Origin of the sequence: Belliella pelovolcani (assembly GCF_900156785.1) — a bacterium.
Classification (GTDB): domain Bacteria; phylum Bacteroidota; class Bacteroidia; order Cytophagales; family Cyclobacteriaceae; genus Belliella; species Belliella pelovolcani.
In genome coordinates, this window is record NZ_FTOP01000006.1 from 173,015 (window position 1) to 230,685 (window position 57,671).

Consider the following 57,671-nt stretch of genomic DNA (forward strand, 5'->3'; position numbering starts at 1 on the left):
TGCTCTTGCAAAAAGCACCCTCCCGTTTGAAGGCTTTCCAGTCAGAACACAGGCTCCATTTTCTACTTTTTGATCTAAAGGAATACATCTTATTGTAGCCTTAGTAAGCTCTTTGATCTTTTCCTCAGTCTCAGAGGTTCCATCCCAATGAGCTGATACAAAACCCGTTTTATTTTCTAAAACATCTACAAACTCATCCCAAGAATTTACTTCTGTTGTCATATGTGCTCTAAAATCAAACGCTTTTTGATAGATCGTTGTCTGAATGGTATCCAGCATCCCTTCCACATAGGCGTCTATTTCTATTTCGCTGAGATTGACGGTTTCTTTGGTCAATGTATCTCTTCTAGCGACTTCTATGGTGTTATTTTCTAAATCCCTTGGCCCCATCGCAATTCTCAATGGCACACCTTTGAGTTCATATTCAGCAAATTTCCATCCTGGCTTATGAGTATCCCTATGATCAAAATGCACAGAAATGCCTTTGACTTTTAATTTAGCCATGATTTCTTTCGCCTTTGCTTCAATCTTATCTAATTCTTCATCTGACTTATAGATCGGTACAATCACTACTTGAATAGGAGCCAATTTTGGAGGAAGCACTAAGCCATTATCATCAGAATGCGCCATGATTAAAGCGCCCATTAATCTAGTACTAACGCCCCAAGAAGTTCCCCAAACGTACTCTAGACCGCCTTCTTTAGAAGCGAATTTGACATCAAAAGCTTTGGCGAAATTTTGACCTAAGAAATGGGATGTTCCAGCTTGGAGTGCTTTTCCATCTTGCATCAAAGCCTCAATACAATAAGTATCTTCAGCTCCAGCAAATCTTTCATTGGCACTTTTCACTCCTTTGACCACTGGCATAGCCATGAACTGCTCTGCAAAGGTGGCGTATACATTGAGCATTTGTACTGTTTCATCAACCGCTTCTTGTTTAGTAGCATGCGCAGTGTGACCTTCTTGCCATAAGAACTCAGTAGTTCTTAAAAACAACCTTGTTCTCATTTCCCAACGAACCACATTAGCCCATTGATTGACGAGTAAAGGTAGGTCTCTGTAAGATTGGATCCAGTTTTTGTAAGTACTCCAAATCACAGTCTCAGAAGTAGGTCTCACGATCAATTCCTCCTCTAATTTTGCTTCGGGATCTACAATGACGCTTTTACCATCTTCGGAATTTTTGAGGCGGTAATGGGTCACTACAGCACATTCTTTTGCAAAGCCCTCAACGTGACTAGCCTCTTTTGAGAGGAAGGACTTTGGGATAAAAAGTGGAAAATAAGCATTGCTATGACCTGTCTCTTTGAACATCCTGTCTAGCTCAGCTTGCATCTTTTCCCAAATAGAATAGCCGTATGGTTTGATCACCATGCAACCTCTGACAGCAGAGTTCTCTGCTAGATCTGCCCTTTTCACTAATTCGTTGTACCACAAAGAGTAGTCTTCACTTCTTTTAGGCAATCCTTTGCTCATGATATTTGTTGATATAGAATTTCTAGTTATATTTCACCTCTAATTGAGGAGGGCAAATATACTTCAAAAATAATAACCCTCTTAGATATGACACGTATAATAGTGTTAGAGATAGTAAACAACAAGAAAATGAAACGATTACACACATTCTTAACGCTTGGAGCTTCTGCCATGATCGCATTGACATCATGCAGCACGAGTTACAATGCCATGAGGGGTGAAACTGATGACCTCTACTTTATGGCTTCTGATGCAAGAATTGCAACGGAATTCGCTGTAAGCAACAACAATCCTCAGAACTTTAGACCCTTATCTGAAACAAACTCAGCGACATTTGAGCAGGAGAATTTCTCTGCTAGAAATGTAAACCCTGAGTTTATTGCCAGATATCAAGCCGAAAATAATACTTCAGAAGAGGGGACTGTATATTTTGATGACAATCAGGCACAGGCGACTGGAGAGAACAATCCAAATATCAACGTATATAATAACTACTATAGCAATCCTGGAGGTAACTTCAATACCTTTGGAGGTCCATTTATGAGCCCATGGATGATGGGTGGATTTTCACCATGGGGCATGGGAATGGGCATGTGGGATCCATTTTGGGGTCCAGGTTTTGGAATGGGTATGATGCCAGGAATGGGCTTCGGATTCAGACCAGGATTCAACTTGTCTATTGGTCTTGGATTTGGTGGTGGATTCGGTTGGGGCAACCCATGGATGATGCGCAGAGCTGGCTTCGGCTGGGGTGGTGGATTCTATGATCCGTTCTTCGATCCTTTCTGGCCAGGTATGGGTTTCAATAGATTCGGCTGGGGAGGCTTTGGTCCCGCTTGGGGCTGGGGTGGTGGATTTGGAAGACCAATCTACATTTTACCTGGTAATGAATTTGCTAACAGACAAATCGTCAGAGGCGCAAGACCTACAAGAGGGTCAGCAATCGGTTCTACTGGAACAAGAGGAGGAAATGTGGCAACTGCTCCTTCTACCTCAAGAGCAGCTGCTAGAAGAGATGCCACTTCTGGAAGACAGGTAACGACTTCAACAAGAAATGCTAGGACTGATTTCAGTTCTTCTCAAAACGATTATTATACCAATTCAAGAAGCAGAACTGCTACAAATACCAGCTCAAGATCTGCTATACCATCTTCAAGAAACACTGGTTCTGCAGTAATGGATAGAGGATCTAACAGAGTTGGAAGTTCAAGTGCAGCACCTTCTTACAGAACGGTAGCTCCAAATAGAAATACAAGATCTACTATGGGAACTACACCTACAAGATCTTCATCACCAAGTTACAACAGAAGTGCTAGCCCTTCATATAATACTAGAACTGCTCCAAGTAGAAGTACTTATTCGCAGCCTGCGAGAACGACTACTCCATCAAGAAGTACTTATAGTCCTCCGAGCAGAAGTTCTGGAGGAAGTATTGGCGGTGGTAGTGTAGGTGGTAGCCGAGGAGGCGGTGGGGCAGTAAGCTCTGGCGGTTCTAGAGGCGGAAGAGGAAATTAAAAAACTATCTCTTATATATTCAAACACCCAAGTTATTTGACTTGGGTGTTTTTTTATTATTAAAGATTTTTCTGATGAATATTATCTTTTTTTCTATTCTTGCGTTAATTAAGAAGTGTTAAGCATCATCTTTGTAAGATGCTTGAAAAATCAACCAAAATAATTTCTATGACATTTCTCAAAAAATTATTGATAGGTGGGGCTGTAGTTTCAGCTTTTAGTCTTAATCATGTAAATGCGCAAACTAGTTTTCTCGATGATGCCCAGCTTTTCAGTCAATTCAGGTCTACAGGGTCAGCTAGAATAAATGCCCTCGGTGGCGCTCAAATGTCTCTAGGTGGAGATATTTCAAATATCCATAGCAATGCCGCAGGTTTAGGTTTCTTTAGGAGATCGGAGTTCTCCATTACCCCATCCTTTGCCGTGAATAATGCTCAGACCAATTTTCTAGGCCAGTTACAGGACGATAGAACGCCGAACTTTTCACTTCCTAACCTAAGTTTGGTCATTGCCAAACCCAAAGGAGAACTTCAACCAGGTTCATTCAGAGGGGGGACATTTGGCGTTAGCTTCAACAGAATCGCAGATTTCAATAACCAGTTTGGTTACTTTTCGGATATAAGAAATCAAAACTCTCTGCTTGATTTTTACATCAATCAATACACTGCTTTTGGAGAGCCACCTATTGGGGCTTCTGATGGCTTGGTTTTAGATATTGAATTGGTGCAAGGTAATCCGGGGACTGGTTATTTCAAAGACCCTGAGTATGTCTTTGGACAACCGTTTGCTGATGAAACTATCATTACTGAAGGTGGTATAACACAAACCTCATTTTCCTATGGTGCCAATTTCGAAAACAAATTGTTTGTCGGTGGTGGCTTAGGCATACATTCTGTAAATTTCTTTCAAAACAGGGTATATGGAGAGGAGTTCTTGGATGGAAATAATGTAAGATCCCTTATCTATTCCATAGAAGATAATACGAGAATCAATGGATTTGGAGCAAGTATCAATTTAGGTGTCATTTACAAGCCAATTGAAACAGTAAACCTTGGATTGAACTTCAAAAGCCCAACTTGGTATAGACTTAATAAAGAAGTAGATGCCAATATCATTGGTGAATTCTTTAATGAAAATGGGCAATTGACATTTACAGAAAGGGAATTCAGCAATGTTGAAATAAATACGACTACGTTGAGCACTCCTCTCTTATTGAGTGCTGGAGGTACATTCTTTGTGGGGAAAAGTGGATTTATCACAGCAGATATTGACTATGTGGACTACAGTCAAAACAGAATCAATTCCAGAGATTTTGACACCTCGTTTGACAATAGAGATTTTACGACATTTTTAGGTTCTACTTTCAATTACCGCGTAGGTGGTGAATATAGATTTGATATTTGGAGAATGAGGGCGGGTTATGCTTATTATGGCGATCCCACCACAGACACCTCTTTTGATAGAAGTATGCAGCGTATTACAGGTGGTGTAGGTGTTAGATTGAGTAGAATGTATATTGACTTTGCTTTGATCAATTCAAAATCAGACAATCTTTATAATTCTTACGCTATCATCAATAGTGCTAATCAGAATGTGGGACCATTCAGTGAAATCAGAAATAACATGACCCAAGGAATGGTGACAGTAGGATTTAATTTCTAAGTAAAGTCATCAGCTCAGACATCAAAAGCTCAGTGGAGGGATCCTCACCACTGAGCTTTATTTTTGCCTGCTCGTAATATGGCCCTCTGACTGCTACCAAATCTTTGAGCTTAAGGGTGATTTCTCCTGCACTCATACCAAAAAACATGGGGCGCTGACTTGCTGAGTCTTTGGTCAGTCTTCTATGAATTGTTTCCAAAGGCACATCCAGAAATACGGCTATTCCCTTTTCATTGATCAGCTCCATATTGTCATTGAAGCAAGGTGTACCTCCACCTGTGGATAGCACAAAACCCTCCACATTTTCCAAAACTTCTGCCAGATACTTGGTCTCAAGCTCTCTGAATTTACCTTCTCCATCTTCAGCAAAAATATCTTTGATCAATCTCCCCTCTTCTTTTTCGATATGGTGGTCCAAATCAATGAATACAAAATTGAGTTCTCTGGCTAACTGTCTCCCAAAAGTAGATTTGCCTGAACCAGGCATTCCAACCAAGACTATTTTGAGCGGTAATCTCATTTTGATAAGAGGAGAGGGTTAAAGATGAAGGTAATTTAAATTTGATATAGGGGGGGGTTAATACTATTATTATAGAAACCTTCGACGGACATCTGACGACAGTCAACAGCATTGTGTAGTATGCGCAGACCATAGTCAAGAATGCTGCGAAACATTTCAACACTAATTTTAATTCTTACTGTTAAGAAAGTGACTAATCATTTTACTTATAGAAAGATTTTATGGTCTCAGGAGATGGGGTGTTTCTGAAATGATATTTTTTCAAAACAGTCCCTTCATTGAGTAGCATCAGTCCTGGATTAGAGCGCATGATTGTTTTCACTACAGTAGCATCTGCTTGGTAACCTATCAGGTTCCAATTTCGAGCATTCAAGAAGCTGTTGATCTCCTGCTGTGAAGAAGCTGCTACAAATACAACTTCTATTTCTGATGCAGTAAGTCCAGCAATAATTTGATCAAATTCCTCCAAGTAATCGGTGTTGATTTTAGAGAGATTGGTTACAAGGATCACTGCTTTTTTCCCAATAAGTATTTCCTCTGTAAAGTCACCTTCATCATTCCATACAGCAAAGTCAGAGATCTTTGGTAAGGCATCTTCATTTTTGAGCTTCATATCCACAAATTCATAATCACCTTCGGTAGGATATTGATCAAAAATGAATTCTTCTCCATTTTTTGTCATGATGTAACTGTATTCCAAGGGTGCGGAAGGTTGCATGTTAGTTGGGATATTCACACCTTCTTTGTAAGCTCTGAAGTCTATAAAGGGAAGATTTCTAATTGCTGTAATCGCTAAAGCTAGTGATAAAACCAATGAAATCCTGACTGACCAGGCCGCCCATGTTTGTGTGTTGTTTTTGAGTTGATTCCGGAAAACAAAAAGAATCCCGATCATTACTAAGAGAACTATATCCTTGTAGAATGACTCCCAAGGGGTCAGTTTGATGGCATCTCCAAAACATCCGCAGTCTGTCACTTTATTGAAGTAGGCTGAATAGAATGTCAGAAAGGTGAAGAAAAGGATCATCAAGCCTAATGCCCAAACGGTGAATTTGAGTTTGTGCCCAAGAATCAGCATGATTCCCAAAACCACTTCAGCCACCACCATGACTACGCCTATCTCCAAAGCCCAAGGCTTAAATACGGTAAAAAACCCAGCGATGTCATAGGAAAACACATCAAAGTATTCTTCGAGCTTGATCGCTGTACCAACAGGATCATTGACCTTGATTAGTCCTGAAAAGATGAACAATCCACCTACGAGTAAGCGGATGATGTATAGTATTGCGTCTTTAAGCATGGTATCCTAATTTGATAAGGCAGAAAACTGCATAGTTGATCATGTCTTGGTAGTTGGCTTCAATACCCTCAGAGACGATGGTTTGTCCTTGGTTATCTTCAATTTGCTTCACTCGATAAAGTTTCATCAAGATAATGTCAGTCATAGAAGAAACTCTCATGTCTCTCCAAGCCTCACCATAGTCATGGTTTTTATTTTCCAAAAGGCCTCTTGTAGCATTGACCCATTGGTCGTAAAGCGGTTCAAGTTCTTCATAGCTTAATTCCAACCTTTCATCCTCTAGCATAGAAATTTGGATCAAGGCTATCAAGCAGTAGTTGATGATACCTACAAATTCGTCAGAAATGGGGTCATTGACTTTCTGATTGCCTTTATCTTGGATAGACCTGATGCGTTGGGCTTTGATGAAAATCTGGTCTGTGATAGAAGGGAGCCTTAGTATTCTCCAGGCAGTGCCATAATCAATTGTTTTCTTCTTAAAAAGTTCTTTACAAAGGGCAATAACTTGATTATATTCGCTGACGGTTTGCGTTTTCAAGGCAGTTTGATTTAATGGACAACTTATTCTCTTCTTCTTCAGAAATCGAAGATAAATTATTTCCCCCAAAAATAACACTTCGGAGTAAAGGAAAGCTATTTTTATTGGATAGACCTTGGGTGATGGGCATCATGAATATCACGCCAGATTCATTTTATGAAGGCAGCAGGGTGTCTCAGGACGAAGCTTTAATCTTGCATCAGGCAGAAAAAATGCTGGTATCAGGAGCAGATTTACTAGATATCGGTGGATACAGTAGCCGGCCTGGAGCCAATGAAGTAAGTCTTGACGAGGAAATGTCACGCGTGCTCCCTGCCATAACAGCGATCAAACGTGAATTTCCTGAAGCGAAGGTTTCCATTGACACATTTCAGTCCAAGATTGCTTCGTCTGCCGTCCAATGTGGTGCAGATTTCGTAAATGATATCTCAGCTGGCACATTGGATCCTGACATGATCGAAACTGTAGGGAAGTTACAAGTCCCTTATATCGCCATGCATATGAAAGGAACGCCTCAGAATATGCAAAATCAGACTGCCTATGATGACATTCTTTTGGAGATGATGAAATATTTCTCTGAAAAAATGAACGAATGCAAAAAAGCTGGCATTAATGATGTGATATTGGATCCTGGATTTGGTTTTGCAAAAACAATGGAGCAGAATTATTGGATATTGAGGAATTTAAGCTATTTTAAGACTATCCAAGCTCCACTGCTTATCGGAGTATCTAGAAAGTCAATGATCTACAAAAAATTAGAAATAAATCCTGGCGAAGCGCTCAATGGAACTACTGCCTTGCATATGGCAGCCCTGATGCATGGCGCTCAAATACTGCGTGTGCATGATGTCAAAGAAGCCAAAGAAACTGTAACCTTATTCAAACAACTCTACCCTTGAACTTACTTTTCAAAATAGGATTTTTAGAAATCTCCATTGTGAATATCATTGATATCACACTGGTGAGTATGCTCTTGTACCAAGTGTACAAACTCCTAAGAGGTAGTGTAGCAATCAAGATTTTCTTAGGGTTCCTATCCATATACTTGATTTACTTGATGGTTAGCGCTTTGAAAATGGAGCTACTATCGATCATTTTGGGGCAATTTATGGGGGTGGGTGTCATTGCCGCCATCATTATCTTTGCCCCTGAAATTAGAAAATTTCTTTTGATCATTGGTCGCTCTTCTATATTGTCCAATGAAAATGTTCTTCAAGAACTACTTTTTTGGAGGAAAAGAGAAACACAGGCATTCAATATCAATCCAATCATTGATGCTGCCAAGTCTTTGTCGGGAACAAATATGGGAGCCTTAATGGTGATTTCGAGGAATTCAGAATTAAAGTTCTATGCTGAAAGTGGGGATTTGATGGATGCACTGGTGTCCAAAAGGCTTTTGATTTCAATTTTCAATAAATATAGCCCTTTACATGATGGGGCAGTTATTATTTACAATGGTAAAGTGAAGGCGGCACGTTGTATTCTTCCTGTGACAGAGCGGGATGTTCCGGCGCAGTTTGGGCTTAGACATAGGGCTGCGATAGGCATGTCTGAGGCAACGGATACGCTTGTATTGATTGTTTCGGAAGAGACGGGGCAGATTTCACTCGCTAGAAATGGTAAAATCTTGCATAATCTTTCTTTCCAAGAAGTACGTGAGTTTATCAATGATTATTTGACGGGGGTGGATATTGACGATAAATTTGAACCAGTAACTGTCTACGAAAGAAACAGGTCAAAGAGTAACAGGTCTACTTCTAGTGCCTCTTGATAGGAAGATTGGGGGCTCGCGCAGATTTCGCTGATTTCACAGATTTATTTCTTTGGATGAATTGAGGGGCTAGGGATTGAGTTATTAAGTTATTGAGTTATTGAGTTATCAGTTGATTTGGGAAGAGGGATTGAAAGATTGGAAAATTAGAAGATTGGGGGCTCGCGCAGATTTCGCTGATTTCACAGATTTATTTCTTTAGATGAATTGAGGGGGTAGGGATTGAGTTATTAAGTTATTGAGTTATTGAGTTATTGAGTTATCAGTTGATTTGGGAAGAGGGATTGGAAGATTGGAAAATTGGAAGATTTAAAAAAAAGATAAGCTTCATAGAAAGTGGGATGGCTTCTAAAATAAAAAGGTCATTCATTTGTTTTAATAAAAAAGTCAAAGGGATTAATCCCTTTGACTTTTTTGTTAACCAAAGCTTAACTTTATCTGTATCAATCAAGCTTTCAAGATTTTCAATCAAGAGCCTTACTTTTTGTGTCTAACCACTAAGAAATCACACCTAGTTCTTTGCCTGCTTCAATGAAAGCATTGATGGCTTGGTCGAGATGGGCTTTTTCGTGTGCTGCCGATATTTGTACTCGGATTCTCGCTTGACCTTTTGGTACTACTGGATAGTAGAATCCGATCACATAGACTCCTTTTTCTAATAGCTTCTCAGCCATTTTTTGAGACAAGACTGCATCGTATAACATGATGGGTACAATCGGGTGTTCTCCTGGCTTGATATCAAATCCTGCTTCAGTCATTTTGGCTCTGAAGTATTTGGTGTTTTCTTCCAATCGATCTCTCAGCTCTGTAGTCTCAGAAAGTAAATCAAAAACCGCGATAGAGGCACCTGTAATGGATGGTGCTAATGTATTGGAAAACAAATATGGTCTGGAACGTTGTCTGAGGATTTCGATAATCTCTTTTCTACCAGAGGTAAAACCACCAGATGCACCGCCTAATGCTTTCCCTAATGTACCTGTGATGATGTCTATCTTGCCCATTACTCCTTTAAGTTCATGAACTCCTCTACCTGTTTTACCCATGAATCCGGTGGAGTGACATTCATCAGACATGACTAGTGCATGATATTTTTCTGCCAAGGCTACGATCTTATCTAATTGGGCGATGGTACCGTCCATGGAGAAGACACCATCAGTCACAATGATTTTATTTTTCGCACCTTGGGCATCAGCATCCTGAAGTTGCTTTTCGAGGTCAGCCATATCATTATGTTGGTATCGGAAGCGCATGGCTTTACATAATCTCACTCCATCAATGATAGATGCATGATTCAAAGCATCTGAGATGATGGCATCTTCTGGACCAAGGATTGGCTCAAATACACCGCCATTGGCATCAAAAGCTGCCGCATAGAGGATGGTATCTTCTGTTCCTAAAAACTTAGATATTTTCTCTTCCAGTTCTTTGTGGATATCTTGTGTACCACAGATAAATCTCACAGAAGATAATCCAAAGCCATGACTATCGATGGCTGCTTTGGCTGCCCCGATGACTTGTGGGTGAGCGGATAGGCCAAGGTAATTATTGGCACAGAAATTTAGCACTTTCTGACCTCCAGCAATGGTGATTTCTGCGGCTTGTGGGGAAGTGATGATGCGTTCTTTTTTGAAAAGACCTGCTTCTTGAATTTCCTTTAACTCTTTTTCTAATTTGGGTTTCAATGTATCAAACATCTTTTTATTTATTTTTTGTATTGTAAAATCAATTCAAACGCATTAAAATAAAAATCCTCAACTGAAATCCTTATTTTTGCCTCAATCAATACCCAAATATATCAAAAGCTAGAGGGTCTAGGAAACCTAATAGATTGAAAGTTTTAAAATGGAGAGAATTCTTATCATTGGTGCAGCTGGACAGTTGGGTTCAGAGCTGACACTTGCGCTGTCTCAGCAGTATGGTGGCGACCATGTGATCGCTACTGATATCAACCCGAAAGCCTTAGAGAAGTTTGATTTTTGTAAGACAGCAGTCTTAGACATCATGAATCAGGATGCTGTCAGGCAATTGGTCAAAACAGAAAATGTAAAACAGGTCTATCATCTAGCAGCTGTACTTTCTGCGACGGGAGAAAAGAATCCGCTGTTTGCTTGGCAGCTGAATATGGATAGTCTTTTGTTTGTCTTAGAGTTAGCCAAAGAATTCAAGATGGAGAAGATCTATTGGCCTTCTTCTATTGCTGTATTTGGGCCGAATACACCTAAGGTCAATACACCTCAATATTGTGTCAAAGAACCGAATACTGTCTATGGTATATCTAAGCAAGCCGGGGAAAGATGGTGTGAGTACTACTTTCAAAAGTTTGGTGTAGATGTGCGAAGTTTGCGGTATCCAGGCTTGATTGGATACAAGTCACTTCCCGGGGGAGGCACTACTGATTATGCCGTGGATATTTACCATAAAGCCATTGCTGGTGAGCATTTTGTGTCTTTTTTGAGGGCTGATAGTGCTCTGCCAATGATGTATATGCCTGATGCGATCAAGGCAACAATGGACTTGATGCATGCACCCAGAGAGCAAGTAAAAATCCGATCCAGCTATAATTTAGCAGCGATCAGTTTTACTCCGCGAGAGATATTTGAAAGCATCAAAGTACATTATCCTGATTTTTCAATTTCCTACGAACCTGACTTTAGGCAAGCCATCGCTGATAGCTGGCCAGATAGCATTGATGATAGTAGTGCTAGAGCAGACTGGGGCTGGAAGCATGATTATGATCTGAAAAAAATGACAGCAGATATTTTGGCGAATTTGCCAGAGTATATGGTGAATTTTTGAGGGAAAAATTAGGGGAAAGGGAAAAGATTAAAGGGAAAAGGGTGCTACATGAAAAATCTCAAAAAGTAGTAAGTAGTTTGAAAACTGCAAGATTTAAGGTCCAAGTCTATAGACTTGAACCAATTGGTTAAAGGAAATAGCTTTTGGAAAATAAATAAAGCCTCAAATGGGGCTTTATTTATTTTAGAAACTTTTTATTAATAAAGGAGATGGCGTCTTTTATTTTTTGTTGATCTTGGGCAGTGGATAAGTCTAAGCCACAAAATGTTCCATTATTGGAAGCTGCATGCAGGCCTAGATAATACAATGCGGCCACATTGATTGCTGAGATGGCACGAAAATCAACTTCTGTTTCCAGCATTTCTGATTGAAGCGCCTCAAAGAGTTTCTCCCCTACTTGTTCTCGCTTTTCAATGAATGACTTCATTAATTCATGCTCTTCAGACACACTCCAAAGCATTAATTTTTGGAATTGATGGTCCTTCAAAACCGTATCAAATTGTGTATGCAAATAATAGTCAATGATTTGCCTTAAGGAAAAAGGAGCATCATTTGAGATGGCATCATTGACCGCACTTACTCTTGCAGACCAATAATCTTTGTGGATAAAATAAGCTTCTAGTAAGTTTTCAAATGTTTCGTACTTTCTATAAATGTAAGACTTGTCCACCCCTGACTTCTTGGAAATGGCATTAATTCCAAGGGCAGCATGGCCCTTTTTTAAAAATAATTCTTCAATTGATGAGAATAATTTTTTGTCTTTAATACTTAACTCGGTCATTTATTTTTTTAATTGGAATTATTTGATTTATTTCATTCAGTGCAGATATCACTTTATCTAATTGAGTTGGGGAGTGATTTGCAGTCAGATTGAATCTAATTCTTGCATCTTTTTTTGCCACCGCTGGATACATTATTGGATTAGCATGTATTCCTCTTTCCAAAAGTAACTTACCTACTATTAATGTATTATTAATATCCCCAATCTTCACTGGTATTACAGCTGAAGAGGGAGAACCTATATCAAATCCATTTTGTGTCAAATTTTTCTTAAAGTAATTTATGTTACTCCATAAAACATCTTTATATAAAGTATTGTTTTCAATAATTTCTAACGCCTTTAGGGCTCCAGCAATTGCTGGTGTAGAAGTAGTAGAAAATAAATGTTGTTTTGCTTGAAACTTGAGGTATCTAATAACATTTTTCTTCCCTACAACAAAGCCTCCTAAATTTCCAATCGCCTTGCTTAATGTACCTACAAATAAATCAATTTTATCAAAAGCATCAAATATTTCAACAACACCTCTCCCAGTTTTACCTACCACACCAATCCCATGAGCATCATCAACTGCGATCATCGCTCCGTATTTTTTTGCAAGAATGATAATTTCGTCTAATTTCGCTATATCGCCATCTTGAGAATAAACACCGTCTACTATAATCATTTTAGTTCGATATTTATATTGAACAGAACTTAAAACTCTTTCAAGCATTTCCATATTGTTATGAAGGAATGTCTTCACATTAGTTAATTGACAACCTTCATAAATGCTTGCATGAACTGCCATGTCGAGTATTGCTATATCTTCTTTATTCAATAAAGCTTGAAAAGTACTGCTATTAGCTGTATATCCTGTATTAAAAAGAATAGTATCTTCTCCTTTGAAAAATAAAGATAACTTTTTTTCCAATTCCTCGTGATATATAAAGTGCCCACCAATTGCAGGTGAAGCAGCAGAACCAGTACCAAATTTAGTAATAGCATCAATTACAGCTTGCTTTACTTCTTCATTCTGAGTCAAACCCAAATAGTCATTTGAGACGAAGCTAATAACATTTAGATTTTTCTTGAAATATGGTATTTGAATATTTATTTCTGACTTACAGCCATCGAATGAAGTTAGTCTATAGTTGAGTTTTCCTTGGCTATGTAAATGATCTAAGTAATCAGAAAAATGATTTGCTTTGTAGTCAATTGTTTTGGATTCAATGTTTTCAAAATCCTTAAAACTTGCATTATTAAAATCAATCATACTTTTTTTACGTATAATAAAATATTTTTTACCCAAAAAGAAAATATTAACAAATATTTATTTTACTGAAACTTAACAAATATTTTGATTTAGATAATTTTAAAAACATTAATTACATAAATTCATCATTTAAGAAATAATATATTAAAAATTGACAATTAATAATACATTATTTTAATTCCTTGAAACTATGAAATAATATTGAATCAAATAATTAAACACAAATAAAAAGGATGACTTTAAAAAGTTCATTTTTTTTTAAATATTAAAAAAATTAAAATATAATCCATAAATTTGCTTAACTAAATGAACTGGATTAAAAACATGGATAATATATCTGAAGAAGAGATAATTAGGTTTCTAAAAACAAAAAGGGAAGCCTTAATACAGGAGTTAGAGAAACTAGACGTAGCGCTAAATGCTATGACTGGGGTTGATTTCAACTCAATCCCAAAGTCTATTGATAGTTTACAAGAAGGATCAATTCCAGACCATTATTCATCCAAATTAAAATTAGACAAGAAAATCTTGTTTGCACTTAAAGAAATGGGGAAGGGAGATAAATCTGAAATCATCCAAAAGATTCAGCAATTAGAACCCAAATCAGATATCAGTAAGTTGGAAAATTCTATTTCAGTTAGACTGAGTTACTTGAAAAACAATAATATTATCAAGGCAGATAAAAACGGAAGGAGTCTTTCGTATTTTTTATAATGTGTTGATGTGCATTTATATTTTCAGGGAATTACAATGTTTAATTACTTAACTGTTTAGCGGGGGAAATGATGAGAAAAGGAAAAGAAATGGGGTGAAACCGTCTGACGGTTTATGTATGATCTTGAAAAATTTATGGGGGATTGTTGAACCGTCTGACGGTTTGGGGAGGGTCTTGAATTTTAACGAAGGGTTATTGAACCGTCTGGGGAGGGGGGTGGAATGAGAGATCCAAACAATAAAAATCAAGGGAATCCGAGTCGGGTTCCCTTGATTGGTTTTATAAGTTATTCATCTTTTTCAAGAGGGCTATCAATGGTTACTTGACTGATGCTGGTGATGATGACTCCAGCGGTGAGTAAGTAGCCTGCGGCAGTAGTTAAGCCTGCTGGGATTGTGACTGGTGCGGTGAGGATGGCTCCTCCTACTCCAGCCAAGATTAATCCTATCTGGCCTAGCTTCTGAAAGAAAGGTGGTGTTGGTTTTTTCCACCTAGTCTTGAGCTCTGTGAGCAGTTTGTTTACTTCCATGTTAAATTTAGATATGAGATATGAGACATAAGACATAAGACTTGGGGCCTACTTAATGATAGGCGGGTTTAAGTCTTGGAAATCTTGCTTTCTAAACTGATCTGTTTGGCTTTGAGCCAGATGCAGAGTTCTCTCAGGGAACTGTAATCTTTTTTGAGATCACGAATATCCTGAACCAATAGCTTGAGGAAATAGGCGATGATGGAGAGGAGGAGTGACATCACCCCTCCGACTCCTATTATTATTAAACTAATCATCTTCCAAGAAATCTTGGTCTCCTTCGGTAATTTCAAGCCATACTCTATCTCCTGATGCAAATACTTTCTCCAAAGCTTCCAATACTTTGAAAGTGGCCAACTTAGAGAACTTGACATCTCTATCCCAATGTAGGACAGGTGCTATTCCCAAGAGTGGTACATACTTTCCTTTGTCTAATGGAGCAATGGTGTACTTGTCCGGAGGTTCGTTATCTATCTGAAGATACCAACCTCTTCTCTCATTGTACTTGAGGAGAACTTCGTACTTGCCTTCTTTGATACAGGGGGTTGGAAAAATCCGAGTTTGCTCGATGGTTTTGGTAATTAACTTACCTTCTGCCATTAGGAAGCCAACTGTTTTCTCAGGCCTGTATTTTCTAAAGAGTTGCAGAATCATGGCTTAGGCTTTTTCAGCTGTGATGATGGAAGCAGCATTGTGTGTTCCATTACTCAAAGCATATTGCTGACCATTGACTAATTGCAAGAACTCAATCCCAAGCAAGAAGACCTTGTGTGGATTGACCAAAGTAGCTTTGGGTACAGTGAGGTTGATCACTGAAGTGACATCTCCTATTGGTAGCTCAGCTGATGCTTCCATTAGGAAGTTTCTTTCCAAGGTGGAGAAATCTACAGAAGCTCCAACAGCAAAGATTCTGAAGTGTGTGGCTCCCTCAGGAATCGAGACAAAATCAGCAGGTTGGAAAGCTGGGATTGATGCTTGCCAGTCTGATGCTGTATTGGAATAGGTGATCTCTGGTTTGAGTACAGTAGCCATATTGGCTCTGACGTTCATTTCGAGACCTTGCATCAAAAGCCAATCGCCTTCGGCCACCTGGCGCTCTCCCCTATTATTGACAGGGTCTGTTCTCAGGATTTCAAGCATTCTTCTGACTAATCGCTGATGCAGTCTTGGATCAGAAATTTTGATCAAAGCAGGTCTGATGGTGTCCTTGAGGAGCTTGACTGCTGCTGCATTGATTGTGAATTCGGCGATGTTCTCACGTGTACGTGCATACCTTGGGTCAGTCATGATTCTGGATTTGCTGACCCCACCTTTTTCTCTGGCCTGATAGCCATCGCGGTTTTTGAAGAAATTCAATTTACCGATGTTACCGCTGAGGGTTATTATACTGGTTTGTTTTGCCATTTTTGAATTGGTTTTAAGTGAAACATGGTCAAATATGGCTGGTATAAAGGGGGTTAAGAAATGAATGTGCGGATCCTGCGGATATTGCGGAAGCTGCGGGAATAAAGAGGAGAAAGGCAAAAGGTTAAAGGGGAAAGGGGTCGAAAGGATTAAGGATGAAGGGTACGAAGTACAAAGTACAATCCGCCGCGGCGGACAAGTTGAACCAAGTAAGGGGGAAGGAAAAAGGGAACCACGCCTGTCTGCCGCCAGGCAGGAATTTTGCGAATTTCACGAAGGGGAGTATTAGGAGTTTGAGATGTGAAGGAGGTTTTGAAAATGGATAAGGGAGTTTGAGAAGTTTTGAATTTGGAGCGCTGAAGGGCTGGGATTGGTGCGAATGTATCTAGAGGATTAAAAAATAGTCACAATATGGTTGGAGGTTTATTTTAGTGAGAGGGGTGGTTTTTATGGAGATGTTAATTCCTCTTACTTTTTGTCTTGACACAAAAAGTAACAAAAAAGTCAAGACGGAGATATCCTATCCACCCACAAGGCCACCGCTGGCCCGGATCTCCGTCGTCCCGCCCACATTAAAACGCAGATAGTCACAATTCAAAGCCCCGTAGTGGGCTTAACTTTAAATAGCCCTGTACAAGGCGCTTGAATTTAGAAATAGTCAGAATGTTTGATATGCGCCGCAGTGCGGGGTTGAGATGTGCGCACGAATGACCGTGAGTCCCGGGGGATGTAGATATGGGGGAAAGGAATCGAGATCGGGACGATAAGGGGCGGGTGATTTGAGGGGGATAAAGGATTATTTAATGATCGGAATTGCAAATTCCTTTTATCTGGTTTCGGATCCCGAGGAATCGGGGCAAATTCCGAATACCAAATGAATTTTAGATGGTAGAATTCAGATTTAGGGGTATTGTAGTTTTATGGGGTTTGGCTGAATTGATTACTTTTCTGAGACAGTAGGTTTTAGGTGTTACACAAAGTATCGCTGAGGAATCTAGGAGGTACGAAAGCGGATAAACATAATAAATAATATGTGAAAATAGTGGATTAAAAAATTGTACTGAAAATGGGCTTGAAAATCAAATGTTCATATTCTTAGAATAATTATATGATTTCTTGGTTTTTCGCCAAAAGTCGGCGAATGGTCGGGAGGCATACGGGACACGGTCGGAACACGGTCGGAAGAGAGACGGGGGAAAATGGGGTAATTTTTGAATAAAATATGATTATTTTAGATTTATTTGTACTTTTTTTATATTGAAAAATCAGGGTAATTTAGTGTGTACAAGGTACAAAGTACGATGAACAAAGTAGGGAGATAAGAAGGCTGAAAGTTTGGTTTTGGACAAATCGGATTGAGATAGAAAAGTAGGGGGAAGCGGGTGTTGGCCACGGAGGATTGGATGAGCACGGAGGGATTGTATTTTGAATTTTTGATTGGAATATTGGGGGCTCGCACAGATTACGCGGATTACGGGGAATTTATTTTTTTAGTGGATTGGGGATTAAAAGAATGGGAGCTCGTGTGGATTCTGTTGATGGATTATTACCACAGATGAACACTGATGGACACTGTTTTAGTCATTGGTTGATTAGAAGATTGGAATATTGAAAGATTGGAAAGTTGGCAGTACTTTAGTCTGTACCTACAGCACTGTTATGGGGGTGTCATGTTTTTTACCAAGCATTGAAATGCTGGGTTAAGAGGTCGGTCATGCCGATGGCATTTGTTCTTTGAAGTCTGAAGACTTATAAATGGCAGTTTGAAAACTGCGATAGTTTAGGTCCAAGTCATGAGACTTGAACTAGAAGGGTCTTTTAGTTTTTGCCGCGGAGGGCACAGAGGGACGCAGAGGGATTGTATTTTGGATTATAGGTTGCAAGATTTTGGATTAGAGAGCGGTTAGAGAACCGAAATGGTTTAGGGCCAAGCCCGCCTGCATCGGACAGGTCAAGAGACTTGAACCAGAAGCGATGATTGGAATTACAAATTCCATTTATCTGGATTTCGAACCCCGAGGAATCGGGGCAAATTCCGAATAGCGGAGGTTCATCTAATATGCGTGTATTTCAACCGGATTATGGTAACTCTATAACTGTGGATGTTGAGCTTGCTACTTTGGATAAAAATGCAGCGTTAAGCACTGCAAGAGGACAAATGGAAATGACTTTTGGTGTAATCAATGGCAACAATCAGCAAATACAGCAATTTAATCAATCTGTTGAAGCGACCATTGAAAACGCATTAGCTGCCAAAAGAAAAGAACTTATTGAGTTTTATGGGTAAAAAAAAGCCCGATTGCTGGGGCTTTTAAGTTAATATTTTTGTAAATATTCTTCCCAGTTCTCAGGACGGGTTTTCTTTATTCTTTCTACTGTTTTTGGATGCTTTTCCATTGACCAATAATCCTGCCCTTGTCTTTTGAACTCTTCTACTATTTCCATTTTTAATTTATGCTTCTCAGAACCCAACTCAAAAAGCCAATTCTCCAATAAATCAATTGGGTAATGAGGTTTTTCGTAGTCGATTTTACTTTCATCAAAAAGATTATATGAAAAATATGGTTCGCTGACCTTTGCTTTTTTTTCTACTATCAGATAATGGGCTACATCTACTTTCTCGTTCAATAATGCTTTTATTGCTGCTGTCTTCCCCAGTTCAGTTTTATAATTAATTTCAGCTCCTGCTTCCACCAATAATTTTACTTTCTCAAACCCTCTTTGTGTGGCGTGCATCAAAGGGCTTGTGCCACATTCTATCGGATCTGCTTGTCCTTCTATTTTCGGTGAACAATAATTGATGTTAGGATCAGCTCCATATTCAAGCATTATCTTTACAAACCTTGGGTCTGTATTGGCTGTAACATCTTTCCAAGAATGAGAAACAGAACGGAACAAAGCTGTTGTACCAATTTCTGCAACAATATTTGGATTGGCTCCGTTTTGCAACAGAAATTCAACTGTTTGATAGTTTTCTGTTGAGATAGCTCGCATCAACAGGGTTGTGCCAAATTCAGGGTCTTGGTAGTTTACCAAATCCCCATTGTCTGACAGTATTTCCTTTGCTTTCTTTAGATTAGATTTTTCCAAGGCTTTGGCAAAATCCCACGCAGGAGTGTCTTTAAATATTTCGATGTCTTTTACCGTCAATTTTTCATCTTTTTTATCCGTACAAGAAACTAAAGACAAAATGAGTACTGCCATTGATAAAACAATTACTTTTTTCATCTCTAATCCTGTATAGTGTTGTTTTTAAGATATTGCCTTAACGCCTCTCCAAAATTATTGTGATTCTCTATCGGGTTAGTCCAAGACTGCCTAGGCAACATTATCGATTTATCAATTGGTTTCGCTAAAAGAAATGGATATGTCGCAGCTACAGGATCCCCTTTAACCACAAAAGCCGTCATACTTGCTGTGTAATCTTTAGAACTCAATCCATATGCTTTTAGATTCACAGCTGCGGGATTGAATACATAAGCGTCCCTGTTTGTTGCTACCGCATTTGCCGCAGCTTCAGCCCCTCCCTTTGAGTGTCCCACAAAAGTTAAATCTGCGTCTGGACCAAGCATATTATTAAGTTCTCGGGCCTTATCAAGAGACAACTTCATATGCTCAGACCCTCCAAACGGTTGTTCTAAATTTTCTGACATTGAGTCTCTGTTCTTTTTTCCTGTCCCTGGTATGGTACCCATATTGACCATAGTATATTCCATTACACCATCAACATCTCTTGTATAAAGACCTGATTTATACCCTGGATTATTTTTATCCGTATAAATATTCGAAAGCGTCCATCCATCAACAACCTGCCCCTTTTTTCCATCATAAATATGCCAAGCCATTGAAGCAGCTTGTGATGTTGTTGGTTTCATCCCATCGGGATCTATAAAAAAGATTGGATTATTGAAGCTAAAAGAGTATGGCGACCACTCCGGCATTTCGGCTGCTTTAGGGTCAACAACACCCCATCTCCCTATAGCAGGATCATACATCCTGGCCCCGTAATCATAATACTGAAGCCCGTTGTCCTCGATCAGTTCCTTGCCGTTGTAGAGATACTTATTCACCTTCATACCACTTGCTTGGAAACCAAGTCCAGTAAGTTCTAAACCCCAAGGGTCGTAGTGGGTTTCCTGAATCACTGGAGAGCCAGTACTCATAATGCTAAAGTCATCAAACCATACGTTTTCGTCTGTTTCATTCACTAAGAACGTTTCCATAAATCCGTCTTGGGGAATATAGAGGTTATTTTCCAAAAGTTCATGCTTATTCGCAGCATTTTTGCTCAAAATATGCTTACCAAATTCATAAAGGTTGCTATCCGCATCGTAAAGGGCATAGCCCATATATGCTTCTGGGGCATCTTTCTTTTGGAGGTCTTTGGCCATGATATCTATTATATTGAGGACTGTGATGGCATTGACCCCTCCGGCTCTAGAAGTCACATTACTAAACTCCAATAGATCATTCATCAACCTATCTTTAGCTCCAGAAGCTACAAAGGAACCTTTGTTCATCTTTACAGATTCTTGTTCTTCATATTTCGCAAAGACTTTTAATATTACACTATCACCTGCTGACAATTGTATCGTACTAGAAGGACCAAGTGTCCTACCTCTACTTGAATTGAGCCATGCTACTTTGTTTCCACCATTTGTCACGTTATGCTCTATACCGCTCTGTCTACTTTCACTTAGCATCGTGAAGTTCATTTCTTCTTCAACAGCATTGGAATCTTCCATTGTTGCCATTAAACCTTGTGTTGAGGGAACTCGGAGCACTTGTCTTACATTTCCAAGATGATCTTTGATGTTGTATTCATAAATTGGTACATTGGATTCATAAACCACTCTTCCTTCTTCATGCAAGATATAATCTATTACTGTTCCATTGAATACAAACTCTCCCAAATAATTCGTAGTAGAACTTGGGCTTGTAGATCCTGTGTAAACACGCTGTCTTACTTTCGTTCCATCTGCATTATAGTCATATTGTATTTTCCTATTAGATCCAGTGAATATTATTTCGGTAGGAAGATTAAGGTGATTATAAACAATATTCGAAATTCCCTTATCTGAATTTGAGGTTTGATTGCCATTTAAATCATACCCATAATTTGAACCAGAGGTTACAGGTTTAAAATCCTTTGAGGTATAATTTGTGGAAGCAACTCCATCAGAAACTTTAAGCAATCTATTAGAATATCTCGAAAAATCAGAAGTAGAATCATAAGTATAAGTCAAATTATCAATGGCTCCATAAGTACTTGTGGTTCTTTGACCATTTCTATTCAATGTAAGAATATTTCCATTTGCTTCATATGTAATATTATTTACTGAAAATCTATTATTTTCTGTTGTGGTTCCGATCCTATCATAATTGGCGTTTGTAATTCTATTCGAATTATCATAAAAATAATAATATCTACGCCAATTATTATCTTCACCTTTCCAGTCAATTCTAGAAACATTTCCATTGAAGCGGTTGACCCCTGCATTGCTTTGATAATAAAGTTTTTGATTGAAAATTCTAGAATCTAAACTATTGATTTCAGTCAGCCAACCTCTAATATTATAAACATACCCTAGACCTGCCGCAGGATTCGATTTATTAATCAATTCTCCTACTTCACTATAAGTATTTTGTACTATTATTTGCTCTGCTTCTGAGTTAATTTTATGTTTCACTTGCGCAAGAGAGCCATTTGGATTGTAAACATAAGTTCTTAAAACATTGTAAACATTTCCATTATACTGTGATAAAGTTTGAATTGGGGAGTTTTCAAAATTATACTTGGTTGAATTTCTAATCGATACAATAGCATTGTTTAGAAAGTGTTGGGAAACAGTTTGAATTTGCCTGCCCTTAGTGTCATAAAAATATATTGTTGTTAACAAGCCGTTGGATGCACAATTCTTAACTTTTCTAGCTGTCAACAAGCCTTGAACATTTGTATCATGATCATGAAAACCTGAATAAATTCCAGAAGGCTTTAGGTAGTTAAAAGTGGAAAGTCCTGCATAATTATCATAATAATTTGCTGAAAGGATTTCTCCTAAATTAGTTGGCCACCCTCCTGTTGTGGTTGGTATTGTTGCAGTTGAAAGAATAGAATTGTTGTTCCCTGTAATCAAAGCTTGAACCGAAGCCCTTCCTCCAGTCTGATTGGTAATTCCTGTTACAATTACACGTCCTAATGCATCGTATTTATTGTATAGCCATCCAGATGTTGTTCTAAGCATTCCATCTTGTGTTGCAACAAGTCTATTTTGGCTATCATAAATCATAAATTCTACATCTTTACCAGGTATTTTCTTCTCCACCATCCTTTTTTTACCATCGTAAGTGTATCTATAATATTGGGCATTAGCTAAAGTGATATTTGTTGTACTAGGAGTGTCCCAAAATTTAGTCTCTAAAATCTCCACTGCCCTTGGCGGTATAACAATCCTTAAATCTCCATAGTCATCATACACATAGTAAGTACACAACCAACCAACATGTCCAGTTTGAATTGCAGTATTTGTATTTCCTGTTTTCTTTAATATTATTCTATCCAACTTATCAATGTAAGTTATAGTTCTTTTATTATCTTCATCATCAACAATTTCTACCCATAACATATTATCAGCATAAGTTGTAATGCTTTCAGGAAGACCACTTACATTAACGGTTAATACTCTAACAGCATCCGTTGAAGTGTTTGTTCTTCTACTAAATTTAATTTCTTTTTGAGAACTAATTTTCCAATCATTTCCAGGAGCCGCCTGTTTATTTATACGATTTAATGGAGAGGGTTCAAATTGAAGTTCAGAATATGCAAAAGTATCAGAAAATTTACTTTGATAATATGCTCCCTGCCTTGCCACGCTAGATGTTCTAAATCTACCGTCTGTAAAACCATCTGATTCTGCATAGACAAGATAATTTTTTGATTGACGGCCATATAGATCATATACAATTGGTTTAATTAAATCTCTTCCATTAATTGCACCTTGCATTTTCACTTCCTGCTTGGGCTTACCGAGACCGTCAAAGTACGTGATATCTTTATATGACTGAGTCGATGTCCCTGATTTAATTGTGCTTAAGGTTGAAGTCGGTATTTTAGCTACATAAGTTTTAACAAAATTCTCTTGAGGAATTGAAGCAGTATTGATAATAGCTTGAACAGGGATTTTTGATGTAAGGCATCCTGTAGTATTATTTATGTAAGCTAAATAGTAAGTTTTTGTTCCTGAAAGGCTATTAGTAGTATAGCTTTGATTTGTAGACAATTGTGTTATTTGATTAGAATCAAACCATCTGTAACCAAATCCTGATGGTGCAGTATTAGCAACTAAAGTGACAGTTCCTGGTCCAGTTCTAGAAACATTATTAGCTGAGGCATTGATTCCATCACATGGATTTCCTAAAACTTGGATTGGTAAATAATCGAAAAAATAATTATCAAAGGTGGAGTATTCATAAGCTACATAGAAATTGCCTGATTGATTAAATGATAATTGAAGTTGCGAAATATTCTGTAACATTTCTATTCCTCCTGAGTAATCCCAATAGTGAAAACCAAAGGAAGGGGGCATAACTTGTTGAAAATTATCCCAAAATGTCACATTGTATGTGGCTCCAGATCCAGAATTCACGGTTGATGGTCCTGAAAGTTGAATATTTGTTATATTCTGAGGATATAACTTATTGAAATTAAAAATAAATAAAATCAATACTAAAATTTTAAAACCTTTCATAAGCTATTCAATTTTTTTGAAAAATAATTTTTGCAAAAGCCCTGATTCAGAATTAATAGGAGTCAACATTATTGAATTGCCTGTAAATTTTATTTCATAGAGCTTAGAGCTACCTGATACATTTAGCTGCAACTTTCCATCACTTGTTATTTCCCATTTCCCGTTTACATTGTATGGACGGCTTTTAAATTCCCAAAAGGCTAAAAAGGTTTTATCATCTTTGAATTGGAAGATTCTATTTTCTAAGGATTCTTCAAAATCCAAATATTGTTTTTCGTTCATTCTATTTATTTTAGAACTTGACTCACCACCTATTTGATTAATTACTTTTGATTTATCCAAAATCCATCTTCCATACAACTTTTTTTCATCGCTAAAACTTTGAGAATAGCTCGATTGGCAAATCAAAAAGGAGGACAAAAAAACCAAACATAATACTCTATTTATATTATCCATAATTTATTTATTAATAAAATTATAATCATATACTTTTAATATTTCATTATTTTCATTTTTAATATTAATCAATCTATTTACAGCATCGTACTCATAATAAATTGACAAATTTCTTGGATCAGTTATAGAGATTACACCTACTAAAGGCTTATAGGTATATGTCGTCATCATTGAATTTACTGGATGCAACCTTAACTCATCAATATATATATGAGAATTGGAACCATTCATTAAAATTTCCAACTGACTTGTTGTTATAGTTCTCTGTACAAGCTGCCAAGTAGTTGAAAGATTCTCTGTCTGACCCATAAACGACCATGTTCCAGTCCCCGAGGCTCTTCTAGCCCAAAATGTAAGTTTGAATTGATTCGAAGTGCTTGCGTTGATAGAAGATTTTGTGATTGAACCATTATTCAAATTATAGTATTTGGATCCAGTTTTTGATATAAGTCCTGAAATTGGGGTACCATTATAAGTCCATCCACCCTTATCATCGGATTCAAAAGAAGTGAAACTAACTTGAGAAGGTAAAGCATTGACAACTATTCCAAAGAGATCTCTTCCATTATTACCCCAGATCATAGTATTGTTAGTTACTCCATTTTCTCGTATTAGAATTGGTTTACCTTGAGAATTATAATCAATCACTTCATTAACTGGATAATACCCACCTAAGTAAGACAACCCATTACTACTATAAAATGTAAGGTCTGGGTTATACACATAACTTTTATCTAATAAAGGCACATTTGACCCATTTATAGTAACTATTTTATATAAGTTACCTTTTCCACTTATAATTTTTGTTTTATGAACAGTATAAGATTCTACTGGATCTCCGACAATGTTTAACTGTTTTCGTAATCCTAAAACACCAGTAGTAGTTGGCAAATCGTTTGTATATTTATATAAAGTTTCAAATTTATTGTTTAGATCATGTGTAATTGTGTGCTTTGAAAGTTGATTAAATGCATTGTAATCAAAAGACTCAGTTATTATTTGCCCACCTTTATTGGTTGTTTTGCTAACAAGATTATGAGAAGATATAAATAATTTGTAATATAGTTGTAGTGGCCTATGTCCACCTAGATAACTTAGCTTAACAGCATTTATTTGATTTGTACTATCTCGCTGATAAGTATTTTCTACTGCTTGATGAATATGATTAGTTGTTGACTCAAAACTTTTAGTGAAAATATTTTTTCCATTTTCATCTTGAAAAGAAGTAACACGAACTGAGCCCAAGGATTCACTAGGGAATGAAATTGAAGTAAAGTTGTACAATTCATTAGGTTTATTTATAAATTTATAATCTTCATAACCATTGTTGCCTCCCACTCCATTTTCATAAATGACCCTTACATCTGAATAGCCAATATGATTTCCTTGAGCTGCGTTACCATTTTCTAATGAACTTCCAGAATTACTTTGATGAAAAATATAATTTAATCCAGTATTAGTTCCATCTGGAAGGGTAATTTCATTAGTAACAAAATTACTCATATGAAAGAGTGGATTCATTAATCTACCAGAAGAAAATGAAATATCAGGTCGATTTAAATACTGATAACTTTTCTGCATTACTCTTGTATTGTTTTCATCAAATTGTCTAATCGTTTTAATTCTTGCCCCACCAGTAATTTGATTTTTAACGACATTTACATTGATGGGCTGAATATCTGAGCACTGTGATCTCATCTCCACTCTCGCATCCCCATAATATAAAGTTTGACCATTTGATTGTACATTAAAAACTTTAATTGTGTATGTCCCAGCAGGGAGGCTATTCGTACCAATTGGGTCTGATGGGAAATTTATTAACATATCATGGTTACTGACTCCCTGTAAATGCAGCCAATCATAATTCAACTCTTGAATAACATTATTACTAGGCCCAATTAATTGAACGGCGATTTTAGTCCTATCAACTTGATTTATTGTACAAGGCCCTCCTAAAAAATAGTCCTTACATCTTACCGAAAGTCTTACGTTGATAGAGCCTGTACAACCTGAAATACCAAAACCTTTATAATAGAAAGTTTTAGTTTGTGGCTGCAAAATTCCATTACCATATAAAGTAAAATTAGATGGATACACTATTTCAGACCCTTCAAGTTTATACTGGTGCGCTTCATATTCAAATGTTGATTTTCCTCCTGTAGGGTATGTTACCGAAGTCAATAATCCTGCTTTCCCAAATTCAAAATTTGCAGATCTATTAGGGGTTTGGTAATAATAATTATCATCTATATATCCAGGGTAATCAATATTTAAACTAGGTAGTAGGGGAGTTACTGGTTTTAGCGCTGTATTATTATCTCTTCCATTGTAATAACCCCAATAATCAATCCCCTTTGATTCCTTTGATGGTAATCCTTCAAAATAGGTAAAATCATATTTTTGATCACCAATCAAAACAGAATTAAGTCTTAATCTTGAAAACTTGATTTTATCTATTGCGTTTGGATTAAAATAACTCTGATTAAAAAGTATTTGCTTGCTAAATGTAATTGGAGTTGATAAGTTTGAGATTGTAATGTTTTGAAGCTTTTTCGGATTTTTGATTATTCCAAGATAATTATTCCGATCTTGTTGAATTCTAGACAACCACCCTTGAAATGTGGAGTTTTGATTGGGACTTACAAATTTTTCAATATCTAATCTATCACCATAATTAAAGGTTATATTTAGATCATAATCTGATGATTGTATAGAAGAAATGTAGACATTTTCAAATATCTGACGAGAATAACCATAATTATTATTTGGAATATAAGAACCATAGGATGCTTCAAAAGAATCAAACTCACTCCAATTGAATGGGCTAATGCTTAAATAGTCGCTAAACCCATTTGAAGGATTAATATCATAATTAAAATTCAACTCTTTACCTAATGGGCTCACTATTTTTGATAAATACCAAGTTGTAACCAATCTTCCTCCATCAAGAATTGTTTGATTAAAATCAATCAAATTCATATCACAATTCTGCCAAAACCCTAAGCATGTCCCACCCACACTAGTCGAATATTCTTTTACTGAAAAAATCGCCTTAAATCCGTTTTCATCAGTTATGGTAAAAGTGTTACCGCTAACATTATATTCAATTTTATCAGTATTTTTTTCAAGTTTTGTAACTGTTACTGGACTAGAACTATTAACCTTTTTGTTGAAAATAAATTTCCCAGAGCTATTTAGGAAAGAATATGAAAAAATATCAGGTTCAGTGTCACGTTTTCCACTAGCCAAATATGTATTCCACCAATTATAATTAAAGCCAGGAGGTACTGTTTGAGTATCGTGTAAATATCCTTGTATTGCTCTATTTGTTTGGGAATAGTTTGCTAAATCATCATATCCTTTTACAATTCTAGTGATTGATCCAACTGGTGAAATTGACCATCCTAAGCCAACATTTCCAGCATTTTCTGAGACTCTTATTCCACTAGCATGATATAAAAGATTTAAACTTATAGGTGCACCTTCAAAATCCATGGAATATAGTGGAATATTAACAGCTTGTGTTCCCGTGTATATATTTGCTGGATGTAAATCAAATTGCGTAATTCTGGCAGCCTCAGGTGATGGCGGATGTGATAATTGAGGGAAAGCCAAGAATGATTTAAATACAAGTAATAAAAAGAGCAGTTTCTTCATTGTTCATATTTATTTAATGTAAAAAATATTTTTAATGTAAATAATGCTTCCATTTGAGTTCTTCTTGAATTAATTGTTAGTGATATGTTTTTTCTATTCTAATTTACATTAATTGTAAAACCTACACTTAAACTCACAAAAGATGCATGTAGATTTTTAGTCTTCTCAAACCAAGGGTGTAATTCAGCTTGAAAAGTAGAGCTTAGTATTTTTCCTATAATTATTTCTTTGCCTAAACCTATAGAAGCGTCAATAATTACTCCTTGAAAATCTTTCGTTATGAAATTATTATTTGGTTTAAATTCCACATAATTTCTTTCGATTAAAGCCTGAGCATACCAATTAGACAGGAAGTATTTTCTAGCTCCAACATACATTCCACATCCTTTCATAAATGACTTGGAATCATTCGAATTAGCTGCTTTATAACTTCCTCCTATTAGTGCAAAAAGACTTTTGGAAACTTCATAACCGACAAATCCTTGAATTAATGATGAAAGGAAAATCCCTTCATTCAAATTATACATTAAACCAACCTTTATTTTCTCACCTTTTTGGGTAGCCATTGAACCTTCTTTTGCTTGTGTAACAACTTCTGTAAATTCAATATTTTCAAATCCAACTTTCCTATTAATTTTACTCAAGGGAGCTTCTTTTGATTCAGATAATGGTTGGTCATAATAATTAAAGTAAGGTTCTTTTAAATTTTCAAAAAAACCTAAAAGTGTTTCTCCATTAGTTTCATTTATACTACTGTTAAATAAATTTTCAAATTCAAATTCTTCAGAGAAGTTCAAAATGGAATTCTTTAAAGTAGAATAGAGATTTGAATGGGATTCTTTTAATAATTCCGTTAAGCTTTCATTTGTGAAATCACCCGAAAGCTTGACTTTTGTTTGATCAAAAAACTGATAATCTGGAACTTCTATATAATTGCCTTCTGAAATATCAATTTTGGTCTGAATCTCCAATATAAATTTTTGTTGGCTATCCAAATTTTCTATGAAAACACTCCGAATACTATCATGGTCATAATGCTGGTAAGAACTGTCAGATGTTACTTTTAAAAGGCTGTTTAGTTGTGAGTTGATTTTTTCGTAGTCAGACTTTAGCTTTCTAATTTCAGTCATCCCATCTGTTAAAACACTTTGATTTGAAAGCTTATTTATAATTTCAGACGTTGGAGTATTATTAGACCCAATTGATTGAAGCTTATTAAATTGGGCTGAGGTTTCAACCGAAACCGAAAAGTAGGTTAGCAATATTAAAGCTATATGCAATAAGATTAACCTCTTCTTTGAAAGTAAAAAATAAAATTTAATCATATTTAAAGATGTTGATTGTCTATGAAAATTTGTAAACCAAAAGAATAACCAACCTCAATAAACTTGTGTAATTAAGAATATTTTTTTAAATAAAATACTTAATACATAATTAAATTTGGATCTATCAGAGAACGATCAAATTTTAATTTTTTTTCCCAATAAAAAAATACCCACTAGTAGGTATTTTTTTATTGAAAAAACTTTCGTAAATAACTGGATTTTAGATGATTGAAGTGATCGATTTTTGAATACTAAAAAAGGAATTATATAAACGAAATCAAGCGTTTCATTTTTGCTTGAAAAATGCTAAAAAATTTTATTCTGTTTTTGCCATGAAAAAAAATTGAAAATTTTTCTGAAAAAAAGTTTTTTTCAACTTTTTCAGGTTAAAACTGAAGTTTTTTTCAAATTATTTACAGCTAATTTCAATACAAAAACGTCTGAAAAGGAGGTTATTGTATAGACATTGAATTTTATTTTTTATTTAATTTCGTTCGATGTAGGGGTCGATTTCTTCTAGGGGGATGCCGGAGAACTCGGAGAACTCTTTGATGGTGACGAATTGATGGGATTCTTTATTGAAGTATATGCGTATTTTTTGCAGGAGATTTTGGGAATATCTCTCTGACTTGGAGGTCATCCGCTGGATGTCTTGGGGGTATATGACGCATCGTTTCTTCTGCATGACTTTGCCATATTTGAGGAGGACTGTTGGATTGATGCATTAGGGGGAGAGAAATTTTAAGATTGGAGATTAGTGGTTGGAAAGTTGGAAGGTTCGAAGGTTTTAAAGTTGGGAGAATGGTTGTTAGTTATTGGAAGATTGGAAGATTATAAGATTGGGTTAATTAGTTATTAGTTATTGGGTTATTGAGTTATTGGGTTCCCCGAGGGATCGGGAGGTTTATTAGGTGACTGATGAGGGAGGTTAGTGGGATTGATCGGTGAATGTAAGTGAAAAGGAGGCTGACGCGGGGTACGGTTTGGTTGTCAATACGCCAGCCTGAACCCTCACGGGTTCCACTGTATCGTCCTATTGCTAATACTACTGAATTGAGGAAGGATCAGTAGCAAGTCTTTCCGTGCCAATTAAAAAAGAAGGACGATAAGTGCCTTAATAGGTGATTTAATTATTAGCTAAACCACTTTCAAATTTTGAGTTTATAATTCCAATTGCTTCAGTCAATAGCAGATTAGAATAAATAGTGGTGATTTTATATATTCTTTCATAGTCTAATGATTTTAATAATTACCTGATGATAGTGTTAAATTAAAAATCAATGTATCGCTTGGTGTCAAAGAGTGACCAATAAACCGCTCCTGAAACTTGGTATTTTATACTTTTCATCAAAAGCATTTTATTTTGCGAGCTTAGAGAATAGGACTCACTTAACTGATCATCCATTTCTAAGAAAAATTCGAGGTCTGATTTATGTTCTTTGATCACTTCATTGATTGCTTCATCTTCTGGTAGCTCTTTGTATATCTGAAGAAGTGAGACCAAATTGTGATGATCATTGATAAGTTTTTCTTTTTGATAGGATAAGAGGTCATTTGATTTGAATATCAAATTTGAAGCTGCAATAGTATAATTTCTTAAATCTTCCCAATGCTGATATATATCTGGTGTGATGTCTTCTATGGCAAAAAGGGAGAAGTCTAAAGCCAAATTACCCCCAGAGAATAATGGCCTATTTTCTACATATTCTTTGATAGATGGGATTCTTCTCAGGTCTAAATTTTCAGCTTCCCAAATATTGGCCTTGATATATTGGCAAAAGGATTCCTTAAAAATTTGCAGAAATTCTTCGGAAGCAATATTCATGAAATCAATCCAAAGATTCTGGAAAGAACACCAGAATAAATTGATTTTCCCATTACGAGAAGGAGTCTTATTTTCCTCCACGATTGACTTAAAACCATACAGCATTTGTCTCCAGAAATTACTCTTCTTCCCTTTTGCAAGCTTATCAGTATAATCATCCATGAAGAATAACAAAACAAAGAACTTACCAAGCCATATCGCCTTTTTCAAATTAACCTCTGGATAAAGTCTACAGGAAAGTGCAGGCATTTTCATGATATCAAAAGTGAGCCTTGTCTTACGATTGAAAAACAATTTGTGATTGATTGCCCACTCCAATGCAAAAGAATGAACGTGATCAACTTGAGGATGACATTCTGAAGGAAAGGGATAGTTAAATATTCCTTCTTCTAGCGCACGAACAGAAAATGACCGTCTGCTATAAAATTGCTGCGTACTATACCTGCTAAGTGTTCTTCTACTGACTTTTAATAAAGATGCAGTCTCAGTGTTATTAAAAACTCTAAAGAAATGTTTGTAATCTTTTTTAATTAATGGGATTGCCTTTGAATAGTGCATTTGAGAAATTCTCATCCACTTCTGGTTTGAATTTTTTGCGGAAAGAATTAATGCATTTGAAAAAGTCTTGAAATGTTTCAGCTTGCTTAAAATAGTGGCTTCGGCATCTCTTGACACTTTAATCAATTTGGCATTTTCTTTTACAACGAGGTAAGTTTCACTTGGGGATTTTGAAAAATAGGCATCCATATCGAAAGCAACCTCCTTAGCGAAGAATGGTCTAATTAGACGATTTTGGGGACAGTAAATGGCAAGTGTACCTTTTAAGACTAAAAATGCTTGATTTTCAACCTCACCTGGACTTCGAAGTATTGTTCCTTTGTTATACTTTTCACCTTCTAGATAGTCTACCAATTTGAGCACATCCGAAAACTTCACTGACATGATTTCTTCCAAGAAAGATTTCAGTAATACTGGGTCTATTGTCATTTTCATGTGTTTAAAATTTAATTATTAATAATCACATGAAATCTCGCAAAATCATCCCCCAAAAATTGAGGATACGCCTTAAGGAGGCCCTATTGAAGCTCGATTTCATAGCTTAAAATATTTATATCAAACAAACTTATAATGCTAATCAAAAACACGTATTTAAAATAAATCGGAACTATATTCACTCCAAAATATGGTTTTTTGGAGGCATCATTTCTTGTAAATGATTTAGTTAAAAGTATGAAATCAAATTATTAAGAAGCAATTAAATAAGTAAAAATTTATTAAAAGTGACAAAAAATGAGACATAAACGGTCGATTTTACGGTATTACATACTTGGTATGTAGTTTTTATTCAGTAATTCTCTATATAAATGTTGTCTAGAAACCCCCATGTATTTTGCTAAGTCTTTGAACTTGGCATTTATGATCAAATCAGGATTATGATGTTCTAAAAATTTCAATTTTTCGGGAAGATTTCTTCGATTGATTTCCGCAATGGTTTCTAATCTATCAAACTCTAGCTGAAATAGGTGTGCACTAATTCGATTGAAATATTCTGGAAATGTTACAAGTGCATTTTTAAAAATTTGACAAGAAATTGCAATTAGCTCCACATCGTATAAGGCAAACCAGTTTAGTTTAGGCATCATTGCACCTACGATATCCTGATAATCCCCAAAAATCTGTTGAGGATACAAGCAATAGATCCAGTCTCCTTTTAGATTGTGGTGTTTGGATCCTACAACGATGCCTTGGTTTAGGAAATACAAGGATTCCTTTCCTTGGTGCAATTTGATTAGACTATTTTTTCGAAATGACAGATGATGTGCATTTTTAAGCATGTCATGATATAGTTCTTCGAAAAAGAGGTTATTCTCCATCGCATATTTTTTTACTTGAAGAATCCGTTTGTATCTGTTCATATGCTTCGACATTAGATTTATAATCAAGGAAAATGATTCAAATAGGATTCACAAATAATTGAAGCAGGAATTTTTGAAATGGGAGATTTTTGGGACATTGATTGGGGGAAATGGAAGGAAAGAGGAAGGGGATTAGTTTATTAAGTTGATTGAGTTAATTTGGGGATTAAGGATGAAGGTGAAAGTTAACTGCTTAACTGTTTAGAGGTTAAGTGAGCTGGATGAGGGTGGAAAGAGGAGAAAGAGAAAAGGGGTACAAAGTACGAAGTACGATGAACCAAGTAAAAGGGGAAAGAGAAAGGGAAAAGGTTAAAGGGGAAAGGGAAAAAGTAGACCACTAATTACACGAATTGAACTAATTAAATAAACTATTTTGGATTTGAGAGGAAAGAATTAAATGACGAAGTTCAAATTAGCTTGAGGCGTATTTTAATTTGGAGCGCTGAAGCGCTGGGATTAATACGAAGGGAAAGAGAAAGGGGATAGAGATTGATATATGCTTTGCGAAATATAGTAGATATTTGCCTTCGGCGATATATGGAGAGTTGGTCAGAATTCGAAGTTCATCAGAAAAATATCGAATTACGAAGGGGAAAGAATGTTTAATTGCCCCGAGGAGTCGGGGCTGCTTAACTGTTTAGGGGAGAAATGAGGAGAAAGGTTAAAGGAGGACGGAACGTTAAGAAATGATCCCATTGGATCATTTTAGTGACGGGCCAGGTTGTAGGGTAGGTTCCCCGAGGGGTCGGGGTGTCCCGAGGGATCGGGAGAAAAAAGGGGGAAGGATTTCTCGCAACGGGCGCAACGAAATGACGCGGCGAGCGCAACGGAGGTGTAGGGAGGAAAAGGGGAAAGGGAAAAGTAAACCACTAATTACACGAATTGAACTAATTAAATAAACTATTTTGGATTTGAGAGGAAAGAATTAATTGACGAAGTTCAAATTAGCTTGAGGCGTTTTTTGATTTGGAGCGCTGAAGCGCTGGGATTGATGCGAATGGATCTCGCAGAGGACTTTTGGGTTATTGCCACGGAGGCTCGAAGGAACACGGAGGGAAATTTTGAAAACTGCATTAAGAAGGGTTCAAACAGGCATACATCGGGCAGGTTTGAAGACTTGAACCAAAGTAGAAGTTTTAGAGGAATTGAAAATCCCAATTATCTGGATTTCGAACCCCAAGGAATCGGGGCAAATTTCGAGAAGCTGGTTGAAAATTAATCATTTTGAGGGTTATAGTACAGGGTAATAAATCGATTTTTTGACAAATTTGTCACATTTTTTGGAAATATGACACCTTATGTGACAGTGTGATTTGTGGGGTAAATATCTGTTTTCTAGCTTTATACAGAAACAATGTCAGATCCCAATGAATTTAAGACAAATTATTGAATCTATCATTTTATGGCTTCTGATCGTCATGTGGACCTATACAGGTATTAGCAAATTGATTGACTTTGCTAGCTTTAGAGGGGCGATTTTAAACCAACCTTTCCCAAATGAAATTGGGGAATATGTCAGTTTAGTGGTTCCTATTATTGAAGTGGCATTAGCCCTACTTTTGATTGGTATTCGAACAAGAATATTGGGATTTGTAGGATCGGTTGCTTTGATGAGTGTATTTACAACCTATGTAGGTTTGGTGTGGGTAGGTTCATTTGAGCGAATTCCTTGTGGCTGTGCGGGAGTTATAGAGCGGCTTGGTTGGCAAGCACATTTCATACTTAATCTCTTTGTACTGAACCTAGCCATGATAGGAATAATGATTACAAAAAGAAAATAATAAGAAAAAACAGCTATCCGATTCTATGGGGATGGTGTACTAGGTAGAATCAGCACGATACCCAGGTAGCAAAAAGGGAGATACCGAAAACCCTTAATTAGAGTAGGTATAACAACCAAAAACCCAAAATATGCATTAGAATTCCTATTACGAAATCTAATACATAATCTGGGTTATAAACGTTTTTACTGTCTTTTTTGATTGTTAAAAAAAGGAGATTGTCATGAATAATTTAAAAAAACGCATACCATTATTAACATTTGTTTTGGCAGCAGTATTTGCTTTTGCATTTACTCAGCCAAAGACAAGCAGTATGGATGTATTTGGAACAGAAGATGAAATCACTTGGTATATCATTGACGAGGATGCAACCCTCGGCGTTGATTATCGATGTGATCAGTCCATTGAACCAATTCATTGTCTATATGAAGCTCCTGATCGAACAACTGGTAATCCTGTTGGTCCAATTGAGCGAGAGTTTGTCTTATTAAATCCAAATCTACCAACTGTAGATTAGATTTATAAAAAGGTACGCAGAGCCTGCGTACCTTTTCTTTTTTTTAAAAGAAGAGCAATTCTCTTGAAGGAATTGGAATTATATAATTTTCTGAGTTTGGTTCAAGTGTGAATAGTTCATCATTTACGACTCTTGTTATGGATTTTTGATACCGTGAATCTTTGTTTAATCTTCTCAAATCAGACCATCTTGTCCCTCTAAAAGCGAGTTCTTTTCTTCTTTCTTCCAATACTATATCAAGTAGTTCTTCCTTATTATTGACTTGAAAAGGTTCCCAGCCAATCTCATATCTTTTTACCATTAGTTGATTGAGATAATTCAGTCCCTCTGTCACAGAACCAACTCTGGCCTCAGCTTCGGCAGCTATCAAATAAATTTCATTGAAGGCTAAACCTCCAAAATGAGTGAATATTTGAGTATAGTTCCCTGTAAAATTTGTAAAACCATTTGGTCTTAAGGTGAAGAAAAGCCTTCTCCTTAAATCGTTGTTTTCATAAGAGTTGAGAAGAGTTGGTTCAACTTGTGAGGTAACAACTCCAGTAAATGTATATGAAACGAGTTCCGCATAGAATATCACTTCTGAATTGAAGTTATCGAATGGCAGAATCCTTACTGGAATCTCGTTATAATCAAGTAAATCATGTTGTGCATCCAAAGTTTTAACTGCATATTCCCTAGCACTTTCATAATCCTCCATTGATAAATAAATTCTTGCTAATAGTGCATTAACCGCATTTTTGGTTGGTCTTGTTGGATACTGACTTATTTCGGGTAGTAGGTCCAATGCTTGGTTTAAATCATAGAAAATTTGCTGATAAATCTCGTCCCCATTTACAAAATTCAATGGTTCATTTACATTGGGATTGGTTCTCAATACAATTCTTTGACTTAAACTTGTAATGTCTTGGTAAGTCGGAAGGAAAATCTGCGAAAGGCCAAAGTATGCCAACGCTCTATGAAATAGTGCTGAACCTTTTAGGTCATTATAGTCCTCTATCCCTATTCCTGAAATTTTTTCTACTTCTTCTAAGATTACATTGCAGGTGAAAATTGCTTGGTATGGCGCTGCCCAATCCGCCACAAATTCTTCTGGCGCGAAAGGTTCACTGTTCCATTTATATAGTTCTCTTAACCACTGACTTGAATATTGGGCTAACCCAGCATCTGTGGTTAAAAATTCATCGGAGCAAAGAACAGCAATCGAAGGTAACCTATTCATTTCACTATTATCAAGGAGGGCTCTAAGCGCTTGAACGTTATTAGGGGTAACAATATCCTTATTTGGTTTAGTATCGAGGAAGTCGTCACATGCAGTAAACATTACTGCAATCATCAATAAGTAAATTGCTTTTTTCATAATATTAAGTTTTTAAGTTTTTTTTGATTTTCAGTAGTCTTGTCTATTTCATAAATAATGAGAATATCTATATCTAAAGGAGGTTGGGACGGTGCTTGAAAGCTCATAGGGGTTAATTTTAGGGTTCCCCGAGGGATCGGGAGGTTGATTAGAAGATTGGGTCTCGCGCGGATTTCGCGGATTCTACGGATTTTTTTACCACAGATGAACACGGATGGACACTGTTGATTTTAGCCCCGAGGGATCGGGGAGAATTAAGCCCCAGCGGTCGGGCTGTGATTGGAAGGTTGGGGGGCGGGTTGGTTTCATGGGAAAGGAGGTTAAAGGTTCCCCGAGGGATCGGGAGGTTAAAGGTTTGAAAGTTGGGGGTTAGTGGTTAGTGGTTATTTGCCCCGAGGGATCGGGGTAGTGGTTTAGTGAAGACTTTCGAGGTTTTTGGAAACCTCAAAGGTCTCGTCAAGAAAAAAGGGAGGCCGGCGGGGTTACGGTTGTTTGGGATTGGTGCCGGCCTGGGGAGTGAACTCCCCCACTCCGCCGTCCAGTAGTATCGTCACCGTATGTGTATCCGGACTACTTGGGTTTATATTCGTCGTTTAACCTTATGAGGAAAGTAGACGGAGAGGCCCTGGGGATTTCAGCCCCGAGGGGTCGGGGAGATTGTAGATTGGGGGTTTGGTTGGGAGCATGGTTATTGGTTGATTTAGTTATGAAGTGTTAGAAGGTTGGAATAGCTTGTCCGCCGCGGCGGATTTTAAAGTTGAAAGGTTGGGGGTCTGGTAGGTTTCATGGGGAAAAGAGGTTAAGCGTTTGGAAGTAGTGGTTTCGTGGTTTGATTATTAGAAATTAATTCGAAGGCCTGCGGCAATGCTTCTTAAAGGTCTCATGTTTGGGAAGTCAGGATCGAGGATATCATCTGTCTTTTTCCAAATGATTCCTATATTATTGACATAGCTATATAGCTCTACATGCCTAAATGGAAGTCTTTGGAAAGTTTCTTTTTTCATATTGTAGGATAGTCTTATATCTTGAAATCGAATATGATCTCCTGGCTCAACTAAAGCAGCTGAGCGCTGAAAAAAAGCATCTCTCTGAATATTCCTCACAGCTGGTAATGCTGGTATATTGGTTCTGAGTTCATCACCAGGTTCTTGCCATCTGTTTACAAAATCACCATGGCCTATAACTCCACTTAGAAGGCTGTTGTAATCAACGGATTGCCTTCTGTAGAAATACCCGAGTCGATAGCTGATATTGAAGGATAGAGAAAATGATTTATAGGAGAAATTATTTCTAAGAGCACCAAAATGTGTAGGTCTTGCTGATCCATGAAAAATAATGTTTTCAGGTGTAGCTGCAGCCATAATGGCGCTGTAGTTTGTACTAGGTTCTCCATCCAAAACACCTCTTGGCGTTCCATTTTGAGGATCTAACCCACCCCATTCATAAGAGTATATTGCTAATAATGGTTTGCCTTCTAAAGGGACTATAGCACCAGAGGAACTGTTGATGTAATTTACAACAGAGGATCTCATTTCATAATTAGTAACTCTATCACTGAGATGACTATGCATGAAAACTGTAGACCAAGAAAAATTAGATCTTGTTATATTTTTACTAGTCAATTCAAAGTCAAAGCCATTGGTTCTAGTATCTGCAAAGTTTCCTCTTACAGTAGACCTTCCTGTTGCTGATGGAAAGGGAGTCAAACCAATAAGATCTAAACCATCTTTTCTGTAGGCTTCAAATGAACCGGAAAGTCTCCCATTTTTAGTTTCAAAATCGAGGGCTAGGTTAGTAATTTTGATTCTTTCCCATCTCAATTCTGGATTCGGTGGATTGACAATATTGGCTCTTAATTCACCAGGTAAGAGTGGGTTTCCGTTGATAAACTGAACTGTTGTGAACGCACTTAAAGACCTGTCTATGTTTCCATTATACCCATAAGTTGCTCTTAATTTGAGATAGGGCAGAAAATCAACATTATAAAAAGAATTGTTGCTGATCAACCATGCACCACCAATCGACCATAAGGGCACGCCTCGCATATTAGACTCTACGCCGAATAGATTGGACTGATCTTTTCTTGCACTAAATGACAAGATATAGGTACGGTCAATTTCATAAGAGGCATTGGCGTAGTATGAAAGAAACCTATCTACCATTCCACGATGAGGCACAGTCACATTGGGGATAGCAGATCTAGATCCAGGGTTTACAAAATTCCTAAAAAGCGTTACATTATCAGTTCGAATACTTTGAGCTACGTTATCATCATATCCAAAAAATACATTTGCATTTGTTTCTGACTGTCCTTCCTTGATTTCATATCCTCCGATTGCATTGATTTCGTGTTTCTCAGCAATTTGCTTGTTATATCTAAGTATAGCCCTTGCAGTATTGGAGTAGCTTTGTGCATTACTGAGGTTAAGGATTCCTCCAATGGGAATAGGTCTTGTCAATTGTCCATTATCTTCAACTTGAGTAAATTGATTGATTAAATTTCTAGTAGAAAATAATTCAATTGGACTATGGTTTCTATTCTGAGTTGAATTTGACCAGTATTGATATTGGATTTCAGCATTCAGTCCAGGTAATAATTGATACGCTCCATTTAGATTGATTCGATAATCATTTGATTCAGTTTTGAAATCTTGCATCCCTATCTCATCAAGTGGAATGTGTCTCCAATCCAACAATCCAAGGTCAGTGCCTGAATTGAGGAGTCTTTCATTATAGACTGTAGCAATTCCTACAGGATTACCAAAATCATCTGTTAGTCGATCATAGGCAAAACCGCTTGGTGTTTGTGTGGTAGTTTTAACCGAATTATTAGAAATATAGATGGCTGCATCAAGTTTGAGTTTATTATTTAGCAGAGACCAATCATTTCTAATATTGAGTGTATATCGATCACTATTGTTCCCTTGAATACCTGAGAAGTTTCTATCATATCCTCCAGCTACTATAAATTTATGATATGCTGAACCTCCTGATACATTGAGAGCATATTGCTGATTCACAGAATGACTGTAATAATTATTCAGTAAATCTCTTCTGAAATCTTGCTGTTTGAATTCATTTAATCTTCGTTCTACTTCCTCGGCGCCAATTCCGCCATTTCTTTGTGCCAATAGGGTCTCCACCACTGGAGATAATCTGGGTTGGCTAGGAGAGTTGATATTGTTATTATAGAAGTTTTGGCTAAACAACATCCTCTCAATTTCTATAAAATCAGCTATTGGCATTTGGGGTCTGTAGAAAAGATCAGATTGTTCAATTATAGTTGTATTGGCATTGAAAGAGACTTTTACTTTACCTTCTGCTGCCTTTTTGGTAGTAATGACAATCACTCCGTTTCCTGCCCTTGCTCCCCAAATAGAAGAGGCGGCAGCATCTTTAAGAACAGTGATCGATTCTACATCATTAGGGTTAATACTTTCAAGTGGACCGTCATAAGGGAAGTTATCTATTACGATCAAAGGCATGGTATTGGCAAATAGTGTGCTTCTACCTCTGATACTGATTGGGTCATTAGAAGGGCCTACTCTATTGAATATCAAACCTGGGGTCACATCCTCAAGTCGGTCTAGGATGTTGGTACTTATTCTTCTATCCAAGAGTTCATTATCAATTTGTACAAAAGAACCAGTTGCTCTTTCCTTAGGTATCTGTTGGTATCCTGTGGAGATAATTTCGAAAGTCTCAAGATTGAAGTCATCTGCTTCCATCTCAAATATTAATTCCTCCTTCTGAGGTATTTTGACAGACTTTGATAGCGTCTGAAAACCAATAAAAGATATCTCAAGAGTATGTTCCCCTTGTGGAAGACGGATTGCAAATTCACCATCATTGCCAGAAATTACACCTAACGTGGTGTTTTTCACTCTTATAGATGCTCCGGGTAGCGATGTCTGGTCTGAATTGGAAATAATTTTTCCTTTAAGGATCTCAGTGTCTTGTGCATTGAGGTGCAAGGCATATATAAGGATCAATGGTAGTAGACGTAAAATTTTGTTTTTCATAAATAAGGATTTAGGATGGTTATGATTTTTATTTCGTTAGGGCTTCAAAAATTAAGTTTTTTAGTGCATCAGGAACTCTTGCAAAACTTCCCGATCGGTAAATTTTGAGGTCTTTATCCAAGAGTAATTGAGATGGATAGCTATTGATATTGTAATAGGTAAGTAAGTCCCGACCTTGATCCTGACCAGCAAATAGATTGGTAGCATGTTTGGAGGTATATCGTTCAGATTGTAAGCTTTTCAACCATGTTGATTCGTTTTTATCAGAGTTGATGGAGACAAAAAGTACATTAGGGTCGTCTTTAAAGTATTCCTCAGCTGGCTTAATACATTTTTCATAATAATCTATACATGCTTTACAACCAGTAAACCAAAAGTCTATCAATACAACTTTACCTTCCCAGTCAGTAGAAGAGTTGATTACTCCATCTTCGTCAGGTAATAAAATTTCTTTGAATTTAGAGCCGATAGATCTGCTCTGAATCAATTGATCAAGAACTTGATTGGTCCAAGACAATGTCGCTATCTTTTTGGCTTCATTTAAGAAGTAATCTATTTGCTTCTGAGAGCTGAAGTTTTTCCCAATAAACCTTGTCATCAAAACTTCTTTCAATCCTGATGGGTATTGTTCAAAAAAGGTAAATGCATTCTGGACTCCGATGAGGTTATAACCAAAAGCTAGCTCTATCAACAAATCCTGAAATGCAAAAGCTTGATCTATGTCTTTGAATGTAATATTGTTGTCTGCTATGGTTTTGACATAGTTGAGGATTTCTTGTTTAATTGGATTTAATGTGGCATCAAATCGTTTAAAACTGGCTATTTCTCTGAAGTATAACTTGCCAATGTATTCAGCATGTAAAAACTGGATGATTTGTTGAGAAATGACTTCTTGGTATGTTTGAAGAATTAGGTTCTCCAAAGACGCTAGATTGAAAATTTCATCTTTGACACTTAGTAAATATGTTTTTTGATCTTCTGGGTTGGCTATAAACTTCATTAGCGGATTGAGTCCTCTGATATAATTGCCTTGAGCATCTTCATACAATATCCGATTACGATCATCCTTCAGTAGACCTTCCTTAGTAGCCCCGTGCATTACAGGGGTTTTAAGGCGTATTAACTTTTGTAATTCACGGTCAAGATCTTGCTGGAGTTGGTAATGGGCAGCATTGGGACCAACGAAATATGCTTTTGCTTGATCTTTTTCTACTATGAGTTTGACTGTATCTCCTGGGAAAGCATAGAAGTCTTTGAGCAAATAGCTAGACTCATAGAATAAGTTAAATAATGCGGGCTTAGAGAATTCTGAGGATGTAAAATGAAATACTTTGGCTCCGATATTACCAGAAAAGAAAGAACCATTTTTAGGAGTTAGTTCTTTGATTTCAGGAGGTAGAGATTTGTAACCCGCATTGATGTAGTGCTCCCAAAAATAGAATGTCATATTGTTGTCAGTAAGATCTCTCCCTTTGATCTCTATGATCAAGTGAAAAGGTAAACTTTCTTGGGTAGAAAGAGAGGAGGGATGCCCCTCCTGCTCTTTGGGTTGGGTGGTCTGAGTGAAAGCAACTTTCGTCGATATTATGAGGAATATGAGGATTAATGAGTTTTTCATTTTTATGTTGATTGGGTTGATAGATGTTGGAAGGTTGGGGGTTAATTGTTAGTTGCCCCGAGGGGTCGGGGTGGTTGATTGAGCCCCGAGGGGTCGGGGTTGATTAGTTAATGGTTGATTTAGTTATTGGGAATTAGGGATTAGAAAATTGGGTTATTGGTTGATTGAAGTGTGTGTATTAACCTTTGAGGTCTTATTTTGACCTCGAAGGTTTTAGAGATTTGAAGAAATTGCCTCGAATTATTGAGCTTCGTGCTTGTCGACATTTAAGAAAAACCCCAGCACAGTGCGCAGCAATGTGGACCGCTGCCAACCAGTTTAGCATTACTTGTTTTTAAGGGTTAGAAATTGAAGACACTGGCTAGGGTTGTGACTTTAAATCTTAGATCTAAAATTTAAGATTTGGCATAGGGGTATCCTTTGATCATCTTGGGGATGATTGAGGCTGTACTTTTCACTATGTTCCTTGTGCTATCAATCCTTTCTTGGAAAAAAGGGCATAGCTCTGTCAGGCTAGAAAAACTTGCGTCTTTTCAGCTGGTACGGGAACATGGAATAGTTCCTGATGGCTAAGAAATAGGTAATGGATCTTTCGGATGGAGCTTCATGCAGGAGCTATATGATCGGAAAGATTGCGAGCGCACCCATTAGCGTAGATAGGTTGGAAAAACGAAGTTCATCGGGGGCTCGTCTCGAATGGGAATACCTGAGCTATCCTGCGGGCTCTAGCTAGCAGTCCATGGGATAGTCAAGACCGAAAGCATATCTCAGACTGGAGATTTGATGATATTGCGCTGAATCTCTTGTAGGGAGATGATTCTACCGAGCTGATAAGGGGAAGTGCAAGCCAAACCCTCCACCCTGCTTGGCAAGGTGTGCTGCGGTCGCGCAAAAAGATTGATGTGTGTTGTGCTCGCTTTCATAATAATGTCACAATAAAAAAGAGCAAACTATGATAAAAATCCAACAGGACTAAAAGCTGGACCCTATCACTGCAACCCATGTACCGCCAGGAACTTGAACGCAGCTTATACGATAGGGCCCATATCTTTTAGTCCCGCAAATATAACTTGTAAAAGTCAAATTGCATTAACTAATGATATGAGCACTTACCTATCGTCTCGCGTTCTTCAAAACTGGCGGTTTCGGGTTACGAGCTCTTTAGTAAGTATTTTAAAATATTAATCTTTAATCAATTGATAAACACTAAGATATTTTTAACTTCTAACTAACTGAAACAAATATATACATTGATTTATTAAATTCCAAAAAAATACACAAAATAAATTAAGAAGCTCTCTTTATTTATTTCATGGATAATAAAGAGGTAGATAAGGATATTTTAGCAGGTTCAAGAATAAAAACAATGAGAGAAAGATTGCTATTAAGTACAAAAGCATTTTCCAAAGCAACTGAAATCCCAATTACTACTATAAACAGAATTGAAAATGGAATTGAATCATATGATGTCCATAAATTAACACCTATATGTGCATTTTTTGGAATAAATAGGGAAGATTTATACCATTCAAATTTTGAAATTCCAGACTGGAGGTCGTTAATCGCTAAAATGAAACGCATCCATAAACCTGGTAGTAACGCATACACATATACTTTTACAAATAGCCCCAAACTTCCGATAGTTATTGAGCAAATATTATTATCAGAAAAGATACTTGATGAATATGTTCAAGTAAAGGATATTTCGAGATTTTTATCTGAAGAGTGCCATTGGGAATACCTAAGCTCTTCAATTACTAATGCATTAAATAAATTCGTAGAAAAAGGCTTAATAGAATCGAAGCAGATATCAACTAGCTTATTTGAGTATAGAAAAAAGAAGTAGTCAATTTGTAATATTTTCTTGTTTATTAGTAAAAATACCCTGTTGGGGGTATTTTTTTGACATGGAAAAATGGGTAGGTTTGGAGAAGAGTTAGTTAAAAAATATCAACAATATTGATGATATCATGCCATTTTGGGATGCTATCAACTATTATTAGTGATAGAAAACTGTTGGTAGCAAGTGTAAAAACAGACTCCGAACCAAGAATTAGGACAAAAAGCTAACTTTGCAAATGGTGAACAACAACTAACAAGATAAAAAATGATTGATATAATAAGGGGTGCATCAAATAAACCAGTCTCAACAGAGGCACTAATTGAATTTGTTGAAAGTTCAGGAATTAGTGATGGTGTATTATATACAGGATATCCGATTGTAGGCTCAATCGAAGATAAGTCATCATTAGACGCATTACTAATTAGTTCCGAACACGGTGTAATTGTTTTTGACATTGTTGAAGAACCAGATGTCTCAAATAGAGATGAAATTAGGGATGAATTATTTAATATAGTTTTACAACGTCTTATTGGATACAAAGAACTTTCAGAAAAAAGAGGAAAACTAAAAGTAAACTTAAATGTATTGACTATTGCACCTTCTTGGCCAAAGGCAAATAAAGACCAGGAAACAATAATTGAAAAGGCCGACTTTGATTCTTTTCTATCCGAAAATGAACAAAAGGATTTATTATTTGAGGATTACAAGCGAGTAATCCAAGCTATTCAAGCCATTACAAAATTAAAAGCAAAACCACCACGAAAGACTTCAAATGAAAAGTCTAAAGCTGCTATACTAAATGACTTAGAGAAATCAATATCTAATTTGGATAGACGACAAAGTAAGGCCGTAATCGAGACAGTTGAAGGAATTCAAAGAATAAGGGGTTTAGCGGGTTCAGGTAAAACAATTGTGCTTGCTCTTAAGGTTGCTTACTTACATTCCAAATTTCCTGATTGGAATATTGGAGTTGCTTACTATACACGTTCTTTGAAAAATCAATTTATTGATTTGATAACCAAATTTACTATTGAACATAAAAACGAAGAACCTGATTGGTCGAAAGTAAAAATTCAACAAGCTTGGGGTTCATCTAAAGACAACGGATTTTACTATGAATTCTGTAAAACCAACAATGTTGAGTATTTAGACTATGATACCGCAAAGAACAGATTTGGTTCGAATGCAAATTTTATTGATGTTTTATCACAAAAAGCAATTTCGGAGGCCAAGTCAACTAATGAAATATATGATGCCATATTAATTGATGAAGCACAAGATTTTACTGAATCTTTCTTGAAACTTTGTTATAGCCTTTTAAAACCTGCATCTAAGAACAATCCGAAAAACAAAAGACTAATTTATGCCTATGATGAACTGCAAAAGTTAAATGACTCAAACTCATTAAGCAACCCCTTAGACATTTTTCCCGGAATTGATTTCTTAGACCAAAAGAATAAACCGCAACACGATATTATTTTAGAAAAATGCTACCGAAACTCTGCACCTGTTTTGGTTACTGCCCACGCACTTGGTTTTGGAATTTATCGGGAGGAACAATTAGTTACAATGTTCAGAGATATAGAACTATGGACTGATGTAGGTTATAAAATTGATGAAGGCAAATTAGAATTTGGAGAGAGAGTTGTTTTAAAAAGAGACAGTGAGTCAAGTCCAGATTTTCTAACTGAGAAGATACCAACAAATGAAATAATCGAGTTTAAATCTTTCAATTCAAATACAGAGCAATATGAATATGTTGCAAATCAAATTGAAAGTAATCTTAAAAATGACGATTTAGGTTTTCGTGATATTATTGTTATTCATCCTAATCCATTAAAAGCCAAGAATGAACTTGCTCCTTTGAGAAATATACTTTTCAAGAAAGGAATTGAATCTCACCTTGCAGGCGTAAATACTTCTCCAGATGAATTTTTTATTGACAATTCCATTGCATTTACCAGTATATATCGAGCAAAAGGAAATGAAGCAGCAATGGTATACGTAGTTGGTTCAGAGTATTGTTATGGAGGATATGAATTGATTAAGAAGCGAAATATATTATTTACTGCAATTACGAGAAGTAAAGCTTGGGTCAGAGTATTTGGAGTAGGCGAAGCAATGAATAAATTAGAAAAAGAATTCAGCAAAGTAAAAGAGGAAAAATTTAGATTAAAATTTGATTATCCTACTATTGAAGAAATGGAAAAGTTGAATGTACTTCATCGTGATTTAACTGAAGCTGACAAAAAAGCAATTACAGAATCAGAAAAAGAGGCACTTAATTTAATTTCAAAACTAAGGAATCAACAAGTCCATCTCCAAGACCTACCTAAAGAAACTATTGAAGAACTTAGAAAATTACTCAATGACAATAAATGAAACATATCAAGAAATTACGTCTATAACGCAGAAAATCATTGAGAATGGATTGTCAATAGATGAAAAGTGGCCTAATCGATCAGGTACGAAAATAAGTTGGCAAGACCAAAGAGACCTATCAATTGCATTGAGAAATATACCTTATTCAGAAAAGTATAATGTACTCAAGAATGATAGGAATTTTAATTTCAAAATGGTTGATGGCGCATTGATTCAGATGATGTACGAATACAATGCAACAGGAAGAAATTTAATTTCTCACAGATTGGCGTTCTTTCCTTCACCCACTTTAGAAAGATATGATAATGCTCCAGAGGCTTATGAAGAACAGTATTTTGGAGATTCTGAATTTCACGATATGATTGAAAAAAATGTAGTAGCATTTCCGATTCGATTTGATTATAACGTTGATGAAAATATGTTTACTGAAATTGAGCATCCATATTCTCACGTTACGTTTGGAGAGTATGAATATTGTAGAGTTCCCGTAAATAGCCCAATAACTCCAAGTATTTTTATAAACTTCATACTTAGAAATTTCTATAATTACGCCTTTCGAACTAAAGGGGTATTTTGTGAAATTTCAGAATCAAAATTTCCAAACACAATTACAGAAAACGAATCTAAAGTGTTACATTTCAATATAGTATGATACTTAAAATGACAACAAAGAGAACACCAGCTGCCAACATTTAGCCCACTAGCCAAAAGCCCTCAAAAAAATCCCTAATTGATGCATTCATCTATCAGGGATTTTATAGATAATTATGTTTGTTTTTTTAATGGCATCTATAAATGCATAGCATTTGGTTAGTGGCTGCTGTGTGCGCCTATGGCGTATTGACTGACAACCGCTGGGTGAAGGGTTTGTTAGGTGGAATAGTAGGCTGATTGGTGGATTTTAGGAAGTGGTTGTATTGGATTTTAGTTGAATTTGGGAGTATTTGGTTTGGTTTGGTGATGGTCTCCCCTACCCTTTGTTTTGGTTTTCTAGTATGCCCTGATCCAATGATTGTTTTTATAGATTTTGTAATTGGATCAAGAAGGGGTTGGATTTGGTTTGCGAGGTTTTGTGAAAGAAAGTTGGGGTTGGTTAAGGGAATTGAAAAGGGAATGGGTAAATTGGGTCTGGCTAACGAGGATTGGAAATGAGCTCAAATTGAGGGATTTGTATTCGTAAGTCAGAAGGTTAAAAAGACACTGCTTCAATGAAAGATAAAGTATCAACATATGACTTGATTAAAACTTATTTTAAGATGAAATCAGAACAATTAATCGCTATTTCAAATCAAGCGATAGTTGAACATTCTTCATTGAAAGGAAGTCATCGTGAAAATCTGATTGATATTTATCTAAAAGAAATCTTACCCAAGAGATTTGGCATTGGAAAAGGAATGGTTTACGGTGTTTTGGGAAAAAGTAAAGAATCAGACTTAGTTATTTGGGATGAACATAATTTTCCAAGCTTAAAACTTTTAGGACACTCAATGTTCTTTGTTGAATCCGTAAAATCAATAATGGAAATAAAAACGAACTGGTCAAATGATGTTTTCAATGATATTAAAACTAAAAAGATTGCAGCTTCTAAAATTTCAAGCTTACCGCAATCCCCAAACATTGACCAAAGAGTTCAGTTTTTAGAACACAAAGTCGAAGCATTTGAAAACAACGAAAAGGTAAATGTAATTTTTTCGACACCTAAAATATTACCATTCATTTCATTTATATTCAATGGTGGAGAAAACTTCACCATAGACAATATAGATAATGATGAATTAAAAAATGTGCATACAGAATATCCAGACTTGACCATTTTTCTAAAAGCTGGGAAGGTTCTTGAAAAGCAATATATCTATGACGAAGACGATACGACAAAAGGAAATGCTTTTTTGAATTTACACAATGCAGGAGAAAATGCCCTTTTAATTTTCACTTCCTTACTGTTGGAAAAATTAATGATTAACACAAGTTTTTCGGACTATCCTATAAATTTTATAAAATATGGACCAATCATTTATGAGCATAAAATTAACTTAATCGAATTTCCTGTTGAAGGACAGTTGCCAGGAATTTATTACGGAGCAAATTTAAAAAAATGAAGAAATACTGGGCATAACATTTAGCCCACTAGAGAAAAGCATTTATGTCGAAATATAGAAAATCAGATTTATGTAATAAACTATCAGGATTGCTGAAAGGAAACGGGGTATTATTGTCTATCAGGTGTGTAGGGAGTATTTGCTGACTTCCTTATTGATAAAGCCTAGTTTTGGGATCTAGTTGGCATTGAACATGGAGAAGATTTAATTATGATTAGAATATTTGTTAGCAGTGTACAAAAGGAGTTTGAGCAAGAAAGGTTTAAATTATTTGAATGGATTACAGCAGATCCCTTTTTAGGTAAGTTTTTCGAAGTATTTCTCTTCGAAAAACTACCGGCAATGGACAACACACCCCAACAAGTATTCTTGGATGAGATTGGCCAATGCGGAATTTATTTGGGCATCTTAGGCAAGGAATATGGTTTTGTAGGCAAAAAAGGGATTTCTGTGACCGAAGAAGAATTTGATGAAGCTTCGCGTTTGCATAAACATCGTTTGGTGTTTGTCACCGATCATGCAAATGAAGATCGTGATCAAAATCAAGTACAATTCATTTATAAAGCACAAGCCTTTTTGGTAAGGCGCAAGTTTTCAGATTATTCTGATTTAAAATCATTACTTTATGCTTCTTTGGTTAGGTATTTAGAAGAAAGTGGCAGAATTCAAACTACTCCTTTTGATGCTTCAACTTTGAAGGAGGCAAACCTTTCAGCAATTGATCCAAAAAAAATTGCTGATTTTGTCATTTTAGCTCGCTCTAAAAGAGGTTTCAAATTACAACCCACGGCTCCTTCTGAAGAAATACTTACTCATTTAAATCTATTGAATGATAATAAACCAAATAACGCTGCTATTTTATTATTTGGGTATGAGCCATCTCGTTTCTTTCCAAGTTCAGAAGTACGCTGTGAGTATCATTTGGGAATTGATCGTAAGAAGCCAATTGCTTCTTACAAAGTATTTACAGGTACTGTTTTTGAACTAGTAGATCAGGTAGAAGACTTTATTCTTTCCAAGCTAGATTATCAAGTTGAAACAAGAGCAGGAGGCACTTCAATTCCAGGAAAATATGAAATCCCGCGAGAGGTGATTGCTGAAGGCATTGTAAATGCTGTAGCTCACCGTGATTATACCAACAACGGAAGCGTTCAAGTTATGCTTTTTAAAGATCGTCTTGAAATTCGTAATCCAGGTTTTTTACCATTAGGTTGGACAGTAGAAAAGTTGAAACAATTACATACTTCAGTCCCTCGCAATCTTTTGTTGGCGGAACCAATGTACCAAGCTGGATATATTGAACGATTAGGTACTGGAACTTCAGACATGGTGACTCTTGCAAATGAAGCAGGCTTAGTTGATCCAGAGTTTACTCAGGAAGATACATTCAATGTAACCATTTATCGCCAAGGATATGGCGTCACCAACTCAATACCCGCCAAGCTCCCACCAAGCTCCCTCCAAGTACCCACCAAGTACCCACCAAGTATAGATAATTCAACTCAGGACCACCATGGTAGTACCGTAGAAGTAAGAAATCTGCTTAAAGTGCTGGTTGGCGAAAAAAGTAGACAGGAGCTTCAAGATGCCCTTGGACTAAAAGATAGAAGAAACTTCAGAGAGAATTATATAGATCCAGCATTAAAAAAGGGTTTTATTGAATTGAAGTTTCCAAACAGTCCAAGTCATCCAAAACAAAAATACTTGCTTACTAAAAAGGGCCAAAAAGCATTAAAAATTCTATAGTACAACACATTGGAAAAAAAGTTTTGTATATCGAAAACCATCTTGAACGCTCAATTAATTGCTACAGGAAGAAAGCTGGTAGTGATTTTATAGAATAACATATTCCGAATATTAGGAATTGTTGTTTTGTGAGTCACTAAGATTAATCCTGAAGTGTATTTATTTCTGGATCAGAAAAGAAGGTTGATGTTAGTTAAAAGGATTAAAAAACAAATCGATAAATTGGTTTTGACTAATTAAGATTGGAAATCAGCTCAAATTGAGGGATTTTGAATTCGTTAATCAAAACTCTAAAAGACTACACGACCGAGAACAAACGAACTGAAAAATGAAAGACAAAATGCCAAACCGTTCAACAAAATCAAAAGAGCTGCATCCCCACGTTCAAAGGCAATGCAAAGCAGCACATTTGCTTTTTCCCAAATGCACTTTTAGCAGACAAAATATTGTAGATTAATAATACTTTTATAAATGGCTGTATTACAAAAAGGTAAATCAAAATATCCATTCTGGGGTGCATCAATAAATCTAATCACTGGACTTGACCCGTTGGGACTTCAAACAACATCGGAGGCGACATACGCTACTATGTTGCCAGGGGTTTCCAACTTGACAAACCGAATTCGCTATTATGGTTTTTATTGTTGGCTGTTGGACTTCTATTTCAAGACGGAAAAGAAAGGCAACTCAAAAGAACAATATCGTTTTATCCGCAGAGCAGAATTGATTATTGCGATAATTATGCAGAGCCAACGGAAAGGAGTTCAACAAATCACTGGAAGTAATTTTGCTTCCAACCTACTGAACACAATTACAGGAAATCATTTTGACATAGCCGAAGGAGCAGACAAAGACGACAGCGAAAAAGATGTTTATTGGAAATATCCGTCAGGTGCATTCGGACAATATTATTACGGAGCAATGCAAGCACTTTCGCTAATCATTACAGCAGTTAATGAGGACGGAGATGTTATTTACAATATCAGCCAACCACACCCAAGACAAAAAGTTTCAGGGAAACAATTAGCCGATGCTTTTGAAAATTCATTGACACCACAGATAAAGGAATTGCTTTACAGCAATATCAAAAAAGGAAAACTTTACCAATCTGACATTCCCGAACTGATAAAATATTTTGCGATTGACACCATAGAAACTAAAAACGATGAATGGCGACTGTATGTTGAAATGCTTTTGGACAAAGACGAACCAAGCCAAGAGGTTGAAGAACTTTTTACTTTTCACAGAAGGGAAACAATTTTATCACTGTTAAACTCAGCCGTTCAAAATGGAAAAGATTACGACTGGTATAAGTTTCTATTGGAGTGTTATCAAAAAAAGTTGGGAACAAGTTCCCAACCCGAAACAGAAACCAACATCGGTTGGTATTGCTACCAACTAAACGAGTATTGGCAATACAGTTGCGGAACAATCTTTTGGGCAGTGCTGCAACACCTTTACGATTTTCAGCAAGACCAATACTTACCTTCATTTGTAAAAAAGTTTTCAAGCAGTATCACGAAAGAAATTTGCAAAGAGTTAAAGCAATCAACACAACCAACAACTTTGGTTTCAGAAATTCTATCTCTGATTGCCGACACGACAGACGAAGAACAAACCAAAAAAGAAATTGACGAAACCAAAGACCCCGTTCTTGCAGCAAAAAATGGTTTTATGCTTTTGCTACAACTATTCAAAAACAACAAAGAACAACTTCACCCTTTGAAAGAGTTTATGTGCAGAAAGCGAACTGAGAGAGATGGGAATATGGTTGACGGCATCTTGACAGTTCACATAGCAGAAAAGGAAGCACTTCAAGAGTTTGTTGAGCAATTCATTATACGAAAAATCATTTACAGACATTCAATGGTTGCACTTAGAAAAATGGGCAACGGTTCACAAACGACACACAAATTTTTTATTGAAGAACAATACATTCGTTTCATTGACATATTTCCGCCAAGAAACACTTCGCCAAGAATGAATGCTTTGCAAAACATAATGTTTGACTTGCAAGTAATCAACGACCAAAGAGTTTTATCACCCTTACATAAAAAACTTTTGATTGACTGATGGCATTGGAAAGAGAAAACATATTGACCTTAATAGGAAGTAGAAGATACCACTCTTGTATTCTCACAACTTTTAGTTTTGACTTTTATTTCTTTGAAATGAAAGCGATGAAATGGTTGCGTTCGTGTGGAGTGAGAAACATAAATGTTTTCATTGACGGGCATTATTATTCAGAGCTAATGCAACAAGCCACAGGCGAAGAAATGCAACTCACCGCTGGTTATTCACTTTACCCTGTTTTTCAAAAGTCAATCTTCCATCCCAAAATTTGGATGTTGTTTGGCGACAAAGAAGGATTGCTAATTGTTGGTTCAGGCAACTTGACTAATTCAGGAAACGGTAACAACGATGAAATTTGGGGAGCATTTCACTTTGACATTCGTTCAACCGAAAACGCACCAATCTTTTCAGCAGCTTGGAATTATCTTTCAAAGCTTTCTGCAACAGTTAGAGGACAAATGAATGAAAAGACAACACAATGGATAGTTGAACATTCAAAATGGTTGAATGAATTACCAAAAGTAAAACCGTTTCAGTTTTCCGACACTTCACAAAAAGAGAAAGTTGCTTTCTTATTCAATTCAGAAACATCTTCCATTTGGAAGGAACTTTCTGAACATATCAGCAATGAGAAAGTAATTGAAATTACTTCTATCTCCCCTTTCTATGACATTAACGGAAAAGCATTGCAAGAACTGAAATCTATTTTTCCGTTAGCAGAAATAAATGTTGTGTTAGATGAAAGTGGTTTAATTCCCTTTGCAATGCAAGTGAGCAAAGGGTTTACTTTCTATGATTGGCGTGATGCAGGTGTAAGTAAAGTTCAATATGCAAAATATGAAAACGCTAAATCAAAACTCCACGGGAAAATTATTCACTTCAAAACCAAAAGTGGAAGGGAGTTTTGCTTATTCGGCAGTGCCAATGTTACGCCTGAAGGTTTGGGATTAGCAGGGAAAATTTCAAACGCAGAAGTTTCACTTCTTATTCAATCCGAAAAGGGAGGATTGCTAAATGAGTTAGGAATAAAATTGAAATCAGGTAACAGCAAAAAACTTTCTGACTTCACAGCGACAGCAACAAAATCAATTTATGAAATCGTAATCAAGAACAATCAATTTAAAGTTCAACTGCTTTCAGCAGAATTGATTTACGATGAACTCACACTACATTCAAATGGGAATTATTCAGTGCAATTCAAAGTAGTTTTCTTTGACAGGCAGAACAGATTTTTGCATTCGCAAAAAATTTCAAAGTATGAACAAGAACTAAAAATAAAACTCAATGCAGAGTTAGGCAGTTTTCAGTATATTCAGTTTGCCGACAGTGCAGACGAATTTATTTCAAACAAACTTTTAGTTTCTGATTATTTCCTTCTTGCGAAAACTCATCCCAATCCAAAGACAGAGGACATTGAAAGAATTTACAGCGAAATTCAAAACGGTGAATTAAGCAAGGTTCTTGACTTGTTGCATTACGCAATCATTGACGAAACAGAAAATGAGGAAGGCACAAGTGTGTTGCATAAAAGTAAAAACACTGATGCGAAACGAGAGGAAAAGAAAGAACCTGAAAGACTTTATGATCTTTCATCTTACAAGCCGATTGAACATTCTGCATTTGAGAAAAACCTTTTACTCTCTTCTCTTTCTCTTCGTGTTTTAGATGTTCTAAAGTTCATTCACTCAAAAGGACTTTCAACAAACAGGCAAGATGATATTGGCGTTGACGAACAGGAAGAGAATTTAGGCAACATAAGCGGAAATGAAGAAAACGAAGTGAAAACACTTCGTAATCTATCTTTCGCTTTGCTCAAATCTGAAAGGAGAAAATTGATAAGCTACTTTGATAATCTTTACAGTAATCAGCAAGAAATACTTTACGGTAAAAACCGACCAAAAATATATAAGCCGACACTAACAGATTTAACCAAGTATTTAATTGCTCTTGAATTGATACTTGAGTATGGAGGCAAGTCTGAAAAGTATGACGAACAAGACACACAGCATTTCTTTAGCTATCTTCCATTTGTTGACGAGTATGATAACAACAATGTGAAAGGTTGTTGTTTAAATTTAATTGGCGACTTTTTGATGCTGGCAAGAACAGGATTTAAGGAATATGAATTTGACTACACCAAAAAGAAAGTTGAAGAATTAAAAGGTGAGGCACTTGTAAGCACAATCGTTTGCCTGCTAAACAACCGATGGAAAGAAAATGAGTTACATTACTTTTTTTCAATGCTATTAAACACACTTCATTATTTAGGATGGAAAGATGTTGAAGATTTCAACAACAACTTTGGTGAATTGAAAACTAAAATCACTTATAGAATTTCAGAACTGAAACACAGAGCAAGCGGACTTGAACAAAATTTAGAGACATTTTACAGAAAAGTTTGTCCAGCATTTAAGCAAGTGATAAAACGGCTTGTAGACAAAAACTTTGATACATCAGCAGTTCAAGGACAAATTATTTACAAATCACCTTGGGGTTATTGCTTTGTTCATTCAGTAACCAAGACAAACGACTTTACTTTAATCAGACCTGGCTTTTTGTGGGACGATGATAAAGCTGACTACATGAAACATAGCCAAGACGAAATTTATTTACCTTTAAAACTGCCATCTTTTATATGCACAGACCTATGACAAAACCCAAGCCAACGCACCTAAAACGACACGAAATGGCAACAAAACAGATGACAGAAAAAAAAGGGCGTAGGAATAACATTTAGCCCACCTGATGAAAGCATTTGCAAAAAAGCCCTGATTGATGTAAAAATTTATCAGGGCTTTTATAGATAATGTGTTTGTTTTTTTTAATGGCATCTATGAATGCATAGCATTTGGTTAGTGCCTGCTGTGTACGCCGTGGCGTATTGACTGACAACCGCTGGGTGAAGGGTTTGTTAGGTGGAATAGTAGGCTGATTGGTGGATTTTAGGAAGTGGTTGTATTGGTTTTTAGTTGAATGTGAGAGATTTTGTATTTGGGATGGTGTCCCCTATTCTTAGTATTGGGATTGGATTTCTAATGCGACTTGAATTCGAAAGCCCGTAATTCAAATAACAGATCAAATAATCATTTCTAATCGATCCTGATGTTTCAAATTATCTCATTTATTATGAAAATTATTTTAAAAATGCTTTCTTTTTTCAGGAAAATTGAGTAGAATTAATTTCATTATTAAAACTTAAAAAGAAAAAGATATGGGACTAAAACCAGGGCCAAAGAGAACAGCCAAATCAACGGGAAAACCAGACCAACGTCAAAGGGATAATAAAGATACTCCAGGAAATACACCGTCTTTAAAACCGCCAAAGCGCCCTAAGAAGTAAATAGGAATAGTTCTCTCATCCAGTTTCCCCGTCAATCTTATAAAAATCTTTCAGTCAATTCGCAACAATTCTTCAATTTGGGAATTATCTTCCTTTCAATAATAGAAAGTTGGAGGATGACTTTTTGCTGTTTGGTAATTAGTTCAACAGGCTCCTTCAAAAGACCTGAAAAAATAAAGACATTAAACCAGATTCTACTAAAAAATCCAATTCACAAAACGGTTTCCAAATAGGAAGAAAATAAGCACTCCCCCTTTAAGGATTTTCATAAACAAGCCCAGATACCTGATGAAATGTCCCAGTTGATCCGATTCGTGCTGTTTACTTTTTTTTAAAGCCCCATAAAAATATGCTGTGATTAAATAAGGGATTAGCTTTAACAACCACAATGCCGTCCCTAATAACAACAGGAAAATAGTAATAGATAGCAAGGAAACAATATTTTCATATCCAGTAACATGCAACCGTTTTTGGAGAATGATGGTAACCACCGCTGCTGCAAGGAAAATTTTTGAAAGCATCAGGATTAATCTTTTCGTCTCTTTCTTCAATTCCATAGAGTCAGAAGGACTACTAAAAACAACAAAAAAGATCAGTATGATGTCTGCGATTATAACGGTCTTGATGTGCATGAATTCGGAGGAAAATGAGTCCGCCACAGAAGCTATACCGCAAAGCAAGACAAGGAACACGAAGAGCGCCAGCCGAAAAGTGCCCAGAAAAAATGAACGTTCGGCAACAGCTTTATTAGACCATCGTACATAGAAGGAATCCATTACCGATTTGATCGACATCAGGGTTTCTGATCGGATGTCATGCTCGATGACTTTTCTTGAGCTCCCCACGATACTAATGATAAAGGAGAGTATATTCATACATAGAGTACTTAGCAAATGTGATATCTTCGTATCCCTCCGACCAACCCCATCTTGTAAAGAATGGATTTTATTTTGGACGGTATTCTTCCCAGTTTGATGGGAGAAGTTGATAAAGGTCTTTTTGCTTGTGGGATTGGATTCTTTCGAACACGTCCTTGAGCCAATCGAACTCGTTGATTTTATTCTTTTTGCAACTTGCCATGAAGGAGTACATGGCCGCTGCCATCTCGGCTGCCTGCTGGGATCCTGCAAAAAGATAAGCTTTTCTACCTACCGCCAACGGTCTTACTGCATTTTCAACCAAGTTGTTGTCGATTTCCATCTGCCCGTGCAAGGCGTATGCACTTAATCCAGCCCATCTTTTGTGGGCATAAGCTATGGCTTGTCCCATCGGACTTTTAGGCCTGTAGCTATACTGCTTTTCTTCCAGCCAGTTTCCGAGGTTTTCCAGTACAGGCTCCGCATGTTCCTTTCTCAATGCTGTCCGCTGTTGCCACCCCATTGAGTCATCCCGCATCTTCGCTTCCAGAAGATAGAGTTTCTGGATTTCGTCGAGTATATAATTAGCCTGTTTTTCATCGTCCTTTACAGCATCCACAAACTTCCGCCTGGCATGCGCCATACAGAAAGTCAGATGGATATCCGGATGATCTCCAAAAAGTGAATCATAGACTGCAAAACCATCAGTTTGGATGATACCCCTAAAGTCCTCAAGCATTTTCTTGGGACCTGACTGATCCCTGCCTTTTTGGTAATCGAATAATACAAGCCTGTCCACAGGGGAATGATAAAGCCACATGTACCCCTGATGGATATTGTTTTTGTGATC

General features: G+C 36.6%; 41 protein-coding genes (2 of these 41 running past the window's edge). 16 read left to right on the forward strand and 25 right to left on the reverse strand.

What is annotated here, in order from left to right:
- Positions 1 to 1,476: the 5' portion of a proline--tRNA ligase gene (proS, locus tag BW935_RS08870; RefSeq protein ID WP_076500687.1), read on the reverse strand. 6 nt of this gene lie to the left of the window's left edge; 1,476 of the gene's 1,482 nt are visible here — the first part of the coding sequence; its start codon is at positions 1,474 to 1,476; the stop codon falls past the left edge of the window.
- Positions 1,477 to 1,605: 129 nt separating this feature from the next.
- On the opposite strand from proS, the gene BW935_RS08875 reads away from it, so the two are divergent.
- Both BW935_RS08875 and BW935_RS08880 read left to right on the forward strand, forming a co-directional pair.
- Positions 1,606 to 2,991: a hypothetical protein gene (locus tag BW935_RS08875; protein WP_076500809.1), complete on the forward strand. Its 1,386-nt coding sequence runs from the start codon at positions 1,606 to 1,608 to the stop codon at positions 2,989 to 2,991.
- A gap of 168 nt (positions 2,992 to 3,159) precedes the next feature.
- Positions 3,160 to 4,653, forward strand: a complete 1,494-nt coding sequence (locus tag BW935_RS08880) for an OmpP1/FadL family transporter (protein ID WP_076500811.1) — start codon at positions 3,160 to 3,162, stop codon at positions 4,651 to 4,653.
- Here the strand turns inward: BW935_RS08880 and BW935_RS08885 are convergent.
- The 3 genes from BW935_RS08885 to BW935_RS08895 form a co-directional block, all read right to left on the reverse strand.
- Entirely contained in the window at positions 4,643 to 5,173 is a 531-nt protein-coding gene (locus BW935_RS08885; RefSeq protein ID WP_076500689.1) for a shikimate kinase, read from the reverse strand. The genes BW935_RS08880 and BW935_RS08885 overlap by 11 nt on opposite strands.
- Positions 5,174 to 5,375: 202 nt before the next feature.
- Positions 5,376 to 6,473, reverse strand: coding sequence for a BT_3928 family protein (locus BW935_RS08890; RefSeq protein WP_076500691.1), 1,098 nt, complete (start codon positions 6,471 to 6,473; stop codon positions 5,376 to 5,378).
- On the reverse strand, positions 6,466 to 7,011 hold the full coding sequence (locus BW935_RS08895; protein ID WP_076500693.1) for a DUF1599 domain-containing protein: 546 nt from the start codon (positions 7,009 to 7,011) through the stop codon (positions 6,466 to 6,468). The genes BW935_RS08890 and BW935_RS08895 overlap by 8 nt, the downstream gene beginning before the upstream one ends.
- Before the next feature lie 14 nt (positions 7,012 to 7,025).
- Between BW935_RS08895 and folP the strand changes: the two genes are divergently transcribed.
- On the forward strand, positions 7,026 to 7,910 hold the full coding sequence (gene folP / locus BW935_RS08900) for a dihydropteroate synthase (RefSeq protein WP_076500695.1): 885 nt from the start codon (positions 7,026 to 7,028) through the stop codon (positions 7,908 to 7,910).
- Positions 7,907 to 8,782 carry a diadenylate cyclase CdaA gene (gene cdaA, locus BW935_RS08905; protein ID WP_076500697.1) on the forward strand — a complete coding sequence of 292 codons (876 nt, stop codon included), beginning with the start codon at positions 7,907 to 7,909 and terminating at the stop codon, positions 8,780 to 8,782. Before folP ends, cdaA begins: the two co-directional genes overlap by 4 nt.
- A gap of 497 nt (positions 8,783 to 9,279) precedes the next feature.
- Here cdaA and kbl read toward each other — a convergent pair whose 3' ends face one another.
- Entirely contained in the window at positions 9,280 to 10,476 is a 1,197-nt protein-coding gene (kbl, locus tag BW935_RS08915) for a glycine C-acetyltransferase (protein WP_076500701.1), read from the reverse strand.
- Positions 10,477 to 10,624: 148 nt separating this feature from the next.
- Between kbl and BW935_RS08920 the strand changes: the two genes are divergently transcribed.
- The gene (locus BW935_RS08920) at positions 10,625 to 11,578 is read left to right on the forward strand and encodes an NAD-dependent epimerase/dehydratase family protein (RefSeq protein WP_076500703.1); all 954 of its coding nucleotides are present in this window, start codon (positions 10,625 to 10,627) and stop codon (positions 11,576 to 11,578) included.
- Between the two features lie 178 nt (positions 11,579 to 11,756).
- On the opposite strand, the gene BW935_RS08925 is transcribed toward BW935_RS08920, so the two are convergent.
- Positions 11,757 to 12,359, reverse strand: coding sequence for a TetR/AcrR family transcriptional regulator (locus BW935_RS08925; protein ID WP_076500708.1), 603 nt, complete (start codon positions 12,357 to 12,359; stop codon positions 11,757 to 11,759).
- The gene (locus tag BW935_RS08930; RefSeq protein WP_217695358.1) at positions 12,340 to 13,647 is read right to left on the reverse strand and encodes an aminotransferase class I/II-fold pyridoxal phosphate-dependent enzyme; all 1,308 of its coding nucleotides are present in this window, start codon (positions 13,645 to 13,647) and stop codon (positions 12,340 to 12,342) included. The genes BW935_RS08925 and BW935_RS08930 overlap by 20 nt, the downstream gene beginning before the upstream one ends.
- A gap of 270 nt (positions 13,648 to 13,917) precedes the next feature.
- On the opposite strand from BW935_RS08930, the gene BW935_RS08935 reads away from it, so the two are divergent.
- Positions 13,918 to 14,325 carry a hypothetical protein gene (locus tag BW935_RS08935; RefSeq protein ID WP_139325522.1) on the forward strand — a complete coding sequence of 136 codons (408 nt, stop codon included), beginning with the start codon at positions 13,918 to 13,920 and terminating at the stop codon, positions 14,323 to 14,325.
- Positions 14,326 to 14,612: 287 nt separating this feature from the next.
- Here the strand turns inward: BW935_RS08935 and BW935_RS08940 are convergent, their stop codons facing one another.
- From BW935_RS08940 to BW935_RS08955, 4 genes are all read right to left on the reverse strand, one after another.
- Positions 14,613 to 14,855 (reverse strand): hypothetical protein, encoded by a 243-nt coding sequence (locus tag BW935_RS08940; RefSeq protein ID WP_076500714.1) that lies wholly within the window; start codon positions 14,853 to 14,855, stop codon positions 14,613 to 14,615.
- Between the two features lie 68 nt (positions 14,856 to 14,923).
- Positions 14,924 to 15,112: a hypothetical protein gene (locus tag BW935_RS08945; RefSeq protein ID WP_076500716.1), complete on the reverse strand. Its 189-nt coding sequence runs from the start codon at positions 15,110 to 15,112 to the stop codon at positions 14,924 to 14,926.
- A complete protein-coding gene (locus BW935_RS08950; RefSeq protein WP_139325523.1) occupies positions 15,105 to 15,509 on the reverse strand; it encodes a DUF5675 family protein in 405 nt (134 codons plus the stop codon). Before BW935_RS08950 ends, BW935_RS08945 begins: the two co-directional genes overlap by 8 nt.
- A 3-nt stretch (positions 15,510 to 15,512) precedes the next feature.
- Positions 15,513 to 16,259, reverse strand: a complete 747-nt coding sequence (locus tag BW935_RS08955) for a hypothetical protein (RefSeq protein ID WP_076500720.1) — start codon at positions 16,257 to 16,259, stop codon at positions 15,513 to 15,515.
- A 2,059-nt stretch (positions 16,260 to 18,318) separates the two neighbouring features.
- Between BW935_RS08955 and BW935_RS08965 the strand changes: the two genes are divergently transcribed.
- Positions 18,319 to 18,546 carry a hypothetical protein gene (locus tag BW935_RS08965; protein ID WP_076500725.1) on the forward strand — a complete coding sequence of 76 codons (228 nt, stop codon included), beginning with the start codon at positions 18,319 to 18,321 and terminating at the stop codon, positions 18,544 to 18,546.
- 29 nt (positions 18,547 to 18,575) lie between these two features.
- Here the strand turns inward: BW935_RS08965 and BW935_RS08970 are convergent, their stop codons facing one another.
- The 8 genes from BW935_RS08970 to BW935_RS09005 form a co-directional block, all read right to left on the reverse strand.
- Entirely contained in the window at positions 18,576 to 19,487 is a 912-nt protein-coding gene (locus BW935_RS08970) for an ankyrin repeat domain-containing protein (protein ID WP_076500737.1), read from the reverse strand.
- A gap of 2 nt (positions 19,488 to 19,489) precedes the next feature.
- Entirely contained in the window at positions 19,490 to 24,007 is a 4,518-nt protein-coding gene (locus BW935_RS18550) for a DUF6443 domain-containing protein (RefSeq protein WP_076500739.1), read from the reverse strand.
- A gap of 3 nt (positions 24,008 to 24,010) precedes the next feature.
- Entirely contained in the window at positions 24,011 to 24,463 is a 453-nt protein-coding gene (locus BW935_RS08980; protein WP_076500741.1) for a hypothetical protein, read from the reverse strand.
- Between the two features lie 3 nt (positions 24,464 to 24,466).
- Positions 24,467 to 28,120, reverse strand: coding sequence for a hypothetical protein (locus tag BW935_RS08985; RefSeq protein ID WP_076500743.1), 3,654 nt, complete (start codon positions 28,118 to 28,120; stop codon positions 24,467 to 24,469).
- A 98-nt stretch (positions 28,121 to 28,218) separates the two neighbouring features.
- Entirely contained in the window at positions 28,219 to 29,445 is a 1,227-nt protein-coding gene (locus BW935_RS08990) for a hypothetical protein (protein ID WP_076500745.1), read from the reverse strand.
- Between the two features lie 575 nt (positions 29,446 to 30,020).
- The gene (locus BW935_RS18355; RefSeq protein WP_175606627.1) at positions 30,021 to 30,170 is read right to left on the reverse strand and encodes a hypothetical protein; all 150 of its coding nucleotides are present in this window, start codon (positions 30,168 to 30,170) and stop codon (positions 30,021 to 30,023) included.
- A gap of 545 nt (positions 30,171 to 30,715) precedes the next feature.
- Complete coding sequence (locus tag BW935_RS09000; protein ID WP_076500747.1) at positions 30,716 to 32,263, reverse strand: terpene synthase family protein; 1,548 nt, start codon at positions 32,261 to 32,263, stop codon at positions 30,716 to 30,718.
- Positions 32,264 to 32,589: 326 nt separating this feature from the next.
- Positions 32,590 to 33,186: a Crp/Fnr family transcriptional regulator gene (locus tag BW935_RS09005; protein ID WP_139325524.1), complete on the reverse strand. Its 597-nt coding sequence runs from the start codon at positions 33,184 to 33,186 to the stop codon at positions 32,590 to 32,592.
- A gap of 1,367 nt (positions 33,187 to 34,553) precedes the next feature.
- Here BW935_RS09005 and BW935_RS09015 point away from each other — a divergent pair.
- Together BW935_RS09015 and BW935_RS09020 are read left to right on the forward strand one after the other, a co-directional pair.
- A complete protein-coding gene (locus tag BW935_RS09015) occupies positions 34,554 to 34,967 on the forward strand; it encodes a MauE/DoxX family redox-associated membrane protein (RefSeq protein WP_076500753.1) in 414 nt (137 codons plus the stop codon).
- A gap of 223 nt (positions 34,968 to 35,190) precedes the next feature.
- The gene (locus BW935_RS09020; protein ID WP_076500755.1) at positions 35,191 to 35,484 is read left to right on the forward strand and encodes a DUF6520 family protein; all 294 of its coding nucleotides are present in this window, start codon (positions 35,191 to 35,193) and stop codon (positions 35,482 to 35,484) included.
- A gap of 43 nt (positions 35,485 to 35,527) precedes the next feature.
- Here BW935_RS09020 and BW935_RS09025 read toward each other — a convergent pair whose 3' ends face one another.
- The 4 genes from BW935_RS09025 to BW935_RS18360 form a co-directional block, all read right to left on the reverse strand.
- The gene (locus BW935_RS09025; protein WP_076500757.1) at positions 35,528 to 36,841 is read right to left on the reverse strand and encodes a RagB/SusD family nutrient uptake outer membrane protein; all 1,314 of its coding nucleotides are present in this window, start codon (positions 36,839 to 36,841) and stop codon (positions 35,528 to 35,530) included.
- Positions 36,842 to 37,677: 836 nt separating this feature from the next.
- Positions 37,678 to 40,863, reverse strand: a complete 3,186-nt coding sequence (locus tag BW935_RS09030) for a SusC/RagA family TonB-linked outer membrane protein (RefSeq protein WP_076500758.1) — start codon at positions 40,861 to 40,863, stop codon at positions 37,678 to 37,680.
- Positions 40,864 to 40,891: 28 nt separating this feature from the next.
- Positions 40,892 to 42,481, reverse strand: a complete 1,590-nt coding sequence (locus tag BW935_RS09035; RefSeq protein ID WP_076500759.1) for a TlpA family protein disulfide reductase — start codon at positions 42,479 to 42,481, stop codon at positions 40,892 to 40,894.
- Positions 42,482 to 43,248: 767 nt separating this feature from the next.
- Positions 43,249 to 43,404, reverse strand: coding sequence for a hypothetical protein (locus tag BW935_RS18360; protein ID WP_175606654.1), 156 nt, complete (start codon positions 43,402 to 43,404; stop codon positions 43,249 to 43,251).
- Positions 43,405 to 43,793: 389 nt separating this feature from the next.
- On the opposite strand from BW935_RS18360, the gene BW935_RS09040 reads away from it, so the two are divergent.
- From BW935_RS09040 to BW935_RS09075, 7 genes are all read left to right on the forward strand, one after another.
- Positions 43,794 to 44,327: a helix-turn-helix domain-containing protein gene (locus BW935_RS09040; RefSeq protein ID WP_076500760.1), complete on the forward strand. Its 534-nt coding sequence runs from the start codon at positions 43,794 to 43,796 to the stop codon at positions 44,325 to 44,327.
- A gap of 261 nt (positions 44,328 to 44,588) precedes the next feature.
- Entirely contained in the window at positions 44,589 to 46,706 is a 2,118-nt protein-coding gene (locus BW935_RS09045; protein ID WP_076500761.1) for a DEAD/DEAH box helicase, read from the forward strand.
- A complete protein-coding gene (locus BW935_RS09050; protein WP_217695359.1) occupies positions 46,669 to 47,358 on the forward strand; it encodes a DUF2290 domain-containing protein in 690 nt (229 codons plus the stop codon). Before BW935_RS09045 ends, BW935_RS09050 begins: the two co-directional genes overlap by 38 nt.
- Before the next feature lie 604 nt (positions 47,359 to 47,962).
- A complete protein-coding gene (locus BW935_RS09060) occupies positions 47,963 to 48,805 on the forward strand; it encodes a DUF6602 domain-containing protein (RefSeq protein ID WP_076500764.1) in 843 nt (280 codons plus the stop codon).
- Positions 48,806 to 49,015: 210 nt separating this feature from the next.
- Entirely contained in the window at positions 49,016 to 50,551 is a 1,536-nt protein-coding gene (locus tag BW935_RS09065) for a Fic family protein (protein WP_076500765.1), read from the forward strand.
- A gap of 471 nt (positions 50,552 to 51,022) precedes the next feature.
- Positions 51,023 to 52,624 carry a hypothetical protein gene (locus tag BW935_RS09070; RefSeq protein WP_076500767.1) on the forward strand — a complete coding sequence of 534 codons (1,602 nt, stop codon included), beginning with the start codon at positions 51,023 to 51,025 and terminating at the stop codon, positions 52,622 to 52,624.
- On the forward strand, positions 52,624 to 55,275 hold the full coding sequence (locus BW935_RS09075; protein WP_076500768.1) for a phospholipase D-like domain-containing protein: 2,652 nt from the start codon (positions 52,624 to 52,626) through the stop codon (positions 55,273 to 55,275). The genes BW935_RS09070 and BW935_RS09075 overlap by 1 nt, the downstream gene beginning before the upstream one ends.
- A gap of 886 nt (positions 55,276 to 56,161) precedes the next feature.
- Here BW935_RS09075 and BW935_RS09080 read toward each other — a convergent pair.
- Both BW935_RS09080 and tnpC read right to left on the reverse strand, forming a co-directional pair.
- Positions 56,162 to 56,839 (reverse strand): hypothetical protein, encoded by a 678-nt coding sequence (locus BW935_RS09080; protein WP_076500770.1) that lies wholly within the window; start codon positions 56,837 to 56,839, stop codon positions 56,162 to 56,164.
- Between the two features lie 70 nt (positions 56,840 to 56,909).
- Positions 56,910 to 57,671, reverse strand: the 3' portion of a protein-coding gene (gene tnpC / locus BW935_RS09085; protein WP_076500771.1) for an IS66 family transposase. Its footprint extends 756 nt past the window's final position; only the last 762 of its 1,518 coding nucleotides appear in the window; the start codon falls outside the window, past its right edge; its stop codon occupies positions 56,910 to 56,912.

Excerpts from the sequence above, each read along its gene's own strand:
- BW935_RS08875 (WP_076500809.1), top strand. The coding sequence starts at position 1,606 with ATGAAACGATTACACACATTCTTAACGCTTGGAGCTTCTGCCATGATC.
- BW935_RS08880 (WP_076500811.1), top strand. The coding sequence starts at position 3,160 with ATGACATTTCTCAAAAAATTATTGATAGGTGGGGCTGTAGTTTCAGCT.
- BW935_RS08885 (WP_076500689.1), bottom strand. The coding sequence starts at position 5,173 with ATGAGATTACCGCTCAAAATAGTCTTGGTTGGAATGCCTGGTTCAGGC.
- BW935_RS08890 (WP_076500691.1), bottom strand. The coding sequence starts at position 6,473 with ATGCTTAAAGACGCAATACTATACATCATCCGCTTACTCGTAGGTGGA.
- folP (WP_076500695.1), top strand. The coding sequence starts at position 7,026 with ATGGACAACTTATTCTCTTCTTCTTCAGAAATCGAAGATAAATTATTT.
- kbl (WP_076500701.1), bottom strand. The coding sequence starts at position 10,476 with ATGTTTGATACATTGAAACCCAAATTAGAAAAAGAGTTAAAGGAAATT.
- BW935_RS08920 (WP_076500703.1), top strand. The coding sequence starts at position 10,625 with ATGGAGAGAATTCTTATCATTGGTGCAGCTGGACAGTTGGGTTCAGAG.
- BW935_RS08925 (WP_076500708.1), bottom strand. The coding sequence starts at position 12,359 with ATGACCGAGTTAAGTATTAAAGACAAAAAATTATTCTCATCAATTGAA.
- BW935_RS08935 (WP_139325522.1), top strand. The coding sequence starts at position 13,918 with ATGAACTGGATTAAAAACATGGATAATATATCTGAAGAAGAGATAATT.
- BW935_RS08940 (WP_076500714.1), bottom strand. The coding sequence starts at position 14,855 with ATGGAAGTAAACAAACTGCTCACAGAGCTCAAGACTAGGTGGAAAAAA.
- BW935_RS08945 (WP_076500716.1), bottom strand. The coding sequence starts at position 15,112 with ATGATTAGTTTAATAATAATAGGAGTCGGAGGGGTGATGTCACTCCTC.
- BW935_RS08950 (WP_139325523.1), bottom strand. The coding sequence starts at position 15,509 with ATGATTCTGCAACTCTTTAGAAAATACAGGCCTGAGAAAACAGTTGGC.
- BW935_RS08955 (WP_076500720.1), bottom strand. The coding sequence starts at position 16,259 with ATGGCAAAACAAACCAGTATAATAACCCTCAGCGGTAACATCGGTAAA.
- BW935_RS08965 (WP_076500725.1), top strand. The coding sequence starts at position 18,319 with ATGCGTGTATTTCAACCGGATTATGGTAACTCTATAACTGTGGATGTT.
- BW935_RS08970 (WP_076500737.1), bottom strand. The coding sequence starts at position 19,487 with ATGAAAAAAGTAATTGTTTTATCAATGGCAGTACTCATTTTGTCTTTA.
- BW935_RS18550 (WP_076500739.1), bottom strand. The coding sequence starts at position 24,007 with ATGAAAGGTTTTAAAATTTTAGTATTGATTTTATTTATTTTTAATTTC.
- BW935_RS08980 (WP_076500741.1), bottom strand. The coding sequence starts at position 24,463 with ATGGATAATATAAATAGAGTATTATGTTTGGTTTTTTTGTCCTCCTTT.
- BW935_RS08985 (WP_076500743.1), bottom strand. The coding sequence starts at position 28,120 with ATGAAGAAACTGCTCTTTTTATTACTTGTATTTAAATCATTCTTGGCT.
- BW935_RS08990 (WP_076500745.1), bottom strand. The coding sequence starts at position 29,445 with ATGATTAAATTTTATTTTTTACTTTCAAAGAAGAGGTTAATCTTATTG.
- BW935_RS18355 (WP_175606627.1), bottom strand. The coding sequence starts at position 30,170 with ATGCATCAATCCAACAGTCCTCCTCAAATATGGCAAAGTCATGCAGAA.
- BW935_RS09000 (WP_076500747.1), bottom strand. The coding sequence starts at position 32,263 with ATGAAAATGACAATAGACCCAGTATTACTGAAATCTTTCTTGGAAGAA.
- BW935_RS09005 (WP_139325524.1), bottom strand. The coding sequence starts at position 33,186 with ATGAACAGATACAAACGGATTCTTCAAGTAAAAAAATATGCGATGGAG.
- BW935_RS09015 (WP_076500753.1), top strand. The coding sequence starts at position 34,554 with ATGAATTTAAGACAAATTATTGAATCTATCATTTTATGGCTTCTGATC.
- BW935_RS09020 (WP_076500755.1), top strand. The coding sequence starts at position 35,191 with ATGAATAATTTAAAAAAACGCATACCATTATTAACATTTGTTTTGGCA.
- BW935_RS09025 (WP_076500757.1), bottom strand. The coding sequence starts at position 36,841 with ATGAAAAAAGCAATTTACTTATTGATGATTGCAGTAATGTTTACTGCA.
- BW935_RS09030 (WP_076500758.1), bottom strand. The coding sequence starts at position 40,863 with ATGAAAAACAAAATTTTACGTCTACTACCATTGATCCTTATATATGCC.
- BW935_RS09035 (WP_076500759.1), bottom strand. The coding sequence starts at position 42,481 with ATGAAAAACTCATTAATCCTCATATTCCTCATAATATCGACGAAAGTT.
- BW935_RS18360 (WP_175606654.1), bottom strand. The coding sequence starts at position 43,404 with ATGAAAGCGAGCACAACACACATCAATCTTTTTGCGCGACCGCAGCAC.
- BW935_RS09040 (WP_076500760.1), top strand. The coding sequence starts at position 43,794 with ATGGATAATAAAGAGGTAGATAAGGATATTTTAGCAGGTTCAAGAATA.
- BW935_RS09045 (WP_076500761.1), top strand. The coding sequence starts at position 44,589 with ATGATTGATATAATAAGGGGTGCATCAAATAAACCAGTCTCAACAGAG.
- BW935_RS09060 (WP_076500764.1), top strand. The coding sequence starts at position 47,963 with ATGAAATCAGAACAATTAATCGCTATTTCAAATCAAGCGATAGTTGAA.
- BW935_RS09065 (WP_076500765.1), top strand. The coding sequence starts at position 49,016 with ATGATTAGAATATTTGTTAGCAGTGTACAAAAGGAGTTTGAGCAAGAA.
- BW935_RS09070 (WP_076500767.1), top strand. The coding sequence starts at position 51,023 with ATGGCTGTATTACAAAAAGGTAAATCAAAATATCCATTCTGGGGTGCA.
- BW935_RS09075 (WP_076500768.1), top strand. The coding sequence starts at position 52,624 with ATGGCATTGGAAAGAGAAAACATATTGACCTTAATAGGAAGTAGAAGA.
- BW935_RS09080 (WP_076500770.1), bottom strand. The coding sequence starts at position 56,839 with ATGAATATACTCTCCTTTATCATTAGTATCGTGGGGAGCTCAAGAAAA.